This window comes from Marinobacter sp., assembly GCF_048266785.1.
GTDB lineage: Bacteria > Pseudomonadota > Gammaproteobacteria > Pseudomonadales > Oleiphilaceae > Marinobacter.
In genome coordinates this window covers 663,201-720,871 of record NZ_JBLWYX010000001.1, presented here as the reverse complement: position 1 = coordinate 720,871, position 57,671 = coordinate 663,201, and the positions used below count along the sequence as shown (strand labels likewise).

Below are 57,671 nucleotides of genomic sequence, written 5' to 3'. Positions count from 1 at the left end.
TTCAATGCAGTGCTGGTAGGTCCAGGTGTGCAGCGCTTCTTCGTATACCTGGCGCGCCTGGTAAATCTGCAGCTCGGGGGCGGTCATTTTTTCCATCACCGCCAGGCCGATGTTGCGCATGGCCAGTATGTCGGAGGTGGTCAGGTAGGCCAATACATTTTCGAAGACGTGCTTCTCCGCCGGGCTCAGGCGGTGGTGATAGTCGTGAACGTCTTGCGCCATGTTCACATCCAGCGGCGTCCAGTGGTTTTTGTTGGCGTTCATGAAGAACTCCCAGGCCCAGGGGTACTTGAACGGGGCCAACTGGTTTACATCGGTTTCGCCGTTAATCACGCGTTTGTCGTCAACGTTTACCGGGGCCACGCTGCTGTTGCCAACGGGCTGGCTTGTAGGTTTGGTGTCGTCGTCCCAATTAAGCATGGTTGTGCCTCTCAGGTTAGAAGTAAGTGGTTACTGACAAGCTTCGCAGTCGGGTTCGTCGATGCTGCACACCTGGGGCTGCGGAGCTGTGACCGGGGCGGCTTGTTCGTTCACGCCGGTGGCACCCAGTGAGCGCAGGTAATAGGTGGTTTTCAGGCCGCGCTCCCACGCCAGTTGGTACAGCTCGTCCAGCTTTTTACCACTGGGCTCGGCCATGTACAGGTTCAGGCTCTGGGCCTGGTCCAGCCACTTCTGGCGCCGGGAGGCAGCTTCCACCAGCCAGCGGGCGTCTATTTCAAACGCGGTGGCGTAGCGGGATTTCAGTTCAGTGGGTATGCGCTCGATTTGCTGCACGCTGCCGTCGTAATACTTCAGGTCGTTCACCATCACGTTGTCCCACAGGCCTTCGGCCTTGAGGTCGCGCACCAGCGAGGGATTGACCACAGTGAACTCGCCGGAGAGGTTCGATTTCACAAACAGGTTCTGGTACGCCGGTTCGATGGATTGCGACACGCCCACGATGTTGGAAATGGTGGCGGTGGGCGCGATGGCCATCACGTTGCTGTTGCGCATGCCGTGTTGGGCGATGAGTTCGCGCACCGGGGCCCAATCCAGGCGGCTGTCGGTGTTCACGCTCAGGTCGCCTTCGAGGCGGGCAGCTTTCAGCAGTTCGATGGAGTCGAGTGGCAGTACGCCCTGGCTCCACAGGGAGCCTTCGTAGCTCTCATAAGCGCCGCGTTCTGCCGCCAGCTCCGCCGACGCTCGGATGGCGAAGTAGCTCAGCTGTTCCATGGCCAGATCGGCAAACTCGACCGCTTGCGGGCTGGTATAAGGCAGGCGCATTGCGTAGAGCGCATCCTGAAAACCCATCAGGCCAAGGCCCACCGGGCGGTGCTTCAGGTTGGAGTTGCGGGCCTGGGGTACGGCGTAGAAGTTGATGTCGATAACGTTATCCAGCATGCGCACGGCGGTGTTTACGGTGCGCTCCAGGCGCTGTACATCCAGTTCGCCATTGGCAATGTGGGCAGCCAGGTTCACCGAGCCCAGGTTGCACACGGCGATTTCATCGGCGCTGGTGTTCAGGGTGATTTCGGTGCACAGGTTGGAGCTGTGTACCACGCCTTTGTGCTGTTGCGGTGAGCGCAGGTTGCAGGGGTCTTTGAAGGTTATCCACGGGTGGCCGGTTTCAAACAGCACGGTGAGCATTTTGCGCCACAGCTGTTTGGCTGGAAGCGTTTTGAACAGCTCGATCTTGCCTTCCGCTGCAAGAGCTTCGTAGTGCTCGTAACGCTCGCGGAAGGCGTTGCCGTAAAGATCGTGCAAATCGGGCACATCACTGGGGCTGAACAGGGTCCAGTCGCGATCCTGACGCATACGCTCGATCAGCAAGTCCGGCACCCAGTTGGCGGTGTTCATGTCGTGGGTGCGGCGGCGCTCGTCGCCGGTGTTTTTACGCAACTCCAGAAATTCTTCGATATCCAGGTGCCAGCTTTCCAGATAGGCACACACCGCGCCTTTGCGTTTACCGCCCTGATTAACGGCGACAGCGGTGTCGTTCACTACTTTCAAAAACGGTACTACGCCCTGGCTCTGGCCGTTGGTGCCTTTGATGCGGGAGCCCAGTGCGCGCACGGGTGTCCAGTCGTTACCCAGGCCGCCAGCCCACTTGGATAGCATCGCGTTATCACGAATAGAACCATAAATGTCTTCCAGGTCGTCGCCCACGGTGGTCAGATAGCAGGACGACAGCTGGGAGTGGCGTGTGCCGCTGTTAAACAATGTGGGCGTGGAAGCCATGTAGTCGAACGAGGACAACAGGTTATAGAACTCGATGGCGCGGGTGTTGGGGTCGTCTTCACGCAACGCCAGGCCCATGGCGACGCGCATGAAAAACACCTGCGGCAGTTCCAGGCGACGTTCTTTCCAGTGCAGGAAGTAACGGTCGTAAAGCGTTTGCAGACCCAGGAAACCAAATTGCTGATCTCTTTCGGGTTTCAGGGCCGCGCCCAAACGCTCCATGTCATAAGCGGCCATGGCCTCATCAAGCAATTCGTAACGAATGCCGGCACTGATGAAGGTACTCAACGCCCGTGGATAAACCTCTGTCAGGGTCAGGCTGGTGTCGAGTTTCAGCGCGGTGACGCTCTCAAGGCGCAGCTGTTCCAACAACAAGCGGGCGGTGACGGCGCTGTAGTCCGGCTCGCGCTCTATGCGGCCACGCGCGGTCATAATCAATGCGCTAAGCACTTCGGATTCGTCGATGCCGTTGTAGAGGTTGCGAATGGCTTCGTCTACCAGGGAGTCACCTTCGATGCCGTCCAGCCCGATTGCTGCATTGTCGACCTGCTGTTTCATCAGGCCCTGGTCCAGCGCTACGGTGCGGCCGTTGGCCTGTTTTACGGTAAGAGTGGGATGAGCTTCAACCGGCTCGTGCAGAGCGCGTTCGCGGGCGTGTTCTTCGCGGTAGAGTACGTAAGCGCGGGCCACTTTCTGCTCTTCGGCGCGCATCAGGGCCAGCTCAACCTGGTCTTGTATATCTTCAATGTGCACCCGACCACCGGCTTTCAGGCGACGGCTTATGGCCTGCACAACCTGCTCGGTTACCCGGTGAACGGCATCGTTGATGCGGGCAGAACCTGCCGCTTGATCACCTTCAACGGCCAGAAACGCTTTGGTGACGGCTACGCTGATTTTGGAGGGGGTGAAACCGACCAGGTTGCCGTTGCGTTTGATTACCTGAAGGGCTTCGGTGCTGGATGACGATGAGGACCGGGTTTCGGCCAGAGCTGTCGCGGACATGCGGTTTTCTCCTGAATACGCGTGAGTTCCAAAACCTTCGCGTACGCAGGACGAACCTCGGCGTCAGCCTTCCGTAACCAGACAGCGGCTGAATCATGCCTTGTTCGTTGCTGCTCACCTTGTAGGGCCAAATGCAGGCGCCTGAGTCGCGAAGGTACAGTCTTCCCTGGCAGGTCTTCGGACTCAGGGGCATGAACCAGCTGATTCTGCCTTGCGTGGCGACTTCCCGGCTTGCGCCAGTGTCTTTATGCCACGCTCGTTCCCCAATACCGCTGCGCGTCAGTTCCGGGTTCTCACCGGATTCCCGATACCATATTTGGTATCAAGCCAAGGATTTGGGCACTATATACAGGATTAATAAAAGCGACAAGGCACTTTTCTTCAATCCGCCGGTCTCTCACAAACACTCTGCAACCCGGGACCATCCCATGGGCACCACTCCTCGCTACGCACTCTGGCTGCTCCTCACGGTGGCCGGCTTGGCTTCTCCGAACTTGCTGGCACAGGAGCAGCCGCTTCCTGCATTCTCGAAAATGACATCATTGGCTGATGGCTGGGAGCCTCTGGAATTTCCTGACATAAAGCAACATTCCCGCTACGAACTGGTCAGTGAGGGCGGCTCCCAAGTGGTTAAAGCGCAAACCTCCGGCGGTGCTTCCGGGCTGATTACGCGGCTGAATATAAATCCTGAAGGCTCTCTGATACTGAGCTGGCGCTGGAAAGTGTCCAATGTGTTTGATAAAGGCAATGCCCGGGAGAAATCTGGCGATGACTACCCTGCCCGCATCTACGTCGCCTTCGAATTCCAGCCTTCCAAAGCGGGCTTTTTCGAACGGGCGAAGAGGAAAACAGTAGAGGTGTTGTTTGGAGAGGAATTGCCGGGCAATGCCCTGAATTACATCTGGGCAAACACCCTGCCTGAGGGCGAATTTATTACCAACCCCTATACCGACAAAACGGTGATGGTTGCCGTGAGTTCTGGCAACGAGCGAGCTGGTGAGTGGGTGAGTATCGAGCGGGATATAATTGCCGACTACCGAGAGGCATTTGGGGAGAATCCGCCTCCGATTCGGGGTATCGCGATTATGTCGGATTCAGACAACACAGGTGAGCAGGCAACGGCGTGGTATGGCGATATCACTCTCACCTCTGCAAAAAACCTTGCAAAACCCGACTAAAACGCCTTTCTAACGCGGCCCTTCAGGATACCCGGGAATAACAAAGCTGGAGTCGGGGTCCCGCAGGGGCGGTGCCTCTCCCCGGCTGACAAGGCGCAGATAGGCATCGTCGAGCTCTTCCCGGAGCAGCGCTGCTCTGGGGCTGGCCAGGGAAAACAACCAAGCCGAATAGCGCGACCGCAATTCCGACTCTCGAATCATATTGTCCGCTGGCTGAGTAAGAATTGCCTCAACGGGCTGTCGATAATCGAGAACATAATCACCGCGTTTCAGCTTGAGCATCTCGAGGGCAGCGCGATTGTTGGGGGCTTCGGTAAGGACTATGCGGTCTGAAGCTTCAAGCCAGGCACGCAGCCCGCCATAGGTGTAGCCACCGATCACGATAACAGTTTTACCTTCAAGCTGGTCAAAGTGCAGCAGCGGCTCTGAAGTCTCAAGATACCAGGCGCTCAGTTGCACCGGATAGGCATTAACCCAACTCTCCAGAACCTCTCCCTGAAGGCTGGGTATGCCCGAAAGCCCGGGCCAGAGATCTATGGCTCCAGTTTTAAGATAGAGATAGATTCGGCTGACCGGCAGGTAGATAAACTCTGGCGTGTAACCCGCCTCTTTTACGACCTCCCGGGTAAGGTCAATAAAAAACCCTGCGGGCTCACCCTGTTCGTTCTGGTATTCGATGGGAGGGAACTCGGTATAGCCAATACGCAGTGTATTGGGGCCTGCTTCTGCAAAAACCGGGCTTGCAAGAACTGCGATCGCCAGCAGCAAAAAAGGTTTCCAGATTCTAGTCATAGCCCCAACACATTGTGTGTGCAAATTGTTCCAACTGCGTATGCAGAGATTAGCAGAGCCGCACTGAAAGGATACCGTTCATCATTTCAAGAAGGCCGAGACCGTCAAATATGAAAGGTAACCATATACAGGCCAACACCGCCCATCACTATGGTATAGGGGAACGCCATCACGACCATTCGCCCGTACGAAAGCCGCACCAGAGGCGCAATAGCGGATGTCAGCAGGAACAGAAACGCTGCTTGCCCGTTGGGCGTCGCAACGCTGGGCAGGTTGGTGCCGGTGTTGATGGCGACTGCCAGGGCCTGGAAGTGCTCATAACTGATGCTGCCGGCATCCAGGGCCTGTTTAACCTCGCTGATGTACACCGTCGCAACAAATACGTTGTCGCTGATCATTGAGAGCAGTCCATTGGCAATAAAGAACATGCCCGGCTGCTGGCTTTCCGGAAGCGCCAATACGTAGTCGATAACCGGCTTGAAAAGGTGTTGTTCATGAATCACCGCCACGACGGCAAAAAATACCACCAACAGGGACGTGAACGGCAGCGATTCCTGAAAGGCTTTACCTATCTGGTGTTCGCCGGTTACGCCGGTAAACGACGTGATCAGAATGATGACCAGCAGACCAATCAGGCCCACTTCGGCCAAGTGCAGAGCCAGACCCACCACCAGTATGACCGCCGCAAACGCTTGTACCCAAAGCGCGGCTTCGTCTGCCTTGGTGCGTTTGGCACGCTCGTTCTCAGCAAACTCTTCCAGCACCCGCCGAACCGGCTTTGGGAGCCGACCGCCGTAACCAAACCAGCGCATTTTTTCCAGCACCCAGCAGGTTAAAAGCCCGGCCGCCAGCACGGGCAGGCTTACCGGCGCCATGTGCAGGAAGAACTCGATAAAATTCCAGTCTACAACCTTGGCGATCAGCAGGTTCTGGGGCTCACCCACCATGGTGGCAACGCCGCCGAGGGCGGTGCCGATGGCGCCGTGCATCAGCAGGCTGCGCAGGAACGCCCGGAAGTTTTCCAGGTCGTCACGGTGCAGCTCAACGACGTCTTCATCGCTGTCCGCGTTGTGATCGCTGCTCTGATATCCCTTACCAGATGCCACTTTGTGATAGACAGAGAAAAAGCCGACGGCAACACTGATGATAACGGCCGTCACCGTCAGCGCGTCAAGAAACGCTGAAAGCACCGCAGCGGCAGTGCAGAACAGGAGGGAGAGAGCCGATTTGGAGCGCACGCCGACCAGGATCTGGGTAAAGGCAACCAGCAGCAGATCCTGCATGAAATAAATGCCCGCCACCATGAACATCAGCAGCAGGATAACCGGGAAATTGGTCAGCACTTCCAGATACACAGCATCCGCTGTAGTCAGGCCGATCAGCAACGCCTCGATTGCCAGCAAGCCACCGGGCAGCAATGGATAGCACTTTAACGCCATCGCCAGGGTAAAAATGAATTCGGCGATCAGAAGCCAACCTGCGGCAACCGGCCCCAGCAGAAACATCACAATCGGATTGGCAATCAGGAACAACACAATAATCTGCTTGTACCAGACGGGAGCCTTGCCAAGAAAGTTGCTGGTAAAGGCCGAATACAGGGTCGTGGGCATTGCGGGTTTCTTCTGGGTTAGCGGGCGAAAACAGTATGTGGCAACACGTCAGTATCTTCCTTGATATTTCTGTGCCGGGAAATGCGACAAAGATACAGGATAGCCTCACTCTTTAGTACTGACAGTGCCAGAGTAATATTCGCTCGCTAACGGGAGACCGCGTTAAAAAGAGCCCGGAAAGACCGGTACTCTTCAAGTACCACGCCACTGCCTTTGGCGACCAGTTTAATTCGTTCTCCGGGTAAACACTGAGCCAGTCGCGAGGCCGACAAAGGTGAAAGGGAGCCAAGCCGGGGATAGCCACCAATGGTCTGGCGATCATTCAACAAAACGATCGGCTGGCCATCGGGCGGCACCTGCACGCCACCGAGGTTAATGCCTTCTGAAACAAGAGTGCTGATCTTGCAATTGAGCCTGGGGCCGATAAGGCGAACGCCCATGCGGTCAGCACGGTCATCAACCTGCCACCAGGTGTTGAACGCGTCGAACAAACTGCGGCCCGTGAAGTGCGCAATTTGTGCGCCCGGCAGGAGGTCCAGCACCGCCGGCTGGCTGAAATCCGGTATGGCTTCCCGAGGTGCCTGTGTCAGGCCTTCGCCAGCCTGCAGCTCAGCGGTGTGAACAGACAACTGATCCCCCGTTGCCAGCTTGATACCCATGCCGCAGAAACCGCCCAGTTCTTCCCGGGTTACGCAGGCAACACTGCCCAACACAGGCTCTGCTACAAACCCGCCACAAACGGCGAGATACGCCCTGAGCCCACTCGCCGGCTTGGCAAAAGCCAGGGTCTCCCCTTCCTTCCAGGTTATCCGTTGCCACTGCGGAACCGGCTTTTGCTCCAGAGTCGCGCCCAGGTCTGCACCGGTAATGGCTATTTCCAGATCTCTGCCGGCAACCAGCTGCAGGCCGCCAAAGGTAATCTCCAGATTGGCCGTACCCCAGGGGTTGCCGGTAAGGAGATTGGCCCAGGCCCAGGAATACAGATCCGCCGGACCACCCTGAGTAACGCCCAGATGGCGAACGCCAAATCGGCCGCTGTCTTGCAGTAAAGCAAGAGGCCCGGCACGCGATACTCTGATACAAGGCTCCGCTTTTGTTTGTTGCCTCATGCCAACGGCTCCATGGGCGTGGTATCCCCGCCCTCACGTTCAAATTCTTCTCGGCTCACGGGCACGAAACGCACCTGATCACCCACCCGCAAAAGGCTGAAGCCCGTGCGCTCGCGGTCAAACAGCCTCGCGTTGGTGCGCCCCAGCAGGTTCCAACCGCCGGGCGTTGCCGTTGGGTATGCGGCTGTCTGGCGACCCGCCATGGCCACGCTCCCGGGGGGCACACGCCGGCGGGGTGTATCAAGCCTGCCACACTCAAGGCGGGGATCGGTTAACCCCATAAACGCAAAGCCGGGGGCAAATCCCAGGGCAAACACACGATATACCTGCTGGCTGTGAGCGTCGATCACCTCATTAACCGACAACCCGGCGTGCTTGGCCACCCGCGACAGCTCCGGGCCTACGCTGGGGTCGTACCAGGTTTGGAGCTCGTGTATCTCTCCCGCATGAGCGCTGTCTTCCGGTTCCAGATCAACGAGTATCCGGCTAATCAGCACGCGGGCCTGGGATGGCGATACCATCAACGGATCAAAAACCACCAGAAGCGTGGTATAGGAAGGCACCAGATCAATCAGCGCATCACCAAACGCCTGCTCACACCGGCGCGATAGCGCGGATAACCAGGGCAGATTGTGCTCGTCGATATCCTCGAACAGCCTCACGATCCAGCTATCCAACCCTGCGGACTCGAGCCTCGGATTACGCAGTGTCGGCTTATGGCTCACGGCTGTAGTGCCTTTTCCATCGCTTGCGCGATTCCAAGCACGGAACCATCCGAGCCATTACGGCCTACCAGCATCAGCCCGCTTGGCAAATCGCCGGGGCGATGGTTGGGCAGCGTGATCGCGCACAGATCCAATAGGTTCGCCACGGTTGGGTTGCGCAGAATCAACAGGTTCAGGCGCGCATAATCCTCGTCGCTCTCAAGCTCCGTCAGCAGTGGCGGCTCAACCGGAACGGTTGGTGCAAGAAGCCCGTCATAGGAGGCAAGCCACTCGTCCGCCTGTTTTTTTCGTTCCGCCCTGAGGCGCAGCAATTCGAGATAATCCGCTGCACTGATACCTGCGCCTCTCTCCATGCGCGTGCGTACTCGGGGGTCATATTCATCGCCGTGCTGCTGCAGCCACTTGCGGTGAATGTGGTAACTTTCTGCCGCGGTGAACCCGCCTCCCTCCAGCAGTTCCGGCAGTGCGTCCAGCACGGGTGCTGGCGCTTCCACAATATAGGCCCCGCAATCCCGCAGCGCGCGAAGGCTGCGTGAAAACGCCTCAGCAACACCCGGAGACACGCCACCCATCATGTAATTGGTCGGCACCACAAAGCGACGCCCGCGCAGATCAACCGGCGCACCTGGTTGCCAGCGATGACCCGCAAGCACAGCATCAATACGCGCGCAGCACTCAACGCTGCGGGCGATCGGGCCTATGGAATCGAGACTGTCGGATAATGGGAAGGAACCCTCGCGGGGGATTCGTTGTTGGGAAGGTTTGAACCCGACCAGGCCGCAGAAGGCCGCAGGAATACGCACCGAACCCCCGGTATCACTTCCAATAGCAGCAACCGCCATTCCGTGAGCCACTGCGGAAGCAGCACCGGATGAGGACCCGCCGGATATCCGCCCCGGCGCCAGCGGGTTCGCCGGCGTGCCATAGTATGGATTGAGCCCGAGCCCGGAGTAGGCAAACTCAGTCATGTTGGTGTGCCCGGTAATAACGGCACCCGCCCGGCGCAGGCGGGAAACAATCAGCGCATCACGCTGTGCCGGCTGTTTCCACCACCTGGAGCCCGAGTGAGTCACCTCACCTGCCACATCAAACAGAACCTTGAGCGCCATCGGCAGCCCGGCAAGCTCACCCAAAGGAACGCGACCCTTCTGGAGCGCGTCAATCGCGGCCGCCTCGGCTCTTGCTGTGCGGTCAAAGCGAGCCGTATAAACCTGATTGGCGGGATCATCGTACCGATCAATGTTGTCCAGACAAGCTTCGAGCAACTGGCTCGCATGCCACTTGTTCTGATGTATCCCGTCAAGCAGCGACGCTAAGGTCGCCTCTGACAGATCCACAGGCGCCAGACCAGACTGTTGCTTCATTTCACCACCGATAACGTCTTTATGTGATAAAAATGCTCGAGTTTCCGGTCCGTTACCGGGTCCTCAAGAACCATTCGGAAAGCTTCGGAGGGGCGCACGCCACCAATGACCGGCAGAGTGCCACACAGCATGGCCTGGCCAGGCGCAAGCTTCGGCTCATCCAGGCCAAACCGCTGCAACAGGTCCTTCGGGTGCAACAGGCCTGTTACACCACCCTGCTGGTAAAGCTCCTCTTTACCCCCGAACGTAGCATAAGAGGAGATTTTCAGTTCATCCCAATGATCAATAACACTTTCCAGAGTCCACAACTGTTGGCCCACAGGCTTGGCACACACCTGCTTGGAATGCGCCACAGACCAGGCCTCGGCTTCCCGGTCCGTATGATCCGATCCGATGCCCACAAACGTACCCTGCTCGGTGCCAATCAGAACAACTTCTACTTCTCCGCTGGATTCACCACCCAACACCTGCACGGTTTCAGCCGTCGTCAGTTGATCCGCCGATACGCGGTAGAACAAAGGTGTGCTTGAAGGCGGCGTAACACCAATCGCCTTCAACTCTTCAATGTGCTCATCAATTCCCGCCTGCTCACGGCCTGCCCATCCGGCAATAATGAGCTCCTCGACATCAATCTCTAGGGCGTTGTTGGTACCTGCCAAATAAAACGTTGTCATGAAAGAATCCTGTTGTTGCTATTTAGGGATGACTAATTAATCAGTTCAGTATGCCGGGCAAATACAACGCCAGAGCCGGGAACAGCACGAGCAGCACGACCATGACCATCATGAATCCGACATAAGGCATGGCTCCGATCATCACATCGTTGAACGAGCCACCTTTACGAACGCTCTGCACCACGTACAGATTCAACCCTACGGGCGGAGTGATAAGAGCCATTTCGATCAGAAGAATCAGCAGTATGCCGAACCAGATCGGATCAAAACCCAGTGCAACAATGATGGGTGCAACAATCGGAATGGTGATTACCATCAGCGACAGTGTTTCGATGAAAAAGCCCAGAACGATGTACAAGCCAATGATGAGCAGGAGCGTCATATACGGCCCGAGGCCGGCCGCCTCCAGAAACGAGCTCAGTTCACGGGTAATGCCCGTCGAGGCCAGCACAAAGTTGAGAAAATACGAGGCGATGATGATGAGCACGATCATACCGGTTGTGCGCATAGTGCCCTCGAGGGCTTCCATAACAACACTCTTGCTCAGCTTGCCCATGACAAGCGCAATCAGAAGCGCGCCAATGACGCCCAGAGAGGCCGCTTCCGTGGGCGTTGCCCAGCCGGCGTAAATCGAGCCGACCACAACACCAAACAGCGCCAACACCGGCACCAGGCTGGTCAACCCTGAAAAACGCTCGCTCCAGGAGTGGTGAGTGCTAGGCCCGCCAAGCGATGGCCGCCAGAGGCAGATCAGTGCCGTGCCCAGCACAAACAGGAACGCCAACAGCAAGCCCGGCACCAGCCCGGCTGCAAACAACTTTGGTATGGAGGTTTCAGTAAGAAAGCCATAAACGATCAGGTTGATCGACGGCGGAATCATGATTCCCAGTGTGCCGCCGGCGGCAATCGAGCCGGTAAACAGCTTCGGATCGTAGTTCATTGCCTTGCCCTGGGGAATGGCAACGGTACCGATGGTGGCGGCCGTCGCAACACTGGAGCCGGAAGTTGCGGAAAACAGCGTGGCGGTAGCGATATTGGCGTGAAGCAGCCCACCGGGCAGCCAGGAAAGCCAGCTTTCCAGCGCTCGATAAGTGCTCTTGGCAATCCCGGTTCGAACCAGAATTTCGCCCAGCAATATAAACAGTGGAATGGCGATCAGCAGAAAACTGTCTGACGCCGACCACAATACATCACCCATCGCGTTAATCAGCGGGAAGGGTGAAAAAAACTCGTCAAGAAACAGCGCCAACACAATCAGTGTGGCTGCGACCGGAACGCTGATGATAAGCAGCACCAGTAAAACAATCAGCGAAATAAGGATCATTGGGCAGCCTCTCTGTTCTCGTCGGCAATTTGCTCATCAAGCGTTGGGCTGCCTGCAATTCTTTGCACATCTTCAATGTTGCCGCTCAATAAACCGAACAGCACGCGAAGGGATAGCAAGACGACCGCAATACTGAACCAGACAAGGCCAATCAGCCAAAGCAGCTGCGGTATCCAGATGGGCGTACCAAGAGGGGTGTTTGCTCGGGAACCGCCCGAATAGGAATGATGGGCCACCTCAAACGCGGCTCCCACAATCAGCACACAGAACAGCGCAAGGGACAGCATGGCAATCAGATCAAGCACGCTGCGCACACTGGTCGGCAGTGTCAGGTACAAAGCGTCGATACGGATGTGCGCTTTGCGCATAAGGGTGTAGGCAAACGCCCAACTTGAGCTGATGGCCATAATGTAACCGGTCAGCTCGGTGGCATGAACACTCGATCGACCAAAAATCTGGCGCGAAAGCACCTCTGTTGTGACCAGGCCGACGGTCAACAAAATAAGAAGTCCCGCCGCCCGGGCCATCCACAATGATCCGATATCCACTCCGACAAGCAGTCGGTCCAGCCCGCTATTGATCTGTTGTAACATAGGTTTCTCCAGGGCGAGCGGGGGCTGTCCGAGACAGCCCCCGCTCTTTTAACTGACCAACGTATTACTTGGCCGCTTTAAGACCCGTTACCTTGCCGATGGTCTCGTTCCAGCGGTCCACCCACTTCTGATCAACACGGTCAGCCCAGTTGGGCAGCAATGTTGCCTGCAGATGACGGGACACTTCTGTGAAGTCAGCGTCGGTTGCCTCAACCAGGACCATATCTCCAGATTCACCGCGCGCGCATTCACCGTTGCCGGTCAGGCAGGCGATACCTTCCCGGGTTTCCTCAACGGCGGACTCCCACACGGGATTCTCATAGTTAACCTGAATTTCGTTCTGCAGCCACTTCTGGGTATCTGCAGACAGTGAAGCCCACTTCTTGCCATTCATTGCCGTGAGCACGTAATCCCAACCGCCCACCGGCAGCGGATAGAGGTGCGTAGACACCTCCTGCCAACCAGAGCTGTAGCCTGAGAGCGATCCGGTGACCGCGCAGTCAATAACACCGCGCTGCAAGGCACCTGGTACCTCACTGAAATTCAGTGTTATGCCTTCAGCACCCAGGGCTTGCACGAACTCGGCCGTGGTGCGCCCGCTGGCGCGAATCTTTTTGCCTTTCAGGTCCGAGAGCCCTTTGATTTCTGTGTTGCAGAACACCACTTGAGAGGGGTAAGGCGCTATGGCAAGCAGTTTCGCGTTATCGAAACGCGCGACAAACGCATCGGCGAGCACGGGCCGATACGCGTCTGCTATCTTCCGTGCTGTCTCCACGTCTGGAGCCATCATTGGCATATCCAGGCCTTCAAGCTCAGGGGCATCTTCCACTGCGTAATCCGCCACCGTGGAGGTTACATCAATGACATTGCGCGCCATCAAACGGTATACCTCGCCTCCGCCAAGACCCATCTGATCAAAGGTGGTCACCTCGGTTTTGATCTGCCCGTCAGACGCTTCAGGTACGTGCTCCTGCCAGAAGGGCTTTTCAAAGTTCTTGTACAGGGACAGGCTGCTCCAGCTCCCGACATAGGAAATACTGGTGTTATCCAGCTCCTGAGCCGATGCCTGTGCTGTGGCAGCAAGCATTACTGCAGTCACTGCGGATGCGAGATATTTTCTTGTCGTCATTGCCTTCTTCCTCTTCATATTTATTTTGGTATTACAGCGGTTGCAGGACAGCCTTAAAGCAAAGCCACCTGACTTTCAGGAATGTCCGTAACCAACATATGGCCCGGCGTGTGTGTAATCGCAAATTTGATCCCCGAATCCATGAGAACCTGCTGCGGTGTAACCCCACAGGCCCAGAAGACCGGTATTTCATCACCTGCTACAGAAACCGCATCTCCGTAATCAGGTGAGCCAAGATTCTCTATTCCGATCAATGAAGGATCGCCAAGGTGCACCGGGGCGCCGTGGGTCTGGGGAAAACGCGTGGTAATCTGAACGGCGCGAATGGCCGCTGCGGCACGGAAGGGGCGCATGGATACCACCATGTTCCCGCTGAATCCTCCCGCTGGGCGCAGGGAAATCGAGGTCTTGTACATGGGCACATTGCGCCCTTCCTCAATGTGGCGCACCGGCACACCGTTCTGCAGCAGGGCATGTTCAAAGCTGAACGAACAGCCAATGGCAAAGGTCACCAGATCATCGCGCCACACATCTGAAACATCGTTCAGCGTGCCGTCGAATTGGCCATTGCGGTAGATACGGTAAGAAGGTACATCCCGGGCAATATCCAGATCCTCACCCAGCACATCGCATTGCCTTGCGCCCGGTTCGCTGACTGCCAGCACCGGGCAGGGCTTCGGGTTTGCCTGGCAGAAGCGCAGAAAGCCATTGGCTTGCTCTTCCGGCAATATGACCAGATTGACCTGAACAAAACCGTTTGCCATGCCGGCCGTCGAGCCAAGCAGCGAGCCATTGCGGGCTGCCAGCCTGACATCTTGGGGCGTGATAAAGCGCTGAGGGTTATCCAACGAAGCCATGATCCTGCCTTATTTTGCTTTTTCTTAAGGCTAGCGAGAGACACTGATAAGTACAAATCGAATTTTAGAATCAACTTTGATAGATAAATTTGATCAAACAGACATAATGTCGATTTTAGAAGGGTTTGGACGCGGCAATTTTGAGGGAAAGGTCTACTACAGCCCGTACAACATTTGCTCCCGGTGCCGCGCAATACGCAACATTGAAAACCAGATCGGGAATACTGGCCTCCACCGAAAACTCACGGAGCTGCCCCGTTGCGAGTTCCGTTTTGATGATCTCCTTTGGCAAGGCACTCACCCCGATACCATCCACAGCCATGCGGATAATCGTGGATAACGAAGAGCTGGAATGAATCTGGGTGGAGTTGCTCATTTTGTTGATCAATGAGCGGATATTAACGTGAGGCTCGCTCATTCTCGGATAGGTAATAATCGGGATTTTTGCCAGCTCGGAGAGGCTTATGGGCTCAGGAGGTAGCGCCAGTTTGGGGCTGACAACCCATATCAACGGGTAGCTGTAAAAAGGCATATTGAAAAAGCCCTCCTGCTTCACTTCACCGATAAGGAATGCTATATCAACCTCTCGTTTCAGCAGCTTTTCTGAAAGATTGACCGAGATATCAACATCCAGCTCCAGGTTTATCGCCGGGTAGGTGTCACTGATGCTTTCTATCAACTCCGGCAGCCAGGTGTAAGCAACAGTTTCTGCAACACCCAGGCGTATAGTGCCCTGAATAGCATCCGGGCTGGCAACGCTTTCAAGTAATTCAGCATGGAGCTGGAGAATTTTTTCGGCGTAGGACAGCACCTGCCGACCTTCAGCGGTGAGAACGGCATTCCGGCCGGACCGGTCAAAGAGCTCTATACCGAGCTCATCTTCCAGGCCGGAGATTCGGGCAGAAATCGTCGGTTGTGATGCGTAGAGTTTTTTTGCTGCCGCTCGAAAACTGCCGAGTTTGGCAATCCAGAAAAAGGTTTCCAGCGATTTGATTTTCATAGCGAAATATCGCTCTGCAACTGGCGCTATTCAACCGTTACGCTTTTCGCCAGATTTCTGGGCTGGTCCACATCCGTGCCTTTGAGCACAGCAACATGGTAAGACAGAAGCTGCAACGGAACGGTATAGACAATCGGAGCCGTGATTTCGTGTACTTCCGGAAGCTGCAGCACGTGGATGTTTTCTTCCGGTTTTATATCCGCTGCGCGATCCGCAAATACGAACAGCTCACCGCCGCGGGCGCGGACTTCTTCCAGGTTCGATTTCAGCTTTTCGGCCATGCGGTTATTCGGTGCAACCGTGATCACGGGCATTTCGCTGTCAACCAACGCCAGCGGGCCATGCTTCAGTTCGCCGGCCGGATAGGCTTCAGCGTGAATGTAAGAAATTTCTTTCAGCTTCAGTGCACCTTCCATCGCTACCGGGAACTGAGAGCCGCGGCCCAGAAACAGGGCATGGTTTTTGTCCATAAACCGCTTGGACATCTCTGCGATCTCACCGTCCAGCGCCAATACATCGCTGACCTGACCGGGCACCCGATGCAGCGCTTTAACTATTTCCGCTTCCCGCTCTTCGCTGAGGCCGTTTTTACGAGCCAGTGCCAAGGTGAAAATCAGCAGGGCTACCAGCTGGGTGGTGAACGCTTTCGTGGAGGCAACGCCGATTTCCGGCCCGGCCTGAGTCATGATAACCAGATCCGATTCACGAACCAGAGAGCTGCCCGGAACGTTGCAAATCGCCAGCGCGGCACGGAAACCCGCTTTCTTCGCCTGCCGCAGTGCAGCCAGAGTATCGGCTGTTTCACCGGACTGGGAAATGCACAGGAACAGCGTGTCTTTCTGGATCACATGCTTGCGATAGCGGAACTCGGAAGCCACCTCCACTGAGCAGGGCACGCCTGCCAGATCCTCAATCCAGTAGCGGGCAACCATTCCGGCGTGATAACTGGTGCCACAGGCAATGATCTGCACGTGCCGGATATCTTTCAACAGATCCCCAGCCGCAGTACCAAGAGCTTGCTCCAATACCCGTGACTCTGTCACGCGGCCTTCCATGGTGGCCTTGATAACTCTTGGCTGCTCATTGATTTCTTTGAGCATGAAGTGCCGGTACTCGCCTTTGTCTACTGAGTCCGCACTGTGCTCAAAACGGCTGATGGCACGCTCAACCAGCGTACCCTCACGATCATGAATCTCAATGCTGTCGCGGCGGATATCTGCAAGATCGCCCTCTTCCAGAAACATGAAGCGGTCGGTCACGGGCAGCAGTGCAAGCTGGTCCGAAGCGATAAAGTTCTCACCGATACCCACGCCCACGACCAGAGGGCTGCCTTCCCGGCAAACCACCATGTGATCCGGTTCATCGGCATGCACCACGGCGAGCGCATAGGCACCGCGCAGGCGGGTGATGGAGCTCTTCACGGCATCGTAAAGCTTGCCCAGCTCGCGGAAGTTCTTTTCAATCAGGTGCACAACCACTTCGGTATCGGTCTGGGAGGTAAACTCAAAGCCGTCGGCCCTCAGTTCTTCCCGCAGCTCCTGATAGTTCTCGATGATTCCGTTATGAACAATGGCCAGGCGATCGCCGGACATGTGCGGGTGGGCGTTGAGCTGTGACGGCTCTCCGTGGGTTGCCCAGCGGGTATGGGCAATGCCCAGATAGCCTGAAAGCGGATTGGTTTCGATAGCAGCCGCCAGCGACGCTACCTTGCCGACTTCCCGAGCGCGCTGAACAACGCTTTTGCCGTCCAGAACTGCCATACCGGCAGAATCGTATCCCCGGTATTCGAGGCGGCGCAGGCCTTCAAGAAGAATGCCCTGAACGTCACGTTCCGAAACCGCACCTACAATGCCACACATGCTGCTTCCACCTGTTCATATAATGGATTAATCAGATTTTTTTGGCCGTTCCCAGCCCTCGATATTGCGTTGGCGTGCACGGGCCACCGCTAATTCATTATCTTCGACGTTCCGGGTAATGGTAGATCCCGCCCCAACGGTCACTCCGGCACCGATGCGGACCGGCGCTACCAGCGAGGTATTGGAACCCACAAAAACCCCATCGCCAATCACCGTCCGGAATTTATTTACCCCATCATAGTTACAGGTAATGGTTCCTGCACCTACATTCACGTTACGGCCCAGAGAGGTGTCACCCACATAGCTCAGATGATTGATCTTGCTGCCTTCTCCCACCACGGTTTTTTTGGTTTCGACAAAGTTGCCTATCTTGGTATTCGCGGCCAGTTCCGTGCCTGGGCGTATCCGGGCAAAAGGGCCGATTTGGGCATTGGCGCCAATTACGGCGCCCTCGATTACGCTGTGGGCGTTGATCTGCGCGCCATCTGCTATCACTGCATCCCGGATAACGCAGCCCGGGCCAACAGACACATTGTTGCCAAGACTTACCTTGCCTTCGAAGACCACATTCACATCAATCAGAATGTCATTGCCGATGGTCAGCTCGCCGCGTACATCGATACGGGCCGGATCCGCCAGGGTGGCACCCTCTGTCATCAGGCGTTCGGCTTCGCGTTTCTGGAACCACCGTTCAAGTTCCGCCAGTTGCAGGCGGTTGTTGACACCCTGAACCTCAAATGAGTCTTCCGGCTGGGATACCGAAATCCCCAGATTATGTTCGACCGCCATGGCAATAATATCAGTGAGGTAGTATTCGCCCTGAGCATTGGCGTTGGAAAGCGCCGGCAGCCAAGCCTTCAGGTGCTTCGCCGCTACGGCAAGAATGCCCGTGTTCACTTCGCAGATCGCCAGTTGCTCTGCACTGGCGTCTTTCTGTTCGACAATGGACGTTACCTTGCCATCGGAATTGCGCACAATCCGACCGTAGCCCTGCGGGTTATCAAGGGTGACGGTCAGCAGACCGAGGGCATTGTCATCCAGGGCCTCCACCATGGCGTTCAGGGTATCTGTGCGAGTCAAAGGCACATCACCGTATAGAACCAGAACGCGGGCGTCATCGGGAAGGTGAGGCAACGCCTGAGCGACAGCATGGCCGGTGCCCAGTTGCTGCTCCTGCACCACCCAGTTCACCAGACTCTCGGTGATTGTCTCACGAACCTTGTCGCCGCCGTGGCCGATAACCGTATGAATTTTTTCAGCACCCAGCTGCCTGGCGGTTCCGATAACATGATGCAGCATCGGTCGGCCAGCCACGCAATGCAGAACTTTCGGCAGGGCGGATTTCATTCTTGACCCCTGACCGGCGGCCAGAATCACAACGTGTAACGGGCTCATGGCTACGTCAGGCTCCCGGACAATTAGCAGTAGAAAGGATTCGATAAAAAAAGCCGCAGCCTTTGCAGCCGGAAGAACAGACGCCTGGCGTCAGTCTTCCCACTGTTCAGGATGCGGCTTCGGTGTACGGCAAGCCCGAAACAAAAATGCCTAGCGCATTTTGTTACGCAACTGCTGAATCGTACGAAGCTGAGCAACAGCCTCAGCCAACTCTGCGGCGGCGCGGACATATTCGAATTCACCGGTCTTGTTGGCAAGTGCTTTCTCGGCTTCTTTCTGAGCCTCGATTGCAGCGGCTTCGTCCACATCCTTTGCACGAACCGCCGTATCGGCCAACAAAGTCACCAGATTGGGCTGAACTTCCAGATAGCCACCGGACACGTAAAGAATTTCTTCCTCACCACCCTGCTTGATGATCCGAATAGGCCCAGGCTTAAGCTCGGTCAGCAGCGGCGCGTGACCCGGTGCAATACCCAGGTCACCTTCAGAGCCGGCTGCGATCAACATTTCCACCAATCCGGAATAGATCTTCGTTTCGGCACTTACCACATCACAATGCACGGTCATACCCATGTCAGTTGCCTCTTTGATCGATCCGGAAACAAACGCAATGGCTCAGAATCAGCTCTTGGCCTTGCTCTTCATTTCCTTCGCTTTCTCAACCGCTTCCTCAATGCCACCGACCATGTAGAACGCCTGCTCAGGCATATCATCGTAGTCGCCGTTAAGGATGCCCTGGAAGCTGCTGATGGTTTCTTTCAGGGAAACGTACTTACCGGGTGAACCGGTGAATACTTCAGCAACATGGAACGGCTGGGACAGAAAACGCTCAATCTTACGGGCACGGGCTACTGTCAGTTTATCTTCTTCTGACAGTTCGTCCATACCCAGGATGGCGATGATGTCTTTCAGTTCCTTGTAACGTTGCAGGTTGGTCTGCACGCCACGAGCTACTTCGTAATGCTCATCACCGATGATCAGTGGGTCCAGCTGACGCGAGGTGGAATCCAGCGGATCGATCGCCGGGTAGATACCCTTGGAAGCGATATCACGGCTCAGTACCACGGTTGCATCCAGGTGCGAGAAGGTGGTGGCGGGTGACGGGTCAGTCAAGTCATCCGCCGGTACGTATACTGCCTGGACAGACGTGATGGAGCCTGTCTTGGTGGAGGTAATACGCTCCTGCAGCTCACCCATCTCCTGGGCCAGCGTCGGCTGGTAACCTACCGCTGAAGGCATACGGCCCAGCAGTGCAGATACCTCAGTACCCGCGAGGGTGTAACGGTAAATGTTGTCAACGAACAACAGTACGTCACGACCTTCGTCACGGAACTTCTCAGCCATGGTGAGGCCGGTCAGGGCGACACGCAGACGGTTTCCGGGGGGCTCGTTCATCTGGCCATAGACCATCGCTACTTTATCAAGAACGTTGGAGTCCTTCATTTCGTAGTAGAAGTCGTTGCCTTCACGAGTCCGCTCACCAACACCTGCGAATACGGAGAGACCGGAGTGCTCTTTCGCGATGTTGTTGATCAGCTCCATCATGTTAACGGTCTTGCCTACACCGGCGCCGCCGAACAGGCCAACTTTACCACCCTTGGCGAACGGGCAGATCAGGTCGATAACCTTGATGCCGGTTTCCAGCAAGTCTGCAGACGCTGCCTGGTCGGCATAGCCCGGAGCTTTGCGGTGGATACCCCAACGCTCTTCTTCACCGATCGGACCCTGTTCGTCGATGGGACGACCCAGAACGTCCATGATACGGCCAAGGGTCTTGGTACCAACCGGTACCGAGATTGCCTTGCCTGTGTTTTCTGCTTTCAGGCCTCGCTTAAGGCCGTCGGTGCTGCCCATGGCGATGGTACGAACGATTCCGTCACCCAGCTGCTGCTGGACTTCCAGAGTTGTTTCGCCACCTTCAAGCAGCAGTGCGTCATATACCTTGGGTACGGAGTCACGTGGAAATTCCACGTCGATAACCGCGCCAATGATCTGAACGATTTGTCCGCTACTCATGCTCGGTTCCTCGTTATCTTAAGTAGTCAATAAAACCAGTTGGATTGTGGGCCGGATCAGACCGAAGCCGCCCCGCTCACAATCTCCGAAATCTCTTGGGTGATAGCTGCCTGACGCGCCTTGTTGTAAGCCAACTGAAGCTCGCCGATAATGTCACCGGCATTGTCGGTTGCGCTCTTCATGGCGATCATCCGGGCTGCCTGTTCACATGCCAGATTCTCTACCACACCCTGATATACTTGGGACTCAATAAAACGTGGCAGAAGACCATCGAGGATCTGCCTGGCATCGGGCTCGTAGAGATATTCCCACTGGTTCTTGATCTCTTCTTCGTCTTCGCTCTCAGGCAGAGGCAGGAGCTGCTCTACCGTCGGGCGTTGGGTCATGGTGTTGACGAACTCGTTGCTGACCACATAAAGGCGGTCAATATTGCCTTCCGAGAACGCATCCAGCATAACCTTTACGTTGCCGATGAGTTTTTCAGAGCTCGGGCTATCACCCAGATGGGTCAGCGCCGCAACGACGTTACCGCCGTAGCTCCCGAAAAAGGAGGCCCCTTTCTGCCCGATGGCGCACAGATCGGTTTCCACCCCTTTGTCTTTCCACGCTTTCATTTCACGGACAAGCGCCTTGAACAGGTTGATATTCAGACCACCGCAAAGGCCACGATCAGTTGACACCACAATATAGCCCACACGCCTGACATCGCGCTGAACCATGAACGGGTGTTTGTACTGAGCATTCGCTTTGGCAATGTGCCCGATTACCTGCCGCATCTTCTCGGCATACGGGCGGGTAGCCTGCATGCGTTCCTGAGCTTTACGCATCTTGCTCGCCGCTACCATTTCCATGGCACTGGTGATCTTCTGCGTGCTCTTGATGCTTGAAATCTGGTTACGTATTTCTTTGCCGACGGCCATAACTCACTGCCTTCTCAAGTTAGACACTCGTTGCTTCGAAAGCGGCCCGCGGCTCTTGCTGCGGACCCGTTTCTTACCAGCTCTGAGTGGTCTTGAATTTCTCAAGTGCAGCTTTAAGGCCGGCAGCGATTTCGTCGTTGTAATCGCCTTTCTCGTTGATCTTGGCGAGCAGGTCTTTCTGTTCGGAGCGCATCCAGTCGAGCAACTGCGCTTCGAACGTCACAACCTTGTCGACATCAACATCGTCCAGGAAGCCTTCGTTGGCTGCAAACAGAACCGTACCCATTTCAGCCACAGACATCGGGCTGTACTGGTTCTGCTTCATGAGTTCCGTAACACGCTGACCATGCTCAAGCTGCTGACGGGTTGCTTCGTCAAGATCTGAAGCGAACTGTGCGAAAGCGGCAAGCTCACGATACTGGGCCAGTGCCAGACGGATGTTACCGCCGAGCTTTTTCATGATCTTGGTCTGGGCAGCGCCACCAACCCGGGATACGGATACACCGGCGTTCATGGCCGGGCGGATGCCGGAGTTGAACAGGTTGGTTTCCAGGAAGATCTGGCCGTCGGTGATCGAGATTACGTTGGTCGGTACGAATGCAGATACGTCACCGGCCTGGGTCTCAATGATCGGCAGAGCGGTCAGGGAACCAGTTTTGCCTTTCACTTCACCGTTGGTAAATTTCTCAACGTAGTCTGCGTTAACACGGGAAGCGCGCTCCAGCAGACGTGAGTGCAGATAGAACACGTCACCCGGGTAAGCTTCACGGCCCGGCGGACGACGCAGCAGCAGGGAGATCTGGCGATAAGCCACAGCCTGCTTGGATAGATCATCATAGATGATCAGGGCGTCTTCACCACGGTCACGGAAATATTCACCCATGGAGGTACCAGAGTACGGAGCCAGAAACTGCATCGCTGCCGGATCGGCGGCGCCAGCAGCAACTACGATGGTGTGATCCATCGCGCCGTGCTCTTCCAGCTTGCGCACAACCGCCGCAATGGAAGACTGCTTCTGTCCAACGGCCACATAGATACACTTGATGCCGCTGTTTTTCTGGTTGATGATGGCGTCAATGGCGACGGCTGTCTTACCAATCTGACGGTCACCGATGATCAGCTCGCGCTGGCCACGACCGATAGGCACCATGGTATCGATGGCTTTCAGGCCGGTCTGTACCGGCTCATCAACAGACTGACGCTCGATAACGCCCGGTGCAACCTTCTCAACCGGAGCGGTAAGATCAGTGCCCAGCTCGCCTTTACCATCAATCACATTACCCAGACCGTCAACTACGCGACCCAGCAGCTCCGGGCCAACCGGAACTTCCAGAATACGCCCGGTACAACGAACTTTCTGGCCTTCTGCCAGTTCTTCGTAGTCGCCCAGCACAACCGCACCTACGGAGTCACGCTCCAGGTTCAGAGCCATGCCGAAAACGCCGTTGGCAAATTCAATCATCTCACCGGACATAACGTCGGCAAGACCGTGGATCAGTACGATCCCGTCGGAAACAGACAGGATTGTACCTTCGTTTTTTGCTTCAGAAGAGATATCGAGTTTTTCGATTCTCTTCTTGATGATGTCACTGATCTCGGATGGATTCAGTTGCTGCATGCCAATATCCTCAAACCTTGTGCTGAAATCAGGAGCCCAGAGCGTCGGCCAGCTTGTTCAGCTTTCCGCGTACCGATGCGTCAATCACCATATCGCCGGTGCGAATAATCACACCGCCAATCAATGACTTGTCTAAAGACGCTGCGAGTGACACTTGCCGCTCGAGTTTCTTCGAGAGTGCCTGGGCGAGCTTCTGTTGCTGTTCGTCCGTCAGCTCAAAGGCTGCGGTCACTTCGATATCAACAGTGCGCTCCAGATCAGCCCGGTACGTGTCGAAGAGCGCTGCAATCTCGGCAAGAAGAGCGAGTCGGCGGTTTTCAGCCAGCACAGCAAAGAAGTTGTGTACCTGTTCTGAGTCGCCTGCTTCAGCGACGTCCAGAATCATGTCTGCCTTCTTCTGCTCTTCCAGACCCGGATTCGCTAGAAGCTGTCGAATGTCTTTGTTCGCAGTGATCTGTCCGGCAATCGTCAGTACCCGGGACCACTCAGCAAGCTGGTCGTGTTCCCGGGCAGCGGAAAATGCTGCCTTTGCGTAAGGACGGGCCAGCGTTCTCAGTTCTGCCATGATGAACCTCGTCGTTTAAAGTTCTGCCGCCAGTTTTTCCAACATTTCGTTGTGCTTGGAGGCATCGACAGAGGTTTCCAGAATCTTCTCGGCACCCGCAACGGCGATGACGGCAATTTCTGCACGCAGCGCATCACGAGCCTGATTCCGTTCCTGTTCAATTTCGGCCTTGGCCTGCTCAATCAGCTTCTCACCTTCTTTGCGGGCGTCATCCTTGGATGCTTCCACAATCTGGGCAGCGCGCTTGTTAGCCTGCTCAATAAGGCCGGCGGCCTGCTGCTTGGCGTCACGCAGTGCCTGAGCTGACTTGTCCTGCGCCAGTTCAAGATCACGTGCTGCACGATCTGAAGCAGCCAGTCCGTCAGCGATCTTCTTTTGTCGTTCCTGCAAAGCGGCAATGACCGGAGGCCAGACCAGCTTCATACAGAAAACAACAAAGATAAAGAACGCGATGGCTTGACCAAGAATCGTCAAATTAATGTTCACGTCTTCACCTCTCGCCTGTTATGTAAGAAAACACCGTTCCGGAACATTCCGGTGGCGATTCGATTAACCGGCGAGCTGGCCGACAAACGGGTTGGCGAAGGTGAAGAACAGTGCAATACCAACACCGATCATGGTCACGGCATCCAGCAGACCTGCAACGATGAACATTTTAACCTGCAGCATTGGGGTCATTTCCGGCTGGCGCGCAGCACCTTCCAGGAATTTGCCACCCAGAATACCAAAGCCAATAGCAGTACCCAGTGCGCCCAGGCCGATCAGCAATGCAACAGCAATCGCGGTCATTCCAACTACAGTTTCCATGATAACTCCCAGTCTTCAGTTTGGTTTTCAGTTTAAGGGTTAGGGGTTCAGAACTACGTTTTCAACACTTAATCAGTGACTGTCTTCGTGCGCCATACTCAGGTACACGATGGTCAGCATCATAAAGATGAAGGCCTGCAACGTGATGATCAGTATGTGGAAGATCGCCCAGGGTACAGACAGCGCCCATTGTGCCCAGAAGGGCAGCAGAGCAATCAGGATGAAGATCAGCTCGCCCGCATAGAGGTTACCAAACAGACGTAGCGCCAGTGAAACAGGCTTGGCCAGCAAGCTGACACCTTCCAGCAGCAGATTGACCGGAATCAGCACAAGCTTCAGGAAGAAATTGTCAGATGAGAACGGGTGCAGCGTAAGCTCGCCAACGAAGCCACCTACACCTTTGATCTTGATGCTGTAATAGATAATCAGCGCGAACACTGACAGTGACATGCCCAGGCTCACGTTGATGTCCGTGGTCGGAACGATCTTCATGAACGGGAAACCTGCCAGCGTAAACAGGTGCGGAATGAAATCAACTGGTACCAGATCCATCAGGTTCATCAGGAAAACCCAACAGAAAATAGTCAGTGCCAGCGGCGCAATAACGGCGTTCTTGCCGTGGAAGGTTTCCTTTACGCTGTTATCAACAAACGTAACCATCACTTCTACAAAGTTCTGAAGCCCACCCGGCACGCCAGAGGTCGCGCGCTTGGCGGCGATGCGGAACAGAAACAGAAACAGGACTCCCAGACCAATGGCCCAGGCCATGGAATCCACGTGAATCGCCCAGAAGCCCATATCGGAAGCTTCTTTGGCGGTTTGTGCGATGGTCCAGGATGTGTCAGAAAGCACAGTACCGTCAAAACGTTCATAACCTTCCGGCAACTGCCCATAGGTCAGGTTCTGGAGGTGATGCTGGATATACTCGGATGCGGTTGTGCCTGCCATATCGTTCTCTCAGGTCCTGTTAGCGTCGCTGCGAGCTGTTTACCAAAAGCGGCGTTAACCAGTTGGTGACCAGCATGATCGCAAATGTTAAAAAAAGTGCCGCTACGTCAAGCGGCTGAATCCATGTAAACACCACCGTAAACAAGATGGCACTCAGAATGAGCTTGCCGGCCTCACCCTGATAAAAAGAGCTTATGATCTTTTTGGCAGACCGCGCGCCGGTGTAGCGGAATGCCTTAAGCGCAAAGTAACCGTGGGGCAGCAGAAAAATGAGACCACCCAGAAGCGCTGAATAACCGGAAATCTGACCACGAAACAGAAACGCCAGACTGACCAGAACAAGTACCACACTCTTTACTGCAAACCATTGTGCGATCGGCGGACGCTGAATACCGCCCGGAGCTGCTTTAGCCATGCTTGTCCCAGAGTTCGATGCTGTTAACCGATGCCGTCTAAAAAGTGGACAGGCGCACCGATATGAGCGCCGCAGATTATATGTGTTCAATGTGCATGAATCAACAAAACCGCACCAACTGCAAACCGTGAAAAACCGCAAGAGCACCGGGGTTGGTGCTCATCCGACACAAATAGGCGCTCGTTCAGTTTTTAACCACTACATGTTGTGTATGGCGGCGGCAACAAACTTTCATGACGGGTTCGAACGTAATGGGAAAATCCGGCGTCTTACCGGATATGACCCAGAATACCGTCCAATTCGTCCAGTGAACTGTACTCAATCACCAGTTTGCCCTTGCCACGTTGCCCTTGAGCAATGGACACTTTTGCCCCCAGACGCTCGGCGAGATCATCCTGCAGTGCACGAATGTTGGGATCGATGGCATCTGATTTAGCCGGTTTCCCGGTTGTCGTTTCCTGCTGAACCCGACGCACTAGCGCTTCAGTCTGCCTTACTGACAGCGACTTGGCGACCACCTGTTTTGCGACCTGCATCTGTTGTTCCGGCGAGAGTGTCAGCATGGCGCGACCGTGGCCCATTTCCAGGTCGCCGTGCTCCAGCATTAAACGTACATCTTCGGTCAGGCCAATCAGGCGCAGAAGGTTGGTGATGGTGGTGCGGGATTTACCCACGGCTTCGGCCACCTGGGCCTGAGTCAGGCCAAACTCTTCTTGCAGGCGCTGAAGGGCGAAGGCTTCTTCAATGGGGTTGAGGTTTTCACGCTGGATGTTTTCGATAAGCGCCATGGCGATGGCCGCTTCGTCAGGAACATCCCGGATAATGGCGGGTATGCTGTCCAGTTCCGCCATCTGGGTGGCGCGCCAACGACGCTCGCCGGCGATCAGCTCATAGCGACCCTCGGCAATGGGGCGAACCACAACCGGCTGCATCACGCCTTGCTGACGAATAGAATCCGCCAGCTCCTGCAGAGCAGTGGGATCCATGTCACGACGTGGCTGAAAACGGCCGCGCTGGATCAGATCGATGGGAACCTGTCGCAACTCACCGTCGTGGTCTTTCAGTTCCTGATCCAGGTTAACCCTGGACCCGGCCAGCAGGGCTCCCAGCCCGCGCTCGCCCAATCCTCGTTTCTTCGCCGCCATGGTATCAGTCATTCTTCCCGTTGATAGTCGTTGTGCATCTTTTAAGAGAGACGAGCCGCCATGTTACACCGCAACCTCAGCGGATGTCTTTTCTGCCCTGTGGCGACGCACCATTTCGCCGGCTAGCGCCAGGTAAGCAATAGCGCCCTTGGACGCCTTGTCGTATTTCAATGCCGGCAGCCCGTAACTGGGTGCTTCGGCCAGGCGCACGTTGCGTGGAATGACGGCTCGATAAACCTTGTCCCCGAAATACTCGGTAAGCTGGCCAGACACATCCAGTGTGAGGCTGTTCCGGGGGTCGTACATGGTTCTGAGAATGCCTTCGATCTCCAGTTCCGGATTGACCGTTTCCTTGATCTGCTCAACGGTATTCATCAGTGCGGCAAGGCCTTCCAGTGCGTAGTACTCACACTGCATGGGGATAAGCACTGAGTCAGCTGCGGAAAGCGCGTTGACGGTCAACAGGCTGAGTGAAGGCGGACAGTCGATCAGAATGTAGTCGTAATTTTCGCGGACGCTGTTGATGGCAAGTCTCAGCCGGTGCTCCCGGCCGATTTCGTTCATCAGCGCCACTTCTGCAGCCGTCAGGTCGCCGTTCGAGGGCATGATATCGAAGCCGGAAGCTTCCGCATGGATAATCACCTCAGCTGCCGTCGCTCGTTTGGTGAGCAGGTCGTATCCTGAGAGCTCCAGCCCGCTTTTATCCACACCGCTGCCCATGGTGGCGTTGCCCTGGGGATCCATATCCACCAGCAGAACCCGGCGCTTGGTGGCGGCCAGTGAGGCGGCAAGGTTGACGCAAGTGGTGGTTTTGCCAACACCACCCTTCTGATTGGTCACTGCAATCACGCGCGCCATGTCTCGCCTCCTTGTTATTAAATACAGCTGCCGAATACAGTTGCGGGTTACTCAGACTGCTATCTACCGGGACTGCTCTGCCTTGGTCACAACCAGCAGGTGTCTCTCACCGCCGACGCCGGGGACCTCAAGGGAATGGCTGGATGATACCTGCCAACCGGCAGGAAGGGCAGCTACTTCATCATCCGGATACTGGCCTTTCATGGCAAGGAAACTACCTTCAATGGCCAGCAGATCACCACACCAATCCACCAGGTTATCCAACGCGGTAAACGCACGGCTGCTGACCTGGCTGAACGGTTGTTCGGGCTTGCAGTCTTCGGCACGACCGTGAACCACGTCCACGTTTTTCAGACCAAGCTCAAGCACACACTGATTCAGGAATCGGGTTTTTTTACCGTTGCTATCCAAAAGGGTGAAATGCTTTTCTGGCAGCACAATAGCCAGAGGGATACCCGGCAAGCCGCCGCCGGCACCGACATCGAGCAGATGCTCCGTGGTTACCCAAGGCAGAATGCTAAGGCTGTCGAGCAACTGCCGGGAGACCATCTCCCCCTCGTTGCGCACAGCCGTGAGGTTGTAGGCCTTGTTCCATTTATTGAGCAGGGACAAAAATGCCAGCAGCTCTTGTTGCCGGGTTTCGCTCAGGGAAAGCTGCATCGCGGCCAGCCCTTCCCGGAGCTGGCGTTGCCAGAGTGTTTGGGTCATAGAGGTGCTCAGGCGCTCTGTTTGCGCAGAAGCTCGCGCTTTTTCAGGTTCACCAGAATCTGCGAGATCGCAGCCGGCGTAACGCCCTGAATCCGCGAAGCCTGGGCCACCGTTTCGGGGCGAACCTCTTTCAGCTTCTGTTTGATCTCGTTGGACAGGCCACCGATGACATCGTAATCCAGATCTATGGGCAGAGCAGTGTTCTCATTCCGGCGCAGGCGCTCAATTTCTTCGGCCTGGCGTGAAATGTAACCTTCGTACTTGATCTCGATTTCGACCTGCTCTGCCACAACCGGATCATCCGCCTGGGCGGCACCGATCTCGGCAATATGGCTGTACACAACCTCCGGGCGACGAAGCAGCTCCGCCAGGGTGTGATCCCGGGTCATCGGCTGCTTGAGAAAGCCATTGGCGCGCTCGCCTGCATCGGTTGCAGGATGAATACGGGTGGACTCCAGGCGTTTGCGCTCAGTCGCTATGGCCTCGAACTTGGCATTGAATTTCTGCCAGCGCTCATCATTCACCAGGCCGAGTTTGCGGCCGGCTTCGGTCAATCGCAGATCGGCGTTGTCTTCGCGCAAAATCAGGCGGTACTCGGCCCGGCTGGTAAACATGCGATAAGGCTCGCTGGTGCCCATGGTGATCAGATCGTCGACCAGCACCCCCAGATAGGCCTCATCCCGGCGTGGATACCATTCGCTTTTCTCCTGCGAGCGCAGGGCTGCGTTGATGCCTGCCAGCAACCCCTGGGCGCCGGCTTCTTCATAGCCAGTGGTGCCATTGATCTGGCCAGCAAAATAGAGGCCCTGAATGAACTTGGTTTCCAGTGTGTGGCGCAGGTCCTGCGGGTTCAGGTAATCGTATTCGATGGCGTAGCCCGGCCGTGTGATATGGGCGTTTTCAAAGCCCGGAATCGTGCGCACGGCGGCAAGCTGGATATCAAACGGCAAACTCGTAGAAATGCCGTTTGGGTACAGCTCATGGGTGGTAAGGCCCTCAGGCTCTACAAAAATCTGGTGCGAGTCCTTGTCGGCAAAGCGACTGACTTTGTCTTCAATCGACGGGCAGTAGCGCGGCCCTATGCCTTCAATGTTGCCGGCAAACATGGGCGAGCGATCAAAACCACTGCGGATAATATCGTGGGTCTGCTCAGTGGTGCGGGTTACGTAGCAGCAGACCTGCTCAGGATGCTGATCACGGCTGCCGATAAAAGACATGACCGGCGTCGGGTCATCGCCCCACTGCTCCTGCATCACGGAAAAATCGACACTGCGGGCATCGATGCGCGGCGGTGTGCCGGTTTTCAGCCGGCCCACGTTAAATGGCAGCTCCCGTAAACGCTGAGCCAGTGCGTTGGCAGGCGCGTCGCCGGCACGGCCACCGGCGTGGTGCTGCATACCAATATGGATAACGCCGCCAAGGAAAGTACCGGTTGTCAGTACCACGGTTTTGGCATTGAACCGGATACCGGTCTGGGAAACAACGCCGGTAACCTGATTGTTTTCCACAATCAGATCGTCTGCTGCTTGCTGGAACAGCGTCAGGTTGGGCTGGTTTTCCAGAGTGTGGCGAATCGCCGCCTTGTACAGAACCCGGTCAGCCTGGGCACGGGTAGCGCGTACCGCCGGGCCTTTGCGACTGTTAAGTACCCGGAACTGGATGCCGGCCAGGTCAGTCGCCTGCGCCATGGCGCCGCCGAGAGCGTCAATTTCCTTCACCAGATGGCTTTTGCCAATGCCCCCGATCGCCGGGTTACAGGACATCTGGCCGAGGGTTTCGATGTTGTGAGTCAGCAGCAGGGTTTGGGAGCCCATTCGCGCAGCCGCAAGCGCGGCTTCGGTACCAGCATGGCCGCCGCCAATGACAATGACATCGAAACGCGTTGGAAAATCCACAGTTCACCTCGGAATTCGGGGGATAAAAACAGGGCGGGGAGTATAACGTTTCACCCGTGAAAATGCAGTCTGGATGTGCAAATTTTAACCAGAAGCGTCTCCGGGTAAGAATTTCCAGGCAGAGTACCCAGGGAAAACTTCTACCCCGCGCCGGTTCTCACGCTGCGAAAAACCGAAATTATCGGGTTTTCATAAGCTTGGGCTGCTCTCTTCACAAAAGTTTTCAAGAAAGTTATCCACATCAACCGACACTTAACAGACACCCTGAAGACAACATTAAGCTGTTGTTTTTAATATATTTAAATAAATATACTCAAAGCTTATCCGCAGCTTATCCAACTATTTATCCACAGATTCCTGTTGTGTTCTTCGTCTAAGGCGCCACACGGCTATCAACACAAACCCATTGGCCAGAGACAGCAGCAGGAAAAACCCCGGGATGCCCACATCAAGAATCCCAAGTACAAGAATTCCCACAAGTGCGCTCACTACCATGAACAGCGCGTTGATCACGTTCAGTGCAGCAATGATTCGCGCCCGTTTGTTTTGTGGGGTTTCATGCTGGATAAACGCGTAAAGGGGCACAATAAAAAGCCCCCCGCATACCCCGATGCCGACCAGATCAAGCAGCACCCGGATGTAAACCGGGTCTGTCACCAGCGTCCACCAGGTAGAGGGTTCCGGGCTTGCCGGTACCGCAAAGAACAGATCCACCCCCAAAAGGGTCAGGCCAAGCGCACCCCATGGCACAGGCGCCAGAGTGATGCGATGCCGGGTGAGGCGCTCACACATCATTGAGCCGATGGAGATGCCCACAATAAACATGGACAGCAGCAGGGTAACCACGGTTTCGTCGCCCTGAAGATTGCCGTGGGCAAAGCTGGGAAACTGGGTGAGATAAGCGGCGCCAAGAAACCAGAACCAGGATATGGCCAGAATCGCCCATAGCACCGGCTTACGCTCAGCCGCTACGCCCATCAGGCGCCAGGTTTCCAGAACCGGCCGAAAGCGCACCGCCTGCCCCGCAATGTCGGTACCGGTTTCCGGTACCTGTCGCGCTACCAGATACCCCAGAATCGACATCACCAGCACGCTTACCGCCGTGAGTTTTGCCGCCGCCTCAAGGCCCATCAGCAAACCAGCCGCAATGGTGCCGAGCAAAATAGCCACAAAAGTGCCCATGCTTACAAGGCCATTGCCCCCTACCAGCTCATCATCGCCAAGTACCTGCGGTAGAATGGCGTACTTCACCGGGCCGAAGAAGGTGGACTGGGTGCCCATCAGGAACAGCAGAACCAACAGCCCTTCATACCAGCCAGACCAGAGCGCCAATGCGGCGATGGCCATAATACCTATTTCAGCCAGCTTTACCTTGCGGATAATGGCAGCTTTCTCATAGCGATCGGCCATTTGCCCTGCAATACCGGAGAACAGGAAAAACGGCAGGATAAACAGGAAGGCAGCCAGATTTATCACCGTGTTCACTGAAAGCCCGAACAGGCCGGTGGTCTGGTAGGCAATCAGCAGTAGCAGAGCATTCTTATAGAGGTTGTCATTGAATGCGCCGGAAAACTGGGTGAGATAAAACGGCAAAAAACGCCGCTGTCCCAGTAAACGGAACTGACTGTGATTGGCCATGAAAACATCCGGGTTGCTGGGTTACGCCAGACCTTTCAATAGTCTGACGAGCTGGCCCGGGGCAGAGATGCCTGGCGTTCCAGCTCATGTTCAATCGCACTTGCCGATTTGGCAAAGCCGGCCAGCAGATTATAAAGCACCGGAATGATAAACAACGTAAGCGTAGTCGCAAAAATCAATCCGCCCAGAATCACCATGCCAATAGCCGCCCTGCTCTCGGCACCTGCACCGGTGGCAATGACCAGTGGCACCGCGCCGAAGACCGTGGAAATCGTCGTCATCAGCACGGGCCGGAAACGCAAGGACGCGCCCTCCAGTATAGCGTCTTTCACCTCGTACCCTTTATCACGGAGCTGGTTGGCGAACTCGACAATCAATATGCCGTTTTTCGACATCAGCCCCAGCAACATAATGATTCCGATCTGGCTGTATATGTTCAGGCTGATACCGCTCCACCAGAGCGCCAGTAATGCGCCAGTTACGGCCAGCGGCACCGGCAGCATGATGATCAGCGGGTGAATCCAGCTTTCGAACTGAGCCGCCAGCACCAGGAACACAATAATAAAAGCCAGCCCGAAGGTGACATAGATAGCAGCGGAGGAGTCCTGGAATTCCCGGGACAACCCCCGGTAACTCACCCGCGCTTCGGGTGGCAGGTTATCCACTGACAGATTATTCAGATAGGTCAGCGCCGAGCCAAGGTCATAACCATCCGCCAGAGAGGCACTGATGATCACCGCCGGCAACCGGTCAATCCGCCGCAAGTCCGGGTTTGCGCCTACTTCTTCAATTGATACAAGTGCTTGAAGGGGTATGAGCGAACCGCCTTCTCTCGGCCGCAGAAAAATCTGCCCAAGATCATCCGGGGTGGCACGATCAGCATCGGCCGCCTGCACAACCACATCGTATTCGCGGCCACGATCCAGATAGGTCGTCACCTGCCGCGACGCAAGCATGGTTTGCAGGGTCAAACCGACGTCCTCAACGGTTATATCCAGGTCTGCCGCGCGCTCACGATCGATTGTCAGTCGCAGTTCCGGTCGGGTCAGCTCAAAGTCGGTTTCTAGGTTCAGTAAATCCGGATTCTCCTTCGCCCGCTCTACAATTTCCTCACTCCAGGCCTGAACCGATTCGTAGTCCGGGCCAGCAATGACAAATTCCACTGGCTGGCTGAACCCTCTCTGTCCCAGCCCCGGAGGGTTTACGGCCACGATCCGGATACCGGCAACCTCGCTCAGTTTATCCCGCAGCTCGCTGGTGATCTGCTGTTGCTTGATGTCCCGCTCTTCCCAAGGCGCCAGGCCCATGATCATAAAGGCATTATCTTCTTCATCACGAAAACCGACGATTGAGAGCAAACGATTGGCTACGCCCGACTCGATATAGGGCAACAGCTTTTCTTCAGCCTTGCGGACATAATGGTCTGTAAATTCCACGGTCGAACCCCGGGGAGCACTGGCAGGCATGATGATAATGCCACGATCTTCCGTAGGCGCCAGCTCCTGGGGTAGCTTCGGATAAATCACTGCCGCAACGATCAGCCCCACAACACCCAGACCAATCAGCAAGCCGGGCTGATTCAGAGAGAAGCGCAACAGCCGCTCGTACCCCCGGGTGAGGCCATTCAGTACGTTCTCGCTCGCCGCCCACAGGCGATGTCCCTCGACCGATTCCGGGCTGTGCCGGAGCCATTTTGAACACAGCATGGGCGCGAGAGTCAGCGCAACCAGACTGGATACCACCACAGCAGCCGCGAGAGTGAAGCCGAATTCCGCAAACAGGCGGCCAATATTGCCGCCCATAAACGAAATGGGCACAAACACTGCCACCAGCGTCAGGGTGGTGGCTATAACAGCAAAAGCTACCTGCTTGGCACCCCGATAAGAAGCCAGCAGCGGCGGCTCACCCTCGTCAATTCGACGCTGGATGTTTTCCAGCATGACAATCGCATCGTCCACCACCAGGCCTATCGCCAGGATCACAGCCAACAGTGTCAGCACATTGATGGAAAAGCCCAGGAAACCCAGACCTATAAAAGCACCGATTACTGCAACTGGAATAGTCACTGCCGGAATCAGGGTAGCCCGCCAGGACCGGAGGAAAAGGAAGATAACCAGAATCACCAGAGAAACAGCAATCGCCAGCGTAATGACCACTTCGTTGATTGAAGCACGAATAAAAATAGATTCATCGTAGCTTTCAGCAATCGTCACTTCCGGCGGCAGGGTTTCCCGGATCTTCTCCAGCTCAGCCTTGACTGCGTCAGATACAGCCACCGTATTGGCTTTGGACTGGCGAATAATTCCCATACCGATCGCTGTCTGGCCATTGGCACGAAGGCGACCGACGTCTGACTCCACCCCCATATTAATGTTGGCGACCTCGCCCAGGCGCAACAAGTCGTTGTTGTTTCTGCGGATGACCAGCTCGCGGAATTCTTCCACGGTGGAAAGCCGGCCTTCGGCCCGAACGGTGAAGTTACGGGTGGAAGAGTCCACGGAGCCAGCCGGCAACTCCACATTGTTCGCGCGTAGAGCCCTTTCCACTTCCGCCACAGTGATGTTTCTGGCTGCTAACCTCTCCCTGTCGAGCCAGACCCTGATGGCGTACCGTCGTTCACCACCAATGCTCACGTCTGCAACTCCATCCAGAACGGACAAACGGTCAGCCAGAGCGCGATCTGCAAAGTCGCTCAACTCGGCACTGTCCCAGAGATCACTGCGCAGAGTTACCCACATCATCGGCCGGGCATCAGAATCCGCCTTGCGCACGACCGGTGCATCCGCTTCATCGGGTAGTTGGTCAGCAACCCGGGAAACAGCATCACGAACGTCATTGGCAGCGATGTCTACATCCCGGGAGGTAGAAAATTCTATACTGGTCCGAGACTCTCCCTGTTCAGTGGAAGACTCAATTGACCGGATGCCTTCAATTCCGCTGATAGCACCTTCGATCACCTGAGTGATCTGTGTATCCACCACTTCCGCTGCGGCACCCGTATAGTTGGTGGAAATGGACACCACTGGAGGGTCGATATCCGGGTACTCCCGAACCGGAAGGCCGAACAGGGCCGCCAGACCAAACACAACAATCAGCAGGCTGAGAACCGTTGCAAAAACGGGGCGCTTTATGGAGACATCTGAAAGGATCACCGTCAGGAATCCACAGTCTTGGCGAAACGGTTGTCCGGTATGGCATTGTCTTCATCCACCACCCGAATTCGATTGCCGCTGCTCAGGCGATCCTGCCCGGTAACGATCACCCTGTCCTCCAGAGTCAGACCCTCCGCCACTTCCACCAGACCCGGCGTCCTTGAGCCAAGAACGACGGATAAGCGTCTTGCGATACCATCCTCGGCCACGAACACATATTTTTCCTCACCGCGAATCATGACCGCCTGCTCAGGAATCAGCAGTGCTTGCCGCTCTCTCAGGGTCAGCGTCGCTGAGATGAACTGCCCGGGGCGCAGTTTGCCGTCGGGATTATCGAGCAAAGCCCGCACTGGAAGGGTCCGGCTGAGTTCATTGATGCGGGAGCCCAGCTCGGTGAGCACTCCGGAAAAACGGGTATCCTGAAAAGCGGGTGAGCTGCCAAACACCTGTTGGCCCAAACCAACCTGCCCCACGAACCGCTCGGGGACTGCAAAGTTGAGTTCCATCCTGTCTGTGTTATCGAGCGTAGTGAGGGTCGTGCCGGCGGTGACATAAGCACCAATGCTGATATCACTGAGCCCGACAACGCCTGCAAACGGTGCTTCAATCCGATGGTTCTCCAGGCGCACCTGCACCGCCTGACGTTGGGCCTCCGAAACGTCAACTGCGGTGCGAAGCTCGTCCACCTGGGATTGGGAAATGCTGTTGTTGGAGCGAAGACTGTTGGCACGTTCAAACTTTCGGCGGGCATCGGCCAATTGCGCCTCGATGACCTTCAGATCCGCTCTCGCCTGGCGATCATCGAGCCGCAAAAGCACATCGCCCTGCTCCACCCGACGGCCCGTTTCAAGATTGAGTGATACCACGCGCCCACTGACTTCTGTGGTCAACTCCACCGCGTTCAAGGCCTTGAGGTTACCAACTGCCTTGATCACATCACGCACAGTATCCAACTCAGGTGGCCGTGTATTAACGACGCTGGCAGGCCGTTCGCGATCGCTTTGAGCCATTGCTTCACTGTCCAGTGAACGGTAGGTAAGAGCAGCACCCGCCGCGACTGCCACCAGTATCAGTCCGATCAGCCATTGCTTCAGCATAGAATTTCCAGTGTCCATCACGTTTGTTCAGATAGTCGTTACCGTTTCTGAATAACCAGAACGATCTCTCCGACATCAATACCCCATTTACTCATGGTGGTCTGATTGATCAGGGTGTCGGGTGTCGCCAGGTACATCCAGTCGTCCATCCGTACATCCAGGGTTCCATCGCCGTAAGCAACCCGGAGTACATAATTCATATGAATAGTATTACCACTCCATCGCATGGTTCCCGGTTCAACCACGTCAACCGCCTCTGCACGGTAACTGTCGGCGGTATCTGATGGTGTCAACGTCCAGACCCGGGTTTGCACTTCACCATCATCAAAACGGAACACTTCATCCAGCGTGCCCACTCCGGCACTGTCCCAGGACGCTGAGATATCCGCATCAAAGGTGCGAATCACTTCTCCGGAAATGTCCTTGACTACACCACGAGCCGTAAGTTCACCGGTAAAAAACTGCTCCGGGATCAGCTTGGGGCCGCGCTCTGCATAATCAGTCAGCGCAGGTCCGGAACAGCCACTTAACAGCACTAAAGCGGCTATAAACAAGAGTATAGAGCGCCGGCCGACTTTGGGGATCATCGAACACCGGCTTTGCATGTTTTTTACACTATACATAGGGATACTCCATCAAAAGGCGTCATCAAATTTCACGGTTAAAAGCTGTTGTGTGAATACGCTAAAAGGATCCGCTTCGATCAACCGATGGCTCCGGCGCACCGCTCTGACTGTCTTTTTTGACACTGCCGTAAGCGCTTTTCGTCAATGGAAACCCCAGTGGAATGCCGTAAAACAGCGGGCAACTTTGCGGTGAACAACTCCCGCACTCAAATTATCAGACGGGTACAGAGGATTGATTATGCCGGTATACAAGGCGCCCCTGCGACGAGGAAGGCTGTTCGCTGAAAGACAGTGTGGTAACCACCCCGAAAGGCTACAAAGAAGCATACGATCAATACGTTATGGGAGGTTGGCAGGGCCTTTCGGCGCCGGAAGAATATGGCGGCCAGGGCCTGTTGAAGCAGGAAATGATGGGCACCGCGCGGGTCGCCAGCTTCGCCCGTAAGCACTTAACCGACAGCCGTTTACATCCGTTTGCCCTGGATTTGCTCAAGCTCACTGCACAGTGGAACCTGCTTACCGTGAGAATCATGTTTGCAGCCCGCAGGGATCGCGACCTTGTCAGCGCCGCTACCCGGGATTTTTTAGTCACGCACCAAAAGATTACAGACCGTACTTGGTTCCAATTGCATCATAGGTGCCATTTTTTCTGATGACTTCGAGGGCTTTGTTCAGGTCTTCAATAACTTCGTCGGGGGTATCCGGGCTCATCGCCAGGTACAGATCAACATCGTTGAACGAATATACCGGAACCAGTCCTTCTATATCCTGCTGCGAAGCAAGGTATGGTCCTCCAAGGCGCTCTGCAATCCACAGATCAATCTGGCCCAGCGCCAGGCGCTTCGGGTTGAGATCGTCACTGTCGATCACGGACATTTTATAGCCACGCTTCAGAAGGTACTCGCTCCTGACATCGTTGCGATAACCGCCGATGGTTTTGCCCTTGGCATCCTCCAACCTTTCCATTGTAAAAGTGCTTCCCGGCGCTGCAAAAATGGTCCACAGGTTCTGCGCCAGCGGCCCTACCCACTTGAACAGCGGAGCACGCTCTTCGGTATAGGTGGTGCAAAAGATACCGTGATTGGCTTTGGACAGCGCGCGGTTATAGCCGTAATTCCAATTGCGCAGCTTTATCCGGTAATCGTAGCCGGATTGATCCAGAACCGCTTTCGCTCTTTCCGTACAAATACCATCAATCTTGTCCGCACTGTGTTCAAACGCGCGACCATTTGAGCTCATGTTGTAGGGCGGGAAATTTTCGGTATACATATACAGTCTTTCAGATGCGAAAACCTGGGATGTATTGAGAAGAGTCAGCATTGCCAAAATAAATAAAGAAATTAACTGCATGGAAAAGTCTCCTTTAAAAGACGTTCCGGGACAAAGTGCTCGAAGAAATTGGAAGCGTGTTAAATCCGAGTGTAGCGCAAGGTCAATGCAGTTTTACGTTTAAAGGTGTGTCGATATGTAAAACCGGAAACGTGAAAAGAGTGCGGAATTCAGCAGATCAGGCCCCTCGGTAATCTTGTCGGTAAACTCGTTGCAGAACACCGTTGGGCCCACGCACCACTTTGATACGCTCGATGGCGGCGGGCGGTGGCAAAAAGGTGCGAATGATATTATTTAACGTTTACAAATTACAATACGTCTCACTAGTTCACGAATTCAGGGTTCCACTGGGTTCCGTCTGCGCAAAACCGTTCCCCTGTCACCTACTGCGTAAACCGCACCGCTACGAGTGGTACAAACCGCGCGCAAACCAGCATCACTGCCACTAGGTTCCGTTAGCCACTGATCACCATCAAGGCGCAGCACGCAGCCCCGGGTGCCAACGGCGAAGGCGCCTGCGGTGTCCGAGCCGGAGATCGACAACAAATCTTCCCGCAGGCGAGTAGCCATCATCTGCCAGCGCTGCCCATTGAAGTGAGCCAATGTGCCCGACAGGCCAACGGCGTAGATATTACTCAGGCTGTCGCCCCATATATCGTATAGAAAGTTCTCGGTGCCTACGTTGAATTTGCCCCAGTCTTTGCCGTTGTACCTCAGCACCAACCCGAAATCGCCGGGCACCAACATGTGTTCGTTATCCCAGGCCCACAGACTGTAAAGCGCGGACTGGGTGCCGCTGGGCATGCGCTGCCAGCGCAGACCGTCGAAGTGCAGCACCAAGCCGTCATCGCCCACTGCGTAAAGGGATTCCGGGCTGTTGCCCCACATGGCAAGAATGGTGAGGTCCAGATTCAGATCGTAATGCAGGGCCCATTGCTGGCCGTCAAAACGGTAAATGCGCCCGAGCTGGCCCGCCGCAAACAAACCGCCGCCAGTATCCCACAGGCAGTGCACCGCCAGGTCACTGGGCGCCGGCAGCAACTCCCAGCTCTCACCCTGCAGGCGCATCACCGTGCCGGATTCACCACAGGCATAACAGGTGCCATCGGGGCCTTCAGTAAACCCCCAAAGCTGACCCTTGATCGGCACATCCATGACTTCCCAAGGGCTGGCGGCAACTACCATGGGCGGCGGTGCCAGTGCCTGGGTGAAATCTTCTGCGGCAGTCATGATGGTGCCAAAATCGCCTACCACCAGAGCTTCACCTGTGGATAGCACGATAATGTCCATCAGATCGTGATGGCTGTTGCTCTCCAGCTTGTCCAACCGCAGGTCCTTCAGGTAGTACAAATGGCCCTGGTCGCCGACAATCAGTACACCACTTTTATAAGCTTTGAGCGCCCTAAGGCGCGGCATCGGATCGTCAAATTTGAGTGCCTGAAACTGCCCGTTCTGATAGCGCACCAGCTCGCCACGAAAGCCGCCCTGATCTACCAAATAACGACCACCGCCCAGCAGCAAACTGCCATCGTCCATCACCAGCAAGGAGTGAAACCCGGAACCTAAAGGGCAATCCAGTTTTGTCCACAGGCCTTCGCGGTCGCGCCGAAGCACCGAGCCTTCGCCGCCTGCAGCGTAAACCGAATTATCGGGTGCGCATGCGACGGCCCGCAGATTGACCTGGGTAGGACTTTGTTCGCGCTGCCAGTTAGCGCCGTCAAAATGTAAAATCATGCCATCGTCACCGACTGCCCATGCCTGGCCCTGGTCGTTACCGTCAATGGCAAACAACGGCGTATTTTCTTCACAGGCGGCAAAGCGCCCGCCTTTCTCATCAATCATCCCACCCCGCAGTAACTGCCATTGGGTGCCGTCATAGTGCAACAGGGCACCCATCCAGCCCACGGCAAAGAGATTATTGGCAGCCGGCCCCCAGATACCGTGCAGCGGCAACCGCGTGGGCAGCGTCATGGGCTGCCATTGAGGCCCTCCAGCATCGACGCTACCGGTATAACGCAGCACCATGCCTTCATCACCCACAACGAACAGCTCACCGTTGCCGGTCCAGCCCGACCAAAGCACATCCCCATCGCCGGCACCCACTTCCGGTACCCTGCGCCAAGGTGCGCGGCCAGGTGCGGAAGCGTTATCCGTACCCAGCAGTTGTTGGAAAAAGCGACGGCGTTCTGGCGCGCGAGTGTCAGACATGGCAATACTCTCGAATAAGGGTGAGTCAGCCCCGTGGTGGGGCTGTCGCGGCATCAACGTTTATATCAACCCTGATAAGAAGGGTTGTTACTGTTACCCAGCAGTGACTCCAGCTGTTGGCGCAGGGCCTCCCGCTGCTCTGGGGGCACGGCATCCAATGCCTGCTGAAGTTCATCGCTCTCCAGCCCGGCCTGGGTTAGCCCCTGTAAAGATTGCTTTGCAGCTTCAGCAAAACCAGCCTGGGCATGAGCTAAACACGCAGCGACGGCCGGGGCGAAGGCTTGCGCTTCAGGGCTATCACGCTCTGACAGTACTATCGGCACACCGGTGTCAGAGCCACTGGACAGCGCCAGCGATAAGGGAATTTGCGCCACGGACTCCACATCGGCTGCCGCCAGAGCTTCCGCCAGGTGAGAACGCGGAAATACATGAAAATGGCCGCTACAGTGGGGGCAGGTTACGCCCGCCATATTTTCCACCACGCCAATCAATGGCATGCCACGCTCCTGGCAAAAACGCACGGCCTTCAGGCTGTCCATTAACGCCACTTCCTGCGGTGTAGTGGCCAACAATGCTGCCACATCGTGGCCTTCGAGCATGTCTGCCAGAGTAATCAACTCATTGCCGGTTCCTGGCGGCATATCAATCACCAGGAAATCCAGCGGGCCCCAATCAAATGACCCGATCAGGTGGTGCATAAAGTCGTGTTTGTACGCGTCGCGCCAGACAATGGGCGTGTCGTCGCGCTCCATCATGAACGCCAGGGAACCTATCTTCACCGGGTGTTCCAGGCCAAACAACTCAAAATCTTTCGGTGGCAGGCCGTGTTTGCTCAAACGCACCCGCTGACCCACAAAGCCAAAAAAACGACTCTGATTAGGGCCGTGAATATCGGCATCCGCCACCCCTACCCGGTAACCCTGAGCCGCCAGACCCGCCGCTACGTTGGCCGATACCGTGCTTTTACCAACCCCACCCTTGTTGGCCAATACCATAATGATCTGGCCTATCTGCGCCAGCCGCGATTCAATCAGCCGTTTTTCGTGCTGACCTTTGTCCAACCGGCACTGCTCTTCCTCAGGGCAGAACTGGCATGCGTGGCCACGCCCACAGTCCTCCGGCACCAAAGCCAGAGGGTCACGAGGAGGGAAATGGGAAACCGACATAACCGAGTCCTTACTTCACGGTATCACTGTCAAGACTTGTGTCCAGCAGGATCCAGGTGTGGGTCACGCGTTTGTTGCCATCGCGTTCGTTATCACTACCCTGCCACACGGCAAAGCCCATGGGCACAGTGTCGCGATCAAGATTCACATCGTACTCGCCGTCAGATTCAAACGGCCGAGACATCACTACGTGCCATTCCCGGTCCGCAGGAACCTCGTCGGTAAAATAGGCGCTGGCGCCTGACACCTTCTGTTGTGGCAAGGAGGTAGTGCTGCCATAACCGCCGGCCGCCAGGTTATCCACCTGCTCCTTGTCGGCGCGCCAATACCAGATGTTCACCGGGTTATCGGGGCCCGAGCCCATCATGTACGAGGTGTCCGTATCGTTCATGGCAAATTGCACTGCTACGCCGTCGCGAAACGTATCTACCGTGGTACCGCGGTCTTCACTGGCGTCTTTCCAGCGCAGTCTCAGGTAAAAGCGTTCGCTGGAACGAGCTACCTGAAAATACAGATGCTTGCCGCGGGTCGCACCGTCTTCAAATCGCAAACTAACAGACTGATGCACCGGCGGGGCAGGCAACAAGTTAGTGCGGTACATGGGCAGACGATCCCAGATCAGATCGTCGGGGTCGTTTTGGGTGCGCAGGTAAATGGTGTCAGGAATACGCGACACTTTTACCGTATCCCAGGCTTTGAGTTCGGTGACGTTAGGATTCATTTCATCGTCGTCGGCAAACGTGTTCATGCTTGCCATAGACAGCGCTGCCAGTGTGACTACACCGGTCAGGTGTTTAAAAAAACGGCCGTTTACAAAATATCGCGGTGTCATAGCATGGTTCCTCGGCTATTCAGTGGCGCTCAGTTCCACATGGACTGGTTGGCAGACTCGGGTGCGGATTTTTTTGCACCTGGCTGCGGGCTTGATCCCACATAACGCTCCAGCGCTAGCTGCTGGAAACGGGCCCAGCCTGGCAGCACATCCACAAGGTGCGCCAGATTCAGATCCAGACCGTGGTGACTCTCTTTGGCATAGCCCGCGCGAATGGCTTTCAGCAACGGTGCCAGATAGCGCGCCAGAAAATCCCTGTGGGCACGGCGATAAGGTGCCGCATCGCGGTTGTGTTCCAGAGCTTGAGCCTCGAAGTGGCACAGCAGGGCACAGAATTCCAGCATGGCCAGCAGATGATCCGGCTCATCCTTGTGGCCTTCGTCTTCCACCGCAGCCGTCAGACCAAAGTGGGTGTAGAACGCCTGTACATTCAGCATGTAAGTGCCGGGCGTCTGTCCGCCCACCAGGCTGTCATAGGCGCTGGCCACCAATGGTACCCGGGGTTTACCCCGTTTGCCGTGAATAAAGGTGGCCATGTAGCCCACTTCCAGATCATGCAGGCTGGCACTGACATCAAACATCGGCCAGGGCTCGCCTCCCAGTGTTTGCCAGGCGCCGTTGAGAGCCTCCTGCAGGTGCCCGTCGGCCAGAGCCTGCCAGGTTTCTTCCAGCGGATATCCCAGCGTCACCGCCGCCAGGCGGTAAGTGGCGCCCCGGGCCTTAGCGCATTCGAGCTCGCGTTGCCGGGCAGAGGGCGCAGTGGATAGTGTCATATCGTGCCTCCCGGCCTCAGCTCAGCTTGAACATTTCAGAGTGTTTGAAGCCGATCAGGATGTCCATCAGCTCGCTGTCTTTACCCTCGGCCTTGGCCTGGCGGGCCTCGGCCAGAGTGTCCAGAACCTCACCCACGCGGGGGCCGAACAGACTTTCCAGGTACGACAGTGGTATGCGGGACTCGTCCAGCTGCTCACCATTTTCGCCAAATTTAGGCGGTGACGTGGGCGGTACATAGAACACGTTGGGCTGGGTACCCCATTCCGCGTGCAGCGGTAGTGCCACTTTGTATTTTTCGACCAACTGGTGAATTGGCCCTTCTTCGTCATCGCGGTAGCCAATCCAGCGGATACGTCCAACACACTGTTGGGCGCAGGCGGTAGGCAGGCCCTTCTCGATCCGCGGGTAGCAGAAAATACACTTCTCGGATTTTGAAATCTGCTCGTTAAAGTAAATTTTCTTGTACGGACAGGCGTTTACGCAGTAGCGATAGCCACGGCAGCGTTCCTGATCCACCAGCACAATACCGTCTTCTTGGCGCTTGTAGATGGCGTTACGGGTACAGGCTGCCAGGCACGCCGGGTTGGCGCAGTGGTTGCACAAACGTGGAAGATAAAAGTAGTAGCTGTTGGGGTAGTCGCCCTCGCCTTCGTCTTCGTCCCAGTTGGCGCCCCAGGTGGGCTTCACATTGGGGCGCAGCCAGGGGTCGGTACCGGTCATCAACGCTTCTTCGTAGTTGTACTCCCAGGGAATGCCGTAGTCTTCCTGGCTGGGCTGACGCCCCAGGCGCAGAGCGCCGTCGGCGTCAAAGCCTCCACCCATATTCTCATAATCCCGCGGATAGCCTTTGCCGGGTTGGCTTTCTACGTTGTTCCAATACATGAACTCGCGACCGTTGCGGTTAGTCCACATCAGTTTGCAGGCTGCGGTGCAAGTCTGGCAGCCGATGCATTTGTTCAGATCCAGGACCATGCTGAGTTGGCGTTTAACAGTCATGACAATTTCCTCTTAAACGGCTCGTGGGTCGTTGATGTCTTCAGGCTTAGCCAGCTCGACGTCGTAGCAGCTTTCATGAATATGCTGGTTGGCGTTCCATTTGGCGTAGATGAACTGCAGGTGCCCCCAGCCGCCCACCAGTTCCAGCGGCTGCAGGAATATGGCGTTGGATACGTTCATGTTTCGACGCTGAATGTACTGATGTGGCTCCCAGCCGTGCTCCATCATGATCGAATTCACCGGTATGCTCGGGTAAAACTTGGCCTGGGCGAAAAAATCACCGTTGGCGTTGAACATCCGTACCCGGTCACCGTCCTTGATGCCACGCTGCTCGGCCAGCTGCGGGTTGATGTAGATGTTGGGTTCACCACGCTGCAGTCGCAGCAAATATTTGTTGCTGCGCCAGTTGGAGTGGATACCCCAGCGGGCGTGCGGTGAATAAAATTCCAGCGGATAGTTGGACGCCTCAGGCCCGGCGTGCAGGCGCGCCGTGGGCACCATGGACTTCAGCTTCTCAAACCGGGGATGATCACAGTAAAACGTGATACGACCGGTCAGGGTTTCATAAGGCTTCTTGCCATCGGTTTGCGCGGTGAACGGGTTATAAGGCTCATCCGGCTTCAGCGGCTGGTTCAGACCCGCATGCTCGTTCATTACAATGAAACCTTTTTCGGCGGCTTCTTCCAGGCTTACGCCACCAAATTCGGGCGACTCTTCGATGATGTGCTTGAGCACATCGTAATCGGTATTCAGCGTGCCCTGGCGGGTGAAATCGTCGTGAATGGTGTGCAGATCACGAGTCACGTCGCCATCAGGAATAGGTCCGACGCCGCGGGCAATGGCACGTTCCTGAATCTTTTTGGTCAACAGCGCCATGATGTCCCAGTCGGGCTTGGATTCACCCACTGGTTCCACCGAGCGGGTAAATACGTTGGCAAAGCGGTGGTAACCCTGCGTACGTATATCCCAGGCTTCGTAATGACTGGCCGCGGGCAGAATGTAGTCAGCCCACTCAGCGGTGGAGTCCATACGCACGTTCACGTTCACGTACAACTCACTGGCCTGGCGCAGGTGTTCATCGCGATACTTGTGGCTCATCTTGTTGCGGCGGAAAGTGTTATCCGCAATCGAAATCATGCCTTTGATTTCGCCGTAGTACGGCATCCAGCCTTCATCCATAGACTCCTGCATCATCTCTTCCATCTCATCGAGATCGAAGCCGACGCGCTTTTTGAGCTTGGCGTTATCAAAGTGATTGCGGGCGCCTTCCATCATACCGCCGCGCAGGAATTCACCCAGACCACCGGCTTCATAGCGGGCTGATTTTTTGCCTTCAAAGGTGGCCAACTCGGACCAGCGCGGGTGATTCCACACCACCCAGGAGGTATCCATGCCACCGGTGCGGCCACCATGGCCGGTTAACGCCAGCGCCAGCGCATAACCCCAGCCGGTGTAAAGGCAGTTGGAATAACTGGAGGTGATGTAGCCCAGCATGATGATGGCTTTATTGGCCGCCGCCAGGTGGCGTACTTCCTGGCGCACAATGTCCGGGTGGATATTGGTTTCTTTCTGGGTTTTTTCCGGAGTGTATTTAGCCGCTTCTTTTTTGACCTGCTCAAACACGGTAGTCACGGAAATACCGTCTACCTTGAAGGTGCCTTCAATAGCCGGATCCACATCGCCCAGCTTCAGAGTTTTGTCGTCATCGCCCATCGAGCCCTTGGCTCTTACCGCTTTGTTGGTGTTCAGATCCCAGTGATAGAACACCTCGTCGGAACCGACGTCCACCAGATCCGCTTCACGCAGCAGTTTGCCGTTGTCGGTGCGTACCAGCATGGGCAAGTCGGTCTGTTCCTTCATGAACGCCGGCTTGAACAGCTTCTCTTCGATGATCACGTTCACAAACGACATGGCCAGGAACGGATCGGAACCCTGGGTGATGGGCATCCACAGGTCGGTGTGAATGGCGCTGGGGTTGTAGTCCGGTGCAGTGCTGGTGATGCGCGCGCCGTTGTATTTGGCTTCCCAGATGTAGTGGGCGTCCGGGATACGAGTGGCGTTGGGGTTGATCATGCCGAGCATGATGTAGTCAGCGTCAAACCAAGCGTCGGAGGTGAAACTTTCCAGAGGGTTACCGTACGCCAGATGGGCGCCGGTGTTCAGATCGCCCACCACGGTAAAGCCGTCGAGCTGGATACCGCCGACCAGAGAGGCAAAGCGGTTGGGCCCTGACTGGCGCACCATGGTCTGGTTGCCGGAACCCTGATGGGTTTTCAGCTTACCGGGGCCATACTTGACAAAAATGTCGATGATTTTGTCGGCAACCTCTTCGGTGGCCTGATCCCAGGAGATACGCTGCCACTTGCCTTCACCGCGCTCGCCGGCACGCTTGAGCGGATAGCGCAGGCGGTCAGCTTCGTACATGGACGTGGAGTGAATAGCGCCTTTCTGACACCCACGGGGGTTGGCGTCGGGTATGTTTGTATGTATCTGAGGGTATTTGGCAATCTGTTCTTCGCGGATGACAATGCCGTCTTTAACGTACACGTTCCAGGCGCAGTTACCCATGCAGTTGATGCAGTGTGCCGCGTGACCAACGCTGTCCCAGGCCCACTCGTTGCGGTACAGGTCTTCCCAGTCACGGTAGGGGTATTCTGTGGCCAGGGTGTCTGCGATCGGCTGTAGCCGGTTCAGTGCCCAAACATTGCCACTGAGCATCACACCGGTGCCAGTTGCGCCCAAACCTTTGAGGAAATCGCGGCGCTTCAGCTTCCACATTCCCATGACTTTCTCCTCATCGACAATCGCCTGATATCGCCGGTTGAAGCCGGCAACGGCTGACATATGACCTGTTAGTCACGCTCGAAATAACCGAGTTGTCCGATGGGAATAATTATTATATGCGAGTCAAATTTATAAACTAACCCACCGCCTTCTTCACCGGTCAACGGTCATAAAACTAGCATAGATTTAAAATGTGTAGATGCCGTAAAATACCTATTGCCACGGATCGCTAGCTTAATCTTGATACACGTCAATATTTGTCTCCATCACTTTTATTTCCTTCTTGCAAAGAAGCACTTCCTGGCCATTACTTTTATACTGTTAAAAGCTCTGCACGTTCAGCCAACTATGGAGATAGAAATGAAAGCAATAAATATAAAGCAGGTATTGATTGCGGTTATTTTGGGCGGTATTGCACTGCCCGCCATGGCCGCTGATGCAGCTTCCGGCGCGGAGAAAATCGCGACCTGTGCCGCCTGCCACGGCATCGATGGCCAGTCCAGCGCCCCTATTTACCCCAACCTTGCCGGCCAGCCATCAGCGTATCTTGAACTGGCACTCAAAGCCTACCGCGCTGGCGAGCGTGAGGGTGGAATGTCTGCGGTTATGACACCGCAGGCCACAAACCTGACCGATGAAGATATTGCAGATATATCTGTTTATTACAGTGGGCAGTAAAAAATTGGTTTTTAAAAAAGTGTTTTTAGATCATTAAAAACAGCAATGCCGGATTATGACAACGCGTTATAACCCGGCATAATAATTATTACCAGACTTATTTTTATAACAGCTTATTCCGTTAAACAGACCCTTCGCGAAACGCGCAGGGTTGTTTGGACATGGTATGAATCAATCCTTTCGTATCTGAGTGCGATTGTTATACTGCAAGCTTCAACCCCTGACGCAAATACCACGGATCAATGCCTGAACAAACGACTTTCCCATACTGCCCCTGCGGCAGCCAGCGCCGCTACTCGGAATGCTGCCAGCGCTACCATGCCGGCGAAAAAGCCCCCACGCCCGAAGCGCTGATGCGTTCGCGTTTCACTGCGTTTGTGCTGAAAATCGAGGACTACCTGCGCGCCAGTTGGCATACGAGCACACAGCCAACAGTACTTGATCTGGACAATTCTCCCGACTGGACTTCGCTGCGCATTCTCGACAGCAGTGAACAGGGAGACAACGGCCAGGTACACTTTCAGGCCATCTACCGGCTCAATCCGGGCTGGGGCTACCTGCAGGAACACTCACAATTTGTACGGGAAAACCGGCGCTGGTATTACCTGGAAGGCCAACCCCACGAAGGCGTTCTAAAGCCCGGACGCAATGAACCCTGCCCCTGTGGCAGCGGCAGGAAATTCAAGGCGTGTTGCTTGTAGGGAGACTGTGGCCAGCAATTGGTGACCCCGTGCAAGCCGATGACTCAGAACGGATACTGTCTCCGTGACCTCTGCACACTCACCCACTGTACGGTGGAAAACTCTTCAATAGCCCAGTCGCCATTAAAACGGCCTAACCCCGAGTTTTTCTCGCCGCCAAACGGCATATGCGCTTCATCATTCATCGGCATATCGTTAACGTGAGTCATGCCGGCCCTGATCTTGCTGGCAAATCTCCGCCCTCTGTCCAGATCTCCAGAGAATACGGCACTGGAGAGGCCAAATTCCGTACCATTGGCCAGTTCCAGGGCGTGCTGTTCATCCCGGGCTTTCTGAATACCCACAAGCGGGCCGAAGATTTCACCGCGGCTGAGTTCCATATCGGGCGTAACGTCACCAAAAACGTGTGGTGGCACCGTCTGCCCAGGCTACCTGAGCTTGCGCAGCTTTCTGGTAAGTCGCATCGAGATCAGAGGAGGTAGCTGACCGGATCGAGAGCAATGTCTCTCCCGAATAGGGGTTCGTGACAGAGCGGGATTCCTCACCGCTGCCTTCTCGCCATTCCCCTGCCAGCAGTTGCAGATGAAGATTCTGATAGCACTCAGACATGAGCTCGACCTCGCTGTTTATTCCGAACGTTTGATGCCAGTGTATCTATTTATCAGAAGCGTGCGACTGAACTAGTGGTATCTACTGTGGGTGAGCGTTCACTTACCGATACAGAAGGAGCCAAAGATCTTCCCCAACAGCTCATCCGGTGTAATCTGCCCTGTGATTTCTCCCAGCGCATCCTGAGCCGTCCGTAAATCCTCAGCCAGCAGTTCGCCAGCGCCATAGCCTTCCAGCTGAGTCTGGCCTTGCAGCAGGTATTCCCGGGCGCGCTCCAGCGCATCCAGGTGCCGGCGACGAGCCAGAAAGCCACCTTCGGTGGTACTGGCAAAACCCATACATTGCTTCAGGTGATCCCGCAGCACATCCAGCCCTTCTGTGTATTTCGCGGCAAGGCGTATTACGGGTGTATGGTCTGTGGATAACTCTGAGAGGCCCACAGTTTCTCCGCTCAGGTCGACCTTGTTACGGATCACTGTAACCGGTGCTGAAGCCGGCAACTGATCTATAAAATCCGGCCAGATTTCGTGGGGCGTGGTCTTATCTGTGGTGGTGGCATCCACCATAAGGAGAATGCGGTCGGCCTGGCGGATTTCATCCCACGCACGGGCAATGCCGATCTGTTCCACTTCGTCCGGGCTGTCACGCAGACCTGCAGTATCAATGATATGCAGGGGCATACCATCAATGTGAATATGTTCCCTCAGTACATCCCGGGTAGTGCCTTCAATAGCAGTCACTATCGCTGCTTCACGGCCTGCCAGTGCATTGAGGAGGCTGGATTTACCCGCATTTGGGCGGCCGGCAATCACCACCTTCATCCCATCGCGCAAAATCGTGCCCTGTTGGGCCTCGCCTAATATACCCTCAAGCTGTTCCAACAAGATCTGCAAATCCGTAGCGACTTTTCCATCGGCCAGGAAGTCGATTTCCTCTTCCGGAAAATCAATGGCGGCTTCCACATAAATCCGCAAGTGAGTGACCGCATCCACCAGGGTTTCGATGCGTCGTGAAAACACACCTTGCATGGATCGCACGGCGCAACGAGCTGCCTGCTCCGAACTGCTTTCAATCAGATCCGCAATGGCTTCCGCCTGAGCCAGATCCAGTTTGTCGTTAAGAAATGCCCGTTCAGAGAACTCTCCAGGGCGCGCCAATCGGCTCCCAAGGCGGCAGACTTCCCGCAACAGCAAGTCCAGAATGACGGTGCCACCATGACCCTGCAACTCGAATACGTCTTCGCCTGTAAAGGAATGGGGGTTCGGGAAGAACAGACCAATTCCTTCATCAATAAGCTCACCTTTCTGATCGAGAAACGCTCCGTAATGCGCGTATCGGGGCTTTGGCGTATACCCCAACATTTCAGAAGCAATGACCTTTGCCAGTGGGCCAGATACCCGCACGATGCCCACACCGGCCTGGCCTGGCGCCGTGGCTATCGCCGCTATGGTGTCGGGAGTATGGAGTGCCTGGAGAGTTCCGGGGCTCTGGTTCATGACAAATGCCTCTTACACAGGAGTTTCGTGTGTTCCTGAAACAGTAAAGGCCCCGTTACGGAGCCTTTACTGAACGATCAACTTGCCACTGTATCAGTGCTTCTTGGCGGCCATTTCCAGCTCGATCTTGCGGGTAATGTACCACTGCTGACTGATCGACAGAATGTTGTTCACCAGCCAGTAAAGTACCAGACCAGCAGGGAACCAGAGGAAGAAGATCGTGAATACGATAGGCATCAGCTTCATGATCTTGGCTTGCATCGGGTCCGGCGGAGTCGGGTTCAGGTGCATCTGCAACATCATGCTGGCACCCATCAGGATCGGCAAAATGAAGTAAGGGTCCATTACCGACAGGTCGTGAATCCACAGCATGAAGGGCGCATGGCGCAGTTGCACACTCTCGAACAGTACCCAGTACAAGGAAATAAACACCGGCATCTGAACCAGAATAGGCAGACACCCGCCCAGCGGATTGATCTTTTCCTTCTTGTACAGTGCCATCATTTCCTGGGACATACGCTGACGATCATCACCATAAAGCTCTTTCAGTCTGGTGAGCTGCGGAGCAACCGCACGCATACGGCCCATGGAACGGTAGCTGGTGGCGGAAAGTTTGAAAAACGCGCCTTTAACCAGCACCGTCAGCAAGATAATGGAAACGCCCCAGTTGCCTACCAGGCCGTGAAACCATTCCAGAATGACGAACAACGGCAGTGAGATAAAGAACAGCCAGCCAAAATCCACGGTGCGATCAAGGTTCGGCGCAGCCGCTTCAAGACGATCGATAATTTTCGGCCCTACATAGGCACGAGCGCCTATCTCTGTGGTGTCGCCAGGTGCTACCTCTGTTGCCGGATAAACAAAACCCATGACATATAACGGGCCACGGCGAGTGGTCTGGAACTGTGCCGGCTGGTCCCGTTCGGGGATCCAGGCGACAAGGAAGTAGTGCTGCAGAAACGCCATCCAGCCGTTGGTTACCGTCTGATTGATACGTTTTTCTTCCAGATCATCAAATTTAAACTTTTCATAAGGATCTTCCGGTGAGCTGATTACCAGGCCAAGGAAGGCTTTGATACCCATACTGGGCCCGGAGGTAGGATCCGGTGCCTGATCGCGAACAATTTTGCCGGTAAAATTGGCCTGCCAGTTTTCGCTGGACTGGTTATCAATCAGATAACGAACGCTGATTTCATAGCTATCACGCACAAACTGGTAGCGCTTGGTGATGCGCACACCGTTGTCCATAGTGTGTGTGAGGTTAACGGTGAGCTCATTCTCGCCTTCAGATAGCTCATAGCTCTTGGCATCACTGCTGTAGACCGGAGCTTTACCATTTTTTGCACTGTCGGGTCCGTTCTGTCCGATAAGTCCACTTTCCAATACATAAAAACGGTTTTCTGTATTGTTCAAAAGCTTCAGTGGCTCATTGCTGTTCAAGGTCTTGTCATAAGAAAGCAGAGAGCTTCTGACGAGATTGCCGCTTACACGATCAATAACAAGATCGAGCACATCCGTGCGAACTGTTATGTATTGATCACTTACGCTGACATCAGTGTTGGCAGCGCTGGAGACTGACTGGCCACCTTCCGGTGTCGCAAACTCCTCATCCGCAGGGTTTGCGGTGGAGGTTTCCTGCGATGATTCACCCGGGAGCACCATGGAATCTGAACCGGCAGAACTGTTGTCTGCTTTGATGCGAGAAGATTCTGCTACCTGCTCAGTCGCCACTGGCTGGTGATAGTCATCATTCCAGGCAAGCACCATCAGATAACTGACAATAGCCAGGCCGGCAAATAATACGATGCGTTGAATATCCATAGAGTTACTGTCTGGTCTGGGTTGTTATTGAGGAGTGGTCAGCCTGCGAACAGCAATCGATCGCTTCTTCTTGCCCGGATTTCAGGGTGCCTGGTACTGGATCATAACCACCTTCTGCCCATGGATGGCATCTCAGTAAGCGTTTTGCAGAAAGATACAGGCCTTTCAGTGCACCGTGATGAGTAATGGCTTCCACAGCGTATTGTGAGCAGGTGGGATAATGGCGGCAGTGGCTGGCCATCAGAGGGCTGATGGCGTATTGGTAGAAGCGGATAGGCAGAAGCAGCAAGTTACGCATTAACCTGTTCCCTCACCGGCAGATGGTGATACTGCCGGTTGAGATGGGGGGAGCTGATGATACTTTTTCGCTAGCCGATGCCAGAGGCCGTTCAAAGACATGCGAACGGCTTGATTATCCATAGCTGCTAGCCCTTGGCGTCCCAGAACAATGATATCCATTCCAGGTAGCTCAGGCTGATGCCGGAATGTCTCCCGCACCTGGCGCTTTATCCGGTTCCGCTGTACTGAAAGTTTCAGGTTCTTTTTGGCAAAAACAAGACCGATCCTGGCATGTCCGAGGTTATTTGGAGTCGCCAGGATCAGAAAATTTCTGTGCGGAACCTTCAACTGTACGTCGTTGAAGACTTTTCCGTAATCAGCAGGTCGTAAAAGACGATGCGATTTCGGGAAATTCAAAGCCTTCATAAGGCGAACGACAGATTACGCGGACAGACGTGCACGGCCTTTGGCACGACGACGGGAAATTACCTTGCGGCCGTTGGCAGTTGCCATACGGGCACGGAAACCGTGAACGCGCTTACGCTTCAGGACGCTTGGTTGAAACGTTCTTTTCATGGTGACTATCTCACAATTCGTGTGTTGGACATTCGGGAGTTGGCTGAAAAATTAATAACCAAAACAGGAGCGGCATTCTATGCAAATTCTGTCGCGGGTTCAACGTTTATTGGTACGCGCTTGTGCCGATGCGGAATAGCGCTCTTCGGGAGGTTGCGAAAGAGCACAGGAATTTCAGGGTTGTCTGTCGGGTAACAGTATTTATAGGTTTCTTTAAAATTCTTTAAGAGATTTATTATTACTGTTATTACGCAGGCATTTTTCTGTGGAAAAGCCATTTAATATGTTTTAAATCAGAATATTGGAGTATTAACAAAGCTGAGTAAAAGTACGCCTGGGCTCTGTGTGTAAGCGCAGGACGGATTGTGGATAAGTATGGGTTTCGGGAATGCGCTCGGTTATCCACGACACTTCCCAAGGTTGTACACAGGGCTGGCGACCGGTTGTACACACAGGCGTGTGGGTAAGTTTACTGCAAAGAAATTTCTGTACACAAGGTTGTATATAAGTCTGTAATAATATGATTAATAAAGTTATTAATTTCCACAGCCTGTTTATGATGACGTCTTTACTCTTTCACTGGGGGAGCCGGCGGGTTAGAATCCTTGGTCATCTTTCGGAATCGGACGCCCCTTGTCCGGTTTGAGAAATCTATGGGTTATCGGGAGCGGACTGTCGTGCCGAACAGTATGTGGCATCAATGTCTTGAAGTACTCCGGGACGAGTTTCCCGCGCAACAGTTCAATACCTGGCTGCGGCCCCTTCAGTCTGATCATCGTGAAGGGCAATTGATGCTGTTTGCGCCCAATCGTTTTGTTATGGACTGGGTGAACGAAAAGTACCTCCGGCGTATAGAAGAAGTTCTCAAGGATCTGAACGGTGGCCAGGCTCCGAGAGTCGGAATGAAAGTCGGATCCGCTCCCCGGGAGAGTGAACCGGTGGTGCGTTCAGAGCTGGTTCAGCAGGATTCTGCCAGGCGGGTTCAGGAAGAATCGGGTGGCAGGGTTACTGAAGAAGAAAGAGGTATTGCGGCAACCTCAGGCGGCAACCGCCAGGCACAACTGAACGAGTACAGATCAAACGGTGGGCGTCGGCCGGTTCAGGTAGAAGGCGATATCAAACACCAGAGCTTTCTCAATGAAGGGTTTACCTTTGAGACCTTTGTAGAGGGCAAGTCGAACCAGCTTGCCCGCGCAGCCTCCATGCAGGTAGCGGAAAACCCCGGTGGTGCATACAACCCTCTGTTTTTATATGGGGGTGTAGGTTTGGGTAAAACCCACCTGATGCACGCGATCGGAAATGACATTGTGCGACGCAATCCCAACGCAAAGGTGGCTTACCTGCGGTCTGAGCGGTTTGTTGCTGATATGGTGAAGGCGTTGCAACTGAATGCCATCAATGAATTCAAGCGGTATTACCGGTCGGTCGATGCCTTGCTGATTGATGACATCCAGTTTTTTGCCCGTAAAGAGCGCTCCCAGGAAGAGTTCTTTCATACCTTTAATGCGCTGCTTGAAGGCGGGCAGCAGGTGATCGTAACCTGTGACCGGTTTCCGAAAGAAATTGTGGATATGGAGGAGCGTCTCAAATCCCGTTTCGGCTGGGGTCTGACCGTTATGGTTGAGCCGCCTGAGCTGGAAACGCGGGTGGCAATCCTTATGAAGAAAGCCGACCAGGTTAACGTTAAACTCAGTAGCGAAGCGGCTTTTTTTATTGCCCAGAAAATCCGGTCTAATGTAAGAGAGTTAGAAGGGGCGCTTCGCCTGGTGATAGCGAATGCTCACTTCACTGGCTCTGAAATTACGCCACCGTTTATCCGGGAAAGCCTGAAAGATCTGCTTGCCTTGCATGAAAAACAGGTGAGCATTGATAACATTCAGCGCACAGTGGCTGAGTACTACAAGATCAAGGTTGCGGACCTGCATTCCAAGAGACGAACCCGTGTGGTTACCCGGCCCCGGCAAGTGGCTATGTCGCTCTCGAAGGAACTGACCAATCACAGCCTCCCTGAAATCGGAGATGCGTTTGGGGGTCGTGACCATACAACGGTTTTACATGCGTGCAAGAAGATCGTGGAGCTCAAGGAAACTGACCCGGGCATTCGCGAAGACTATCAGAACTTTATGAGGTTGCTGACCACCTGAAACCGGTTGTTTCGCGAGACTTTGTGAGGCGACACAACATTCATCCTTCCAACAACAGAAAGCTGAGTGACATGAAACTGACGATCAGCCGTGAATCCCTGCTCACACCGTTGCAAAGCATTGCCGGTGTTGTTGAAAAAAAGCAGACCATGCCAGTGCTGTCTAACGTACTGCTGGTGGCCGAAGACAATACATTGGTCCTGACTGGGACAAATATGGAAGTTGAGCTGGTGGGACGGGTTACACCTGTTCACGTCGACCAGCCCGGACGGATCACCGTTCCGGCTCGAAAGCTTTCTGATATCTGCCGGGCGCTGGGGGATGAAGCCCCGATAGAATTGGTTCTTGAAGGCGATCGTCTTCACGTGCGATGCGGGGCAAGCCATTTCACGCTTTCCACGTTGCCAGCAGAGCACTTCCCGAATGTGGAAGATGAGCCCGAGAGCTTCCGCCTTGAACTGCCGCAGAAAGAGTTGCGGCGCATGTTCGACGCCACCGCCTTTGCGATGGCTCAACAGGATGTCCGTTACTATTTGAACGGGCTCTTGCTGGAAGTGGACAAGGATCATGTCCGTACTGTGGCAACAGACGGCCACCGGCTGGCTATGGCGCACGTTGAGCTGGATACAGGTTGCGCCGAACCACGCCAGGTCATTGTGCCCCGTAAAGGTGTTCTGGAACTTTCACGTTTGCTGGACGATGTGGAAACACCGGTCACGTTGGTTATCGGCGACAACCATCTGCGGGCAACGGTTGGCTCCTACACGTTTACCTCCAAACTCATTGAAGGCAAGTTCCCGGACTACAACCGTGTGATTCCCCGTGGTGGTGACAAGATCGTTCTGGCAGACCGCGCCACTCTGAAGAACACGCTTCAGCGGGCAGGCATTCTTTCCCACGAAAACATTCGTGGCGTTCGCCTGAATCTGGCGACAAATGAGCTTCAGGTATTTGCCAACAACCCGGATCAGGAACAGGCCGAAGATGCACTCCCGGTCGACTATCAGGGCGAATCCCTGCAGATCGGTTTTAATGTAGGCTACCTGGTGGATGTAATGAACGCGCTGGAAGAGGATCAGGTGAAGATAACCCTCTCCAATCCAAACAGCAGCGCACTGATTGAATCTCAAATTGATAACCGCTGCCTCTATGTGGTTATGCCGATGAGGCTCTAGGATAATATGATGGGCACCGTAACGAACGGAATCAAAGGCGCTTTCAGAATCGGACAAACACTTTCTGTTTTGGGCCGGACGGGTGCCAAGTGGGTCGGGGGTGATCGGCCCCCTGCTCCACGTTTGCTGCGCCAGACGTTTGAATCCCTGGGCGCAACCTACATCAAGCTGGGACAATTCATCGCCAGCTCCCCGACCTTCTTCCCGAAAGAGTACGTTGAAGAGTTTCAGTACTGTCTGGATCGGACTCCCAACCTCCCGTTTGGCGTAATCAAACGGATTATCAGTGAGGAGCTGGATCGGCCGATCGACGAGGTGTTCGCCGAGATAGATCCGGTTGCCCTGGCTTCCGCTTCTATTGCACAGGTGCACGCCGCGCGGCTGGTTACCGGTGAAGATGTCGTAATCAAGGTGCAAAAGCCTGGCGTTGAAAATATTTTGCTGACGGATCTGAACTTCCTGTACCTCTCGGCACGAATTCTCGAAACCCTGGCGCCAAAGCTTTCCTGGACGTCGCTGTCCGGTATCGTGGAAGAAATCCAGCGCACCATGATGGAAGAATGTGATTTCATCAAGGAAGCGAATAACCTCAAGGTGTTCCGTAATTTCCTTCACAACACGCACAACGAAGATGCGACGGTGCCTTCGGTTTACGAGCATTGCAGCACCCGACGGATACTGACCATGGAACGGTTTTACGGTGTGCCTTTAACCGATCTGGAAAGTATCCGGGGTTACGCCAAAGATCCGGAGCGGACGCTGATTACCGCAATGAACACCTGGTTTGCCAGCCTTACCCAGTGCGAATTTTTTCATGCTGATGTGCACGCCGGTAACCTGATGGTTTTAAAAGACGGCCGAGTGGGC

Annotated in this window: 51 protein-coding genes, 2 pseudogenes and 1 riboswitch (2 of these 54 cut by a window edge); of the genes and pseudogenes, 7 read left to right on the top strand and 46 right to left on the bottom strand. The window is 55.2% G+C overall.

The genetic code is table 11. The annotated features are described in order from the left end of the window. Window positions 1–420, bottom strand: partial view of a ribonucleotide-diphosphate reductase subunit beta gene (locus tag ACN0V1_RS03335; RefSeq protein ID WP_417543609.1) — the 5' portion only. Its footprint begins 639 nt before the window's first position; the window shows 420 of its 1,059 coding nt (coding positions 1–420); its start codon is at window positions 418–420; the stop codon falls past the left edge of the window. A 30-nt stretch (window positions 421–450) separates the two neighbouring features. Then, window positions 451–3,219, bottom strand: a complete 2,769-nt coding sequence (locus tag ACN0V1_RS03330) for a ribonucleoside-diphosphate reductase subunit alpha (protein WP_417543608.1) — start codon at window positions 3,217–3,219, stop codon at window positions 451–453. 150 nt (window positions 3,220–3,369) lie between these two features. Beyond that, window positions 3,370–3,566: riboswitch (cobalamin riboswitch) on the bottom strand. Window positions 3,567–3,647: 81 nt separating this feature from the next. Between ACN0V1_RS03330 and ACN0V1_RS03325 the strand changes: the two genes are divergently transcribed. After that, the gene (locus tag ACN0V1_RS03325) at window positions 3,648–4,397 is read left to right on the top strand and encodes a DUF3047 domain-containing protein (protein ID WP_417543607.1); all 750 of its coding nucleotides are present in this window, start codon (window positions 3,648–3,650) and stop codon (window positions 4,395–4,397) included. A 9-nt stretch (window positions 4,398–4,406) separates the two neighbouring features. On the opposite strand, the gene ACN0V1_RS03320 is transcribed toward ACN0V1_RS03325, so the two are convergent. The 30 genes from ACN0V1_RS03320 to ACN0V1_RS03175 form a co-directional block, all read right to left on the bottom strand. Beyond that, the gene (locus ACN0V1_RS03320; RefSeq protein WP_417543606.1) at window positions 4,407–5,189 is read right to left on the bottom strand and encodes a substrate-binding periplasmic protein; all 783 of its coding nucleotides are present in this window, start codon (window positions 5,187–5,189) and stop codon (window positions 4,407–4,409) included. Between the two features lie 104 nt (window positions 5,190–5,293). Next, window positions 5,294–6,799, bottom strand: a complete 1,506-nt coding sequence (nhaB, locus tag ACN0V1_RS03315; RefSeq protein ID WP_417543605.1) for a sodium/proton antiporter NhaB — start codon at window positions 6,797–6,799, stop codon at window positions 5,294–5,296. Between the two features lie 146 nt (window positions 6,800–6,945). Beyond that, the gene (locus ACN0V1_RS03310; RefSeq protein WP_417543604.1) at window positions 6,946–7,908 is read right to left on the bottom strand and encodes a biotin-dependent carboxyltransferase family protein; all 963 of its coding nucleotides are present in this window, start codon (window positions 7,906–7,908) and stop codon (window positions 6,946–6,948) included. After that, window positions 7,905–8,633, bottom strand: coding sequence for a 5-oxoprolinase subunit B family protein (locus ACN0V1_RS03305; RefSeq protein WP_417543603.1), 729 nt, complete (start codon window positions 8,631–8,633; stop codon window positions 7,905–7,907). The genes ACN0V1_RS03310 and ACN0V1_RS03305 overlap by 4 nt, the downstream gene beginning before the upstream one ends. Further along, window positions 8,630–9,997 (bottom strand): amidase, encoded by a 1,368-nt coding sequence (locus ACN0V1_RS03300; protein WP_417543602.1) that lies wholly within the window; start codon window positions 9,995–9,997, stop codon window positions 8,630–8,632. The genes ACN0V1_RS03305 and ACN0V1_RS03300 overlap by 4 nt, the downstream gene beginning before the upstream one ends. After that, entirely contained in the window at window positions 9,994–10,671 is a 678-nt protein-coding gene (locus tag ACN0V1_RS03295; RefSeq protein WP_417543601.1) for a DUF2848 domain-containing protein, read from the bottom strand. The genes ACN0V1_RS03300 and ACN0V1_RS03295 overlap by 4 nt, the downstream gene beginning before the upstream one ends. A 40-nt stretch (window positions 10,672–10,711) precedes the next feature. Then, entirely contained in the window at window positions 10,712–11,995 is a 1,284-nt protein-coding gene (locus ACN0V1_RS03290) for a TRAP transporter large permease (protein ID WP_417543600.1), read from the bottom strand. Further along, a complete protein-coding gene (locus ACN0V1_RS03285; protein ID WP_417543599.1) occupies window positions 11,992–12,588 on the bottom strand; it encodes a TRAP transporter small permease subunit in 597 nt (198 codons plus the stop codon). Before ACN0V1_RS03285 ends, ACN0V1_RS03290 begins: the two co-directional genes overlap by 4 nt. A gap of 64 nt (window positions 12,589–12,652) precedes the next feature. Continuing rightward, on the bottom strand, window positions 12,653–13,717 hold the full coding sequence (locus ACN0V1_RS03280; RefSeq protein WP_417543598.1) for a TRAP transporter substrate-binding protein: 1,065 nt from the start codon (window positions 13,715–13,717) through the stop codon (window positions 12,653–12,655). 53 nt (window positions 13,718–13,770) lie between these two features. Continuing rightward, window positions 13,771–14,574 carry a putative hydro-lyase gene (locus tag ACN0V1_RS03275; protein ID WP_417543597.1) on the bottom strand — a complete coding sequence of 268 codons (804 nt, stop codon included), beginning with the start codon at window positions 14,572–14,574 and terminating at the stop codon, window positions 13,771–13,773. Between the two features lie 115 nt (window positions 14,575–14,689). Continuing rightward, window positions 14,690–15,574 carry a LysR family transcriptional regulator gene (locus ACN0V1_RS03270; protein WP_417543596.1) on the bottom strand — a complete coding sequence of 295 codons (885 nt, stop codon included), beginning with the start codon at window positions 15,572–15,574 and terminating at the stop codon, window positions 14,690–14,692. A gap of 26 nt (window positions 15,575–15,600) precedes the next feature. After that, on the bottom strand, window positions 15,601–17,433 hold the full coding sequence (glmS, locus tag ACN0V1_RS03265) for a glutamine--fructose-6-phosphate transaminase (isomerizing) (protein ID WP_417543595.1): 1,833 nt from the start codon (window positions 17,431–17,433) through the stop codon (window positions 15,601–15,603). Window positions 17,434–17,460: 27 nt separating this feature from the next. Then, complete coding sequence (glmU, locus tag ACN0V1_RS03260; protein ID WP_417543594.1) at window positions 17,461–18,828, bottom strand: bifunctional UDP-N-acetylglucosamine diphosphorylase/glucosamine-1-phosphate N-acetyltransferase GlmU; 1,368 nt, start codon at window positions 18,826–18,828, stop codon at window positions 17,461–17,463. A gap of 150 nt (window positions 18,829–18,978) precedes the next feature. Continuing rightward, window positions 18,979–19,401, bottom strand: a complete 423-nt coding sequence (locus ACN0V1_RS03255) for a F0F1 ATP synthase subunit epsilon (RefSeq protein ID WP_291951301.1) — start codon at window positions 19,399–19,401, stop codon at window positions 18,979–18,981. A 48-nt stretch (window positions 19,402–19,449) separates the two neighbouring features. Continuing rightward, the gene (atpD, locus tag ACN0V1_RS03250; protein ID WP_417543593.1) at window positions 19,450–20,844 is read right to left on the bottom strand and encodes a F0F1 ATP synthase subunit beta; all 1,395 of its coding nucleotides are present in this window, start codon (window positions 20,842–20,844) and stop codon (window positions 19,450–19,452) included. Between the two features lie 56 nt (window positions 20,845–20,900). Next, window positions 20,901–21,764 carry a F0F1 ATP synthase subunit gamma gene (gene atpG, locus ACN0V1_RS03245; protein WP_417543592.1) on the bottom strand — a complete coding sequence of 288 codons (864 nt, stop codon included), beginning with the start codon at window positions 21,762–21,764 and terminating at the stop codon, window positions 20,901–20,903. A gap of 73 nt (window positions 21,765–21,837) precedes the next feature. Beyond that, window positions 21,838–23,382, bottom strand: a complete 1,545-nt coding sequence (gene atpA / locus ACN0V1_RS03240) for a F0F1 ATP synthase subunit alpha (RefSeq protein ID WP_417543591.1) — start codon at window positions 23,380–23,382, stop codon at window positions 21,838–21,840. Between the two features lie 28 nt (window positions 23,383–23,410). Then, on the bottom strand, window positions 23,411–23,947 hold the full coding sequence (locus ACN0V1_RS03235; protein ID WP_417543590.1) for a F0F1 ATP synthase subunit delta: 537 nt from the start codon (window positions 23,945–23,947) through the stop codon (window positions 23,411–23,413). 15 nt (window positions 23,948–23,962) lie between these two features. Beyond that, window positions 23,963–24,433, bottom strand: a complete 471-nt coding sequence (locus ACN0V1_RS03230) for a F0F1 ATP synthase subunit B (protein WP_417543589.1) — start codon at window positions 24,431–24,433, stop codon at window positions 23,963–23,965. Window positions 24,434–24,496: 63 nt separating this feature from the next. Continuing rightward, window positions 24,497–24,754, bottom strand: coding sequence for a F0F1 ATP synthase subunit C (gene atpE / locus ACN0V1_RS03225; RefSeq protein ID WP_026224019.1), 258 nt, complete (start codon window positions 24,752–24,754; stop codon window positions 24,497–24,499). Window positions 24,755–24,826: 72 nt separating this feature from the next. After that, window positions 24,827–25,702 (bottom strand): F0F1 ATP synthase subunit A, encoded by an 876-nt coding sequence (atpB, locus tag ACN0V1_RS03220; RefSeq protein ID WP_417543588.1) that lies wholly within the window; start codon window positions 25,700–25,702, stop codon window positions 24,827–24,829. A 19-nt stretch (window positions 25,703–25,721) separates the two neighbouring features. Continuing rightward, entirely contained in the window at window positions 25,722–26,117 is a 396-nt protein-coding gene (locus tag ACN0V1_RS03215) for an ATP synthase subunit I (protein WP_417543587.1), read from the bottom strand. 269 nt (window positions 26,118–26,386) lie between these two features. Next, entirely contained in the window at window positions 26,387–27,262 is an 876-nt protein-coding gene (locus tag ACN0V1_RS03210; RefSeq protein WP_417543650.1) for a ParB/RepB/Spo0J family partition protein, read from the bottom strand. A gap of 63 nt (window positions 27,263–27,325) precedes the next feature. Continuing rightward, window positions 27,326–28,120 (bottom strand): ParA family protein, encoded by a 795-nt coding sequence (locus ACN0V1_RS03205; protein ID WP_417543586.1) that lies wholly within the window; start codon window positions 28,118–28,120, stop codon window positions 27,326–27,328. A gap of 63 nt (window positions 28,121–28,183) precedes the next feature. Continuing rightward, window positions 28,184–28,828, bottom strand: a complete 645-nt coding sequence (rsmG, locus tag ACN0V1_RS03200) for a 16S rRNA (guanine(527)-N(7))-methyltransferase RsmG (protein WP_417543585.1) — start codon at window positions 28,826–28,828, stop codon at window positions 28,184–28,186. 8 nt (window positions 28,829–28,836) lie between these two features. Beyond that, the gene (gene mnmG / locus ACN0V1_RS03195) at window positions 28,837–30,723 is read right to left on the bottom strand and encodes a tRNA uridine-5-carboxymethylaminomethyl(34) synthesis enzyme MnmG (RefSeq protein WP_417543584.1); all 1,887 of its coding nucleotides are present in this window, start codon (window positions 30,721–30,723) and stop codon (window positions 28,837–28,839) included. Window positions 30,724–31,062: 339 nt separating this feature from the next. Continuing rightward, entirely contained in the window at window positions 31,063–32,361 is a 1,299-nt protein-coding gene (locus tag ACN0V1_RS03190; protein WP_417543583.1) for an MFS transporter, read from the bottom strand. 35 nt (window positions 32,362–32,396) lie between these two features. After that, complete coding sequence (locus ACN0V1_RS03185; RefSeq protein WP_417543582.1) at window positions 32,397–35,513, bottom strand: efflux RND transporter permease subunit; 3,117 nt, start codon at window positions 35,511–35,513, stop codon at window positions 32,397–32,399. A gap of 2 nt (window positions 35,514–35,515) precedes the next feature. Then, window positions 35,516–36,610: an efflux RND transporter periplasmic adaptor subunit gene (locus ACN0V1_RS03180; protein ID WP_417543581.1), complete on the bottom strand. Its 1,095-nt coding sequence runs from the start codon at window positions 36,608–36,610 to the stop codon at window positions 35,516–35,518. Window positions 36,611–36,648: 38 nt separating this feature from the next. Beyond that, complete coding sequence (locus tag ACN0V1_RS03175; protein ID WP_417543649.1) at window positions 36,649–37,197, bottom strand: DUF3833 domain-containing protein; 549 nt, start codon at window positions 37,195–37,197, stop codon at window positions 36,649–36,651. Between the two features lie 302 nt (window positions 37,198–37,499). Here ACN0V1_RS03175 and ACN0V1_RS03170 point away from each other — a divergent pair. After that, a pseudogene (locus ACN0V1_RS03170) lies at window positions 37,500–37,658 on the top strand (hypothetical protein); the annotation flags it as partial. Window positions 37,659–37,839: 181 nt separating this feature from the next. On the opposite strand, the gene ACN0V1_RS03165 reads toward ACN0V1_RS03170, so the two are convergent. From ACN0V1_RS03165 to clrA, 7 genes are all read right to left on the bottom strand, one after another. Then, on the bottom strand, window positions 37,840–38,586 hold the full coding sequence (locus ACN0V1_RS03165) for a substrate-binding periplasmic protein (RefSeq protein ID WP_417543580.1): 747 nt from the start codon (window positions 38,584–38,586) through the stop codon (window positions 37,840–37,842). A gap of 315 nt (window positions 38,587–38,901) precedes the next feature. Then, a complete protein-coding gene (locus tag ACN0V1_RS03160) occupies window positions 38,902–40,773 on the bottom strand; it encodes a WD40/YVTN/BNR-like repeat-containing protein (protein WP_417543579.1) in 1,872 nt (623 codons plus the stop codon). Window positions 40,774–40,838: 65 nt separating this feature from the next. Continuing rightward, a complete protein-coding gene (locus ACN0V1_RS03155; RefSeq protein ID WP_417543578.1) occupies window positions 40,839–41,939 on the bottom strand; it encodes a P-loop NTPase in 1,101 nt (366 codons plus the stop codon). Between the two features lie 10 nt (window positions 41,940–41,949). Next, entirely contained in the window at window positions 41,950–42,771 is an 822-nt protein-coding gene (locus ACN0V1_RS03150; RefSeq protein WP_417543577.1) for an ethylbenzene dehydrogenase-related protein, read from the bottom strand. A 29-nt stretch (window positions 42,772–42,800) separates the two neighbouring features. After that, window positions 42,801–43,544, bottom strand: coding sequence for a molecular chaperone TorD family protein (locus tag ACN0V1_RS03145; RefSeq protein ID WP_417543576.1), 744 nt, complete (start codon window positions 43,542–43,544; stop codon window positions 42,801–42,803). A 16-nt stretch (window positions 43,545–43,560) separates the two neighbouring features. Beyond that, window positions 43,561–44,541 (bottom strand): chlorate reductase subunit beta, encoded by a 981-nt coding sequence (clrB, locus tag ACN0V1_RS03140; RefSeq protein ID WP_417543575.1) that lies wholly within the window; start codon window positions 44,539–44,541, stop codon window positions 43,561–43,563. Between the two features lie 12 nt (window positions 44,542–44,553). Continuing rightward, window positions 44,554–47,325: a chlorate reductase subunit alpha gene (gene clrA, locus ACN0V1_RS03135; protein WP_417543574.1), complete on the bottom strand. Its 2,772-nt coding sequence runs from the start codon at window positions 47,323–47,325 to the stop codon at window positions 44,554–44,556. Between the two features lie 360 nt (window positions 47,326–47,685). On the opposite strand from clrA, the gene ACN0V1_RS03130 reads away from it, so the two are divergent. Together ACN0V1_RS03130 and ACN0V1_RS03125 are read left to right on the top strand one after the other, a co-directional pair. Next, the gene (locus ACN0V1_RS03130) at window positions 47,686–48,003 is read left to right on the top strand and encodes a c-type cytochrome (RefSeq protein WP_417543573.1); all 318 of its coding nucleotides are present in this window, start codon (window positions 47,686–47,688) and stop codon (window positions 48,001–48,003) included. A gap of 242 nt (window positions 48,004–48,245) precedes the next feature. After that, window positions 48,246–48,704 carry a YchJ family protein gene (locus ACN0V1_RS03125; RefSeq protein ID WP_417543572.1) on the top strand — a complete coding sequence of 153 codons (459 nt, stop codon included), beginning with the start codon at window positions 48,246–48,248 and terminating at the stop codon, window positions 48,702–48,704. Between the two features lie 44 nt (window positions 48,705–48,748). Here the strand turns inward: ACN0V1_RS03125 and ACN0V1_RS03120 are convergent. The 7 genes and pseudogenes from ACN0V1_RS03120 to rpmH form a co-directional block, all read right to left on the bottom strand. Continuing rightward, window positions 48,749–49,129, bottom strand: a pseudogene (locus ACN0V1_RS03120) (aldehyde dehydrogenase family protein); the annotation flags it as partial. Further along, window positions 49,098–49,313 carry an aldehyde dehydrogenase family protein gene (locus ACN0V1_RS03115; protein WP_417543571.1) on the bottom strand — a complete coding sequence of 72 codons (216 nt, stop codon included), beginning with the start codon at window positions 49,311–49,313 and terminating at the stop codon, window positions 49,098–49,100. The pseudogene ACN0V1_RS03120 and the gene ACN0V1_RS03115, both read right to left, overlap by 32 nt. Before the next feature lie 98 nt (window positions 49,314–49,411). Beyond that, window positions 49,412–50,809: a tRNA uridine-5-carboxymethylaminomethyl(34) synthesis GTPase MnmE gene (gene mnmE, locus ACN0V1_RS03110; RefSeq protein WP_417543570.1), complete on the bottom strand. Its 1,398-nt coding sequence runs from the start codon at window positions 50,807–50,809 to the stop codon at window positions 49,412–49,414. A 93-nt stretch (window positions 50,810–50,902) separates the two neighbouring features. Further along, window positions 50,903–52,630: a membrane protein insertase YidC gene (yidC, locus tag ACN0V1_RS03105; RefSeq protein WP_417543569.1), complete on the bottom strand. Its 1,728-nt coding sequence runs from the start codon at window positions 52,628–52,630 to the stop codon at window positions 50,903–50,905. Between the two features lie 4 nt (window positions 52,631–52,634). Further along, window positions 52,635–52,928 carry a membrane protein insertion efficiency factor YidD gene (gene yidD / locus ACN0V1_RS03100; RefSeq protein WP_417543568.1) on the bottom strand — a complete coding sequence of 98 codons (294 nt, stop codon included), beginning with the start codon at window positions 52,926–52,928 and terminating at the stop codon, window positions 52,635–52,637. Further along, window positions 52,928–53,335 carry a ribonuclease P protein component gene (rnpA, locus tag ACN0V1_RS03095; protein WP_417543567.1) on the bottom strand — a complete coding sequence of 136 codons (408 nt, stop codon included), beginning with the start codon at window positions 53,333–53,335 and terminating at the stop codon, window positions 52,928–52,930. Before rnpA ends, yidD begins: the two co-directional genes overlap by 1 nt. 15 nt (window positions 53,336–53,350) lie before the next feature. Further along, window positions 53,351–53,485 (bottom strand): 50S ribosomal protein L34, encoded by a 135-nt coding sequence (gene rpmH, locus ACN0V1_RS03090; protein ID WP_008172542.1) that lies wholly within the window; start codon window positions 53,483–53,485, stop codon window positions 53,351–53,353. Window positions 53,486–54,162: 677 nt separating this feature from the next. On the opposite strand from rpmH, the gene dnaA reads away from it, so the two are divergent. The 3 genes from dnaA to ACN0V1_RS03075 all read left to right on the top strand — a co-directional run. After that, the gene (gene dnaA, locus ACN0V1_RS03085; protein ID WP_291947976.1) at window positions 54,163–55,629 is read left to right on the top strand and encodes a chromosomal replication initiator protein DnaA; all 1,467 of its coding nucleotides are present in this window, start codon (window positions 54,163–54,165) and stop codon (window positions 55,627–55,629) included. A gap of 71 nt (window positions 55,630–55,700) precedes the next feature. Next, a complete protein-coding gene (gene dnaN / locus ACN0V1_RS03080; RefSeq protein WP_417543566.1) occupies window positions 55,701–56,804 on the top strand; it encodes a DNA polymerase III subunit beta in 1,104 nt (367 codons plus the stop codon). 9 nt (window positions 56,805–56,813) lie between these two features. Then, window positions 56,814–57,671: the 5' portion of an ABC1 kinase family protein gene (locus ACN0V1_RS03075; RefSeq protein ID WP_417543565.1), read on the top strand. The gene runs 414 nt beyond the window's last position; 858 of the gene's 1,272 nt are visible here — the first part of the coding sequence; the start codon lies at window positions 56,814–56,816; its stop codon lies off the right edge, out of view.

What these genes read in the sequence shown, in the direction of transcription:
- glmU (WP_417543594.1), bottom strand. Translation starts at nt 18,828, where the DNA reads ATGAGCCCGTTACACGTTGTGATTCTGGCCGCCGGTCAGGGGTCAAGA.
- clrB (WP_417543575.1), bottom strand. Translation starts at nt 44,541, where the DNA reads ATGACTGTTAAACGCCAACTCAGCATGGTCCTGGATCTGAACAAATGC.
- ACN0V1_RS03330 (WP_417543608.1), bottom strand. Translation starts at nt 3,219, where the DNA reads ATGTCCGCGACAGCTCTGGCCGAAACCCGGTCCTCATCGTCATCCAGC.
- ACN0V1_RS03280 (WP_417543598.1), bottom strand. Translation starts at nt 13,717, where the DNA reads ATGACGACAAGAAAATATCTCGCATCCGCAGTGACTGCAGTAATGCTT.
- ACN0V1_RS03205 (WP_417543586.1), bottom strand. Translation starts at nt 28,120, where the DNA reads ATGGCGCGCGTGATTGCAGTGACCAATCAGAAGGGTGGTGTTGGCAAA.
- ACN0V1_RS03295 (WP_417543601.1), bottom strand. Translation starts at nt 10,671, where the DNA reads ATGACAACGTTTTATTTGGCAGGTACCAACAACGCCCTAGAGATTGAT.
- yidC (WP_417543569.1), bottom strand. Translation starts at nt 52,630, where the DNA reads ATGGATATTCAACGCATCGTATTATTTGCCGGCCTGGCTATTGTCAGT.
- ACN0V1_RS03285 (WP_417543599.1), bottom strand. Translation starts at nt 12,588, where the DNA reads ATGTTACAACAGATCAATAGCGGGCTGGACCGACTGCTTGTCGGAGTG.
- ACN0V1_RS03155 (WP_417543578.1), bottom strand. Translation starts at nt 41,939, where the DNA reads ATGTCGGTTTCCCATTTCCCTCCTCGTGACCCTCTGGCTTTGGTGCCG.
- ACN0V1_RS03115 (WP_417543571.1), bottom strand. Translation starts at nt 49,313, where the DNA reads ATGTCTGAGTGCTATCAGAATCTTCATCTGCAACTGCTGGCAGGGGAA.
- dnaN (WP_417543566.1), top strand. Translation starts at nt 55,701, where the DNA reads ATGAAACTGACGATCAGCCGTGAATCCCTGCTCACACCGTTGCAAAGC.
- ACN0V1_RS03320 (WP_417543606.1), bottom strand. Translation starts at nt 5,189, where the DNA reads ATGACTAGAATCTGGAAACCTTTTTTGCTGCTGGCGATCGCAGTTCTT.
- ACN0V1_RS03300 (WP_417543602.1), bottom strand. Translation starts at nt 9,997, where the DNA reads ATGAAGCAACAGTCTGGTCTGGCGCCTGTGGATCTGTCAGAGGCGACC.
- mnmE (WP_417543570.1), bottom strand. Translation starts at nt 50,809, where the DNA reads ATGAACCAGAGCCCCGGAACTCTCCAGGCACTCCATACTCCCGACACC.
- rnpA (WP_417543567.1), bottom strand. Translation starts at nt 53,335, where the DNA reads ATGAAGGCTTTGAATTTCCCGAAATCGCATCGTCTTTTACGACCTGCT.
- ACN0V1_RS03275 (WP_417543597.1), bottom strand. Translation starts at nt 14,574, where the DNA reads ATGGCTTCGTTGGATAACCCTCAGCGCTTTATCACGCCCCAAGATGTC.
- ACN0V1_RS03175 (WP_417543649.1), bottom strand. Translation starts at nt 37,197, where the DNA reads ATGATCCCCAAAGTCGGCCGGCGCTCTATACTCTTGTTTATAGCCGCT.
- atpB (WP_417543588.1), bottom strand. Translation starts at nt 25,702, where the DNA reads ATGGCAGGCACAACCGCATCCGAGTATATCCAGCATCACCTCCAGAAC.
- atpA (WP_417543591.1), bottom strand. Translation starts at nt 23,382, where the DNA reads ATGCAGCAACTGAATCCATCCGAGATCAGTGACATCATCAAGAAGAGA.
- ACN0V1_RS03215 (WP_417543587.1), bottom strand. Translation starts at nt 26,117, where the DNA reads ATGGCTAAAGCAGCTCCGGGCGGTATTCAGCGTCCGCCGATCGCACAA.
- ACN0V1_RS03325 (WP_417543607.1), top strand. Translation starts at nt 3,648, where the DNA reads ATGGGCACCACTCCTCGCTACGCACTCTGGCTGCTCCTCACGGTGGCC.
- ACN0V1_RS03235 (WP_417543590.1), bottom strand. Translation starts at nt 23,947, where the DNA reads ATGGCAGAACTGAGAACGCTGGCCCGTCCTTACGCAAAGGCAGCATTT.
- ACN0V1_RS03290 (WP_417543600.1), bottom strand. Translation starts at nt 11,995, where the DNA reads ATGATCCTTATTTCGCTGATTGTTTTACTGGTGCTGCTTATCATCAGC.
- atpE (WP_026224019.1), bottom strand. Translation starts at nt 24,754, where the DNA reads ATGGAAACTGTAGTTGGAATGACCGCGATTGCTGTTGCATTGCTGATC.
- ACN0V1_RS03125 (WP_417543572.1), top strand. Translation starts at nt 48,246, where the DNA reads ATGCCTGAACAAACGACTTTCCCATACTGCCCCTGCGGCAGCCAGCGC.
- ACN0V1_RS03310 (WP_417543604.1), bottom strand. Translation starts at nt 7,908, where the DNA reads ATGAGGCAACAAACAAAAGCGGAGCCTTGTATCAGAGTATCGCGTGCC.
- ACN0V1_RS03180 (WP_417543581.1), bottom strand. Translation starts at nt 36,610, where the DNA reads ATGCTGAAGCAATGGCTGATCGGACTGATACTGGTGGCAGTCGCGGCG.
- ACN0V1_RS03160 (WP_417543579.1), bottom strand. Translation starts at nt 40,773, where the DNA reads ATGTCTGACACTCGCGCGCCAGAACGCCGTCGCTTTTTCCAACAACTG.
- clrA (WP_417543574.1), bottom strand. Translation starts at nt 47,325, where the DNA reads ATGGGAATGTGGAAGCTGAAGCGCCGCGATTTCCTCAAAGGTTTGGGC.
- nhaB (WP_417543605.1), bottom strand. Translation starts at nt 6,799, where the DNA reads ATGCCCACGACCCTGTATTCGGCCTTTACCAGCAACTTTCTTGGCAAG.
- ACN0V1_RS03150 (WP_417543577.1), bottom strand. Translation starts at nt 42,771, where the DNA reads ATGACACCGCGATATTTTGTAAACGGCCGTTTTTTTAAACACCTGACC.
- ACN0V1_RS03210 (WP_417543650.1), bottom strand. Translation starts at nt 27,262, where the DNA reads ATGGCGGCGAAGAAACGAGGATTGGGCGAGCGCGGGCTGGGAGCCCTG.
- ACN0V1_RS03190 (WP_417543583.1), bottom strand. Translation starts at nt 32,361, where the DNA reads ATGGCCAATCACAGTCAGTTCCGTTTACTGGGACAGCGGCGTTTTTTG.
- ACN0V1_RS03255 (WP_291951301.1), bottom strand. Translation starts at nt 19,401, where the DNA reads ATGGGTATGACCGTGCATTGTGATGTGGTAAGTGCCGAAACGAAGATC.
- atpG (WP_417543592.1), bottom strand. Translation starts at nt 21,764, where the DNA reads ATGGCCGTCGGCAAAGAAATACGTAACCAGATTTCAAGCATCAAGAGC.
- atpD (WP_417543593.1), bottom strand. Translation starts at nt 20,844, where the DNA reads ATGAGTAGCGGACAAATCGTTCAGATCATTGGCGCGGTTATCGACGTG.
- glmS (WP_417543595.1), bottom strand. Translation starts at nt 17,433, where the DNA reads ATGTGTGGCATTGTAGGTGCGGTTTCGGAACGTGACGTTCAGGGCATT.
- ACN0V1_RS03130 (WP_417543573.1), top strand. Translation starts at nt 47,686, where the DNA reads ATGAAAGCAATAAATATAAAGCAGGTATTGATTGCGGTTATTTTGGGC.
- rsmG (WP_417543585.1), bottom strand. Translation starts at nt 28,828, where the DNA reads ATGACCCAAACACTCTGGCAACGCCAGCTCCGGGAAGGGCTGGCCGCG.
- ACN0V1_RS03165 (WP_417543580.1), bottom strand. Translation starts at nt 38,586, where the DNA reads ATGCAGTTAATTTCTTTATTTATTTTGGCAATGCTGACTCTTCTCAAT.
- rpmH (WP_008172542.1), bottom strand. Translation starts at nt 53,485, where the DNA reads ATGAAAAGAACGTTTCAACCAAGCGTCCTGAAGCGTAAGCGCGTTCAC.
- ACN0V1_RS03270 (WP_417543596.1), bottom strand. Translation starts at nt 15,574, where the DNA reads ATGAAAATCAAATCGCTGGAAACCTTTTTCTGGATTGCCAAACTCGGC.
- ACN0V1_RS03145 (WP_417543576.1), bottom strand. Translation starts at nt 43,544, where the DNA reads ATGACACTATCCACTGCGCCCTCTGCCCGGCAACGCGAGCTCGAATGC.
- yidD (WP_417543568.1), bottom strand. Translation starts at nt 52,928, where the DNA reads ATGCGTAACTTGCTGCTTCTGCCTATCCGCTTCTACCAATACGCCATC.